This is a genomic window from Stutzerimonas chloritidismutans AW-1 (assembly GCF_000495915.1).
Taxonomy (GTDB): Bacteria; Pseudomonadota; Gammaproteobacteria; order Pseudomonadales; family Pseudomonadaceae; genus Stutzerimonas; species Stutzerimonas chloritidismutans.
This window is the reverse complement of record NZ_AOFQ01000030.1, coordinates 1-55,129: the sequence shown is the minus strand read 5'-3', so window position 1 is coordinate 55,129 and position 55,129 is coordinate 1. Positions and strand designations below refer to the sequence as shown.

Genomic DNA, 55,129 nt, shown 5'->3' with positions numbered 1-55,129 from the left:
CAGGTCACGGTCAAGGCGGCGGTGACCATTACGCGACGTCTGGTGGAACGCCTCGGCGAGCCGCTGCAGGACGCGCTATCGGGGCTGGAGATGCTCTTCCCTACCGCACAAGCGATAGCCGATGACGCGCTGGACAGTATCGGCATGCCATCCAAACGAGCCCAGGCGCTACGCCGGCTCGCTGCCGCGGTGGCCGAAGGGGCGCTGCAGCTGCATGTGGAAGATGGTGCCGATGCGCTGGTGCAACGACTCTGCGAATTGCCAGGGATCGGTCCCTGGACCGCCGAATACATCGCGCTACGGGGCTTCGGCGTCGCGGACGCCTTTCCCGCAGCCGATCTCGGACTGCTGAAAGCGCCACTGTGGGGCGCGGATGGCATCAGCGCCAAAGCGCTGGCCGGACGCGCCGAAGCCTGGCGTCCGTGGCGCGCTTATGCGGCCATCCATATCTGGGACAACTATTCCAAAGGAGCCAAGGTTGGCTAGGGCGGCGCGATGCGCGTCAGTACCTTTGGCGGAGTCGTCAGCGGACGCTCCAGGATCAATCCCTCGCCCGACTGCGGGAAGATGCCCGTCAGTGCAGTGATGTTGACCTGGTGAGTGACTAGCACCGCTACCTCGCCGGCCGGAAGCTGCTCGACGGCCTCGCGCAAGGCTTCGGTATGCCAATGCTCGTTTGCGGGCGACGTGAAAAACGAATCCAGCGCAGGCAGTGGTTCCACCCGGCCGAGCGCCATCTGCTCGGCGGTCTCCAGCGCACGGCACCAGCGACTGCTGAATAAGTGCACTTCATGCAGACCCGCTTCGCGCAGCCGCGCGCCCCAGCGCCGGGCCTCATCCCGGCCGCGCTGATTCAGATTTCGCTGGGTTTTGCAGTCTTCCAGAACGAAGCCTTCGGGATCGCCGAGACCTGGCGCGCTGGCGTGACGCATGACAAGAATCGCCCGGCCCTCGCGCAGTGCCTGCCATGCCGTCGCGTCGTCAGCCCGAAGCGGCTCGGCAGCAAGCGCCAGCAGACCGATCAGCAGACCGATCAGCAGACCGCTGCGCCACATGTGTCACAACCGCGCCTTGCCGAACGGCCCGGCTGCTACCGCCCACATGATCAGACCGACCACGGGCAGCAGCAGGATCACACACGACCAGACAACCTTGCGCCCGACCTCGATGCGGCTGCGCCACACATAAGCGATGGCGAGGACGTCGAGCACGAGGACCACGATGGCCAGCGGGCCGCTGAGGCTTTCCATCAACGGCTACCGATACGGCCCACGCGCGTCGGGACGATTACCACGCGGCCCCATGATTCCCCAGATGATCAGGCCGAGCACTGGCAGCAGAACGATCAGAAGCACCCAGAGCACCTTCTTGCCCCCGGTGCTGTCGCTGCGAACGATGCTGATGATCGCCCAGATATCCAGTATCAGGATGAGCAGGCCGAAAATACCGCCGAAGGCATCTCCCATGGGTTCGCTCCTGTTTGGGTGAGTACCTAATCTAGGATGCCAGCGCGGCGGCAGGGTTCAGTAATCGCCCGGTGGCTCAGTAGCGCCGCGGGTCGATCTGCGCAAAACTGGCAACGGTCTCATGCTCACCGAGGACGCCGCCATCGCGGCCCAGGCCGCAGACGCGCATGCCGGCCTGCTGCGCGGCATCGAGTTCCTCGAGCACGTCGGAGAGGAACAGCACCTCGACGGCCGGCACGCCAATGGCTTCGGCGATGCGCTGGTAGGAGGCCGCCTCGCGCTTGTGCCCGCTGGTGGTATCGAAATGACCGGAGAACAGCGGCGTCAGGTCGCCGGCTTCGGAACAGCCGAAAATCAGCTGCTGTGCCTGGATCGAGCCTGAGGAATACACGTACAGCGCGTACCCCTGCCCCTTCCACTCGCGGAGCGCAGCCACTGCGTCCGGATAGATGTGCCCCTTGAGCTGGCCGGCCCGGTAGCCCTGGGCCCAGACCATGCCTTGCAGCGCCTTGAGCGAGGTCGCCTTGCGATCGCTGGCGATCCAGCCGAGCAGTATCTCTATGACGCGCTCGATATCCGCATCGCCCTCACCGCTTTCGCCGCGCACCGCCTCGAGCTGCGCAGCGACCGCAGGTTCGCCGGCGTGGCTGCGGATATACGCTGGCAAATGCTCGCGGGCATAGGGAAACAGCACATCGAAGACGAAGCTGACGGCGGTGGTGGTGCCTTCGATATCGGTGAGGATCGCCTTGATCGGCATTTCAGTCGTCCAGCCGCGGGAACTGATCGGCGATGCTTTCGCCGGTGAACTCCGCGACCCAGCCTTCCGGGTTGTTGAACAGGCGGATCGCGACGAAGTGCGGCTCTTCACCCATGTCGAACCAGTGACGCGTGCCGGCGGGCACGGAGATCAGGTCGTTCTTTTCGCACAGCACGGCGTAGACCATGTCATCGATGTGCAGGGTAAACAGCCCGCGCCCGGCAACGAAGAAGCGCACTTCGTCCTCGGCATGGCGATGCTCGTCAAGGAACTTCGCGCGCAGTTCGTCCTTCTGCGGGTGATCGCGGGTCAGGCTGATCACATCCACCGTGACGTAGCCACGCTCGGTCATCAGCTTGTCGATCTGCGGCCGGTAGGCGGCGATCACGTCTTCCTGGCTGGCCCCGGCGGCGATTGGTGCGCTGGCCTCCCAGCGCTCCAGCTGCACACCGACCTTGGCCAGCGTCGGGGCGATGTCTTCGAGGTGGGTCAGCACCTTGAGCGGCTGATCGGGTCGGGTCTCGTGATAGACGCTGAGGACACTCATGTTCGGCTCTCCGAAAAGGTCGTCTGACCGGTCGCTACCGGGCAGGCTGGAATTTATCTGGGCTGCAGGGCACGCATCTTCAGTTCGCATTCGAACAGAAATTCGAATGCCTCGATCTGTCGCAGCGCATCGCTCATCGTCTCGCCCCAGGTGTACAGGCCGTGGCCGCGAATCAGGTAGCCGACGCAATCGGGATGCTCGTCAAGCCACGGCTGCACCCTGGTGGCCAGGGCGGCGATGTCCTGATCGTTGTCGAAGATTGGCACCAGCACCTGCGATTCATGGCTCGAGATGCCGCTGAAGGCCTTTTGCAACTCGTAATCGGCGAACACCAGCGAATCGGCCAAGGCGACGCGGGACAGCACCGTGGCATTCACCGAATGGGTGTGCAGCACCGCGCCGATCTCCGGTTTCCAGCGATACAGCTGGGTATGCAGCAGTGTCTCCGCCGAAGGCCTCTTGCCCTCTTCCAGGCTGTTGCCGTGCATGTCGACGGCCAACAGGTCATCGGCAGTCAGCTCACCCTTGTGCCTCCCGGAAACGGTCAGCAGCAGCTCGGCGCTGGTCAGGCGCGCCGAGTAGTTGCTGCTGGTCGCCGGCGACCAGCCACGGCCATACAAGAAGCGGCCAGCGTCGATGATCGCCTGGCTCAGGTGCTGGCGGGTGGCAGTCATGCGCGGTCCTCCTGCAAACGGCAGGCAATGATAGCGGCTGCGGCCAGCGCCGCCAGACTGGCGATGGCGAACGACCAGCCTGGTCCCAGACCGGACCAGGCGTAGCCCGCGTAGAGCGCACCCAGCGCTCCACCAATGCCGGACAGGCTGGCATACAGCGCCTGGCCCTGGCCCTGCTGGCGATGGCCGAAACTGCGCTGGACGAAGTGAATGGCGGCGGCGTGGAAACTGCCGAAGGTCGCCGCGTGCATCAGCTGCGCGACCAGCAGCACGGCCAGATGCTCGGCGAACTGCCCGAGCAACACCCAGCGCAGCGCAGCGATCAGGAAGCTGGCCAGCAGCACCTGACGCAGCGAGAAACGCTCGAGCAGCCGCGCCATGACCAGGAACAGCAGGATTTCTGCGACCACGCCCAGCGCCCACATCAGCCCGATAAAGCTGCGGCTGTAGCCCAGTGCTTCCAGGTGAATACTGAAGAAGGTGTAGTACGGACCATGGGCCAGCTGCATCAACGCCACGCAGCCGTAGAAGGCCAGTACGCCAGGCCGCCGCAGCTGGGCGAGGAACCCGCCCTGCCCGGCCGCCTCGCTACGTTGCCGCGGATGAGCGTTGGGCACCCAGGCGCTGCTCAGCACGATACCGACCATCACGAAGGCCACCGCGGTCGGGTAAAGATCGAGGCTCAGCCGCTGGAACAGCAGTCCGAGCCCTACCACCGCGAAGATGAAACCGATGCTGCCCCACAGCCTGACCTGGCTGTAGCGCTCAGTCTGCTCGTGCAGATGCGCCAGGGTGATGACTTCGAACTGCGGCAGCACGGCGTGCCAGAAGAACGCATGCAACGCCATCACCAGCGCCAGCCAGGCAAAGCTCTTGTCGAAGAAGATCAGCCCGAAGGACAGCAAGGTGCACAGCGCGCCGAGACGGACGATTTCCAGCCGGCGACCGGTTGCATCACCCAGCCAGCCCCAGAGATTCGGCGCCACGCAACGCATCAGCATGGGAATGGCGATCAGCTCGCCGATCCGCTCCGGCGAGAAACCCAGATGATCGAAGTACAGGCCGAGAAACGGCGCCGTGGAGCCGAGCAGGCCAAAGTAGAAGAAGTAGAAACCGGACAGACGCCAGTACGGCAGAGCAGCGGCCATAGGCTACAAGCTACCGACTGCGGACAACGGCCGCCTTATGCTGCCGCCGTCGGTCTGCCGTCTACGGCCCGGATTCACAGTTGCGGCAGCACCGGGGTGAGCACTTGCACATCGGCGTTCTGCCCACGGTGGCGCAGCAGGTGATCGAGCAGAACGATGGCCATCATGGCCTCGGCGATCGGCGTGGCACGAATGCCGACGCAGGGGTCATGGCGGCCCTTGGTGATGACCTCGACCGGCGCGCCATTCACATCGATCGACTGCCCTGGCGTGGTGATGCTGGACGTGGCCTTGAGCGCCAGGTGGGCGACGATCGGCTGTCCCGAGGAGATGCCACCGAGAATGCCGCCGGCATTGTTGGAGAGGAATCCCTGGGGCGTCAGCTCGTCACGGTGCTCGGTGCCACGCTGGGCTACCGAAGCGAAACCGGCACCGATTTCCACGCCCTTGACCGCGTTGATGCTCATCAGCGCGTGGGCCAGCTCGGCGTCGAGGCGGTCGAAGATCGGCTCGCCAAGGCCCGGCGGTACGCCATCGGCGACCACGGTGATCTTCGCGCCCACCGAATCCTGATCGCGACGCAGCTGGTCCATATAGGCTTCCAGCTCCGGCACCTTGTCCGGGTCCGGACTGAAGAAGGCATTCTGCTCGACACTGTCCCAGGTCTTGAACGGGATCTCGATCGGACCGAGCTGGCTCATGTAGCCGCGCACCTGGATGCCCAGGGTCGCCAGATACTTCTTGGCGATGGCACCGGCCGCCACGCGCATGGCGGTCTCGCGCGCGGAGCTGCGGCCACCGCCGCGGTAGTCGCGCAGGCCGTACTTGTGGTGATAGGTGTAGTCGGCGTGGGCCGGACGGAACTGGTCCTTGATCGCCGAGTAGTCCTTGGACTTCTGGTCGGTGTTGCGGATCAACAGGCCGATGGGGCAACCGGTTGTCCTGCCTTCGAAGACGCCGGAGAGGATTTCCACCTCATCGGCTTCCTGGCGCTGAGTGGTATGCCGGCTGGTGCCCGGCTTGCGGCGGTCGAGATCGCGCTGCAGATCGTCCAGCGACAGCTCCAGCCCGGGCGGGCAACCGTCGACGATGGCCACCAGCGCAGGACCATGGCTTTCGCCGGCAGTGGTGACGGTGAACAGCTTGCCGTAGGTATTGCCGGACATGCAGGACGCTCCGCGATCGACCGAAAAACAGGGGCCGGAAGTATACCTGAGGCCGCTACGGTGTCATCGCTCCTGTTGCCGGCGCATACTGACCTTTGCGTCGATTGCCGCGTCCAACCTGCTCAGTGACCAACGAAATCCTTCCATGCGTGCCCTGCTGATACTGCTGCTACTGACCATGTCCCCTTCTTTCCTGCAGGCGCAGACCCTGCTCAATCAGACCCTGAACCTGGATACCGGCAGCGGTGTGCTGCAGGGCAGTCTGTTGCTGCCGAAAAGCGACCAACCGGTACCGGTAGCGCTGCTGATCGCAGGTTCCGGCCCGACCGATCGCAACGGCAACAACCCGGCCGGACGCAACGATAGCCTCAAGCGCCTGGCCCAGGGGCTGGCCAAGCTGGGCGTGGCCAGCCTGCGCTACGACAAGCGCGGCGTCGGCGCCAGCCTGGCGGCCGCACCGGACGAGCGCGAGCTGAGCGTCGAGGGCTATGTCAGCGATGCGCTGGCCTGGAGCGCGAAGCTCAAGGGCGATCCCCGTTTCAGCCAACTGATCCTGATCGGCCACAGCGAAGGCGCGCTGATCGCCAGTCTCGCCGCGCCGAAGTCGGGCGCCGCGGCGCTGATCAGCATCGCCGGCAGCGGCCGACCGATCGACGAGGTGCTGCGCGAGCAACTGCAGGGTCGCCTGCCGCCGGCACTGCTCGCCACCAGTTATTTTCTGATCGACGAGCTCAAGGCCGGCCGAACCCACGCCGAAGTGCCGGAGCCCCTGCAGGTGCTGTTCCGCCCCAGCGTGCAGCCGTACCTGGTTTCGCTGTTCGCCTACGACCCGGCGGAGGCCTTCGCGGCCGTCGAGACACCCGCGCTGATCGTCCAGGGCCGCCACGACATCCAGGTCGGCATCGAGGACGCCGAAGCCCTGCAGCGCGCAAAACCCGACGCCAAGCTGGCGCTGATCGATGGCATGAACCATGTGCTGCGCATCGTCCCGGCGAATGCGCAACAGTTGGCCTCCTATGATGACCCCAACCTGCCGCTCGCCTGGGGCCTGCAGGAACGTATCCGACACTTCCTGCAGGCCAATGGCATCCTGCCAGCCTCCAGTTAGGCGCCGCGCTGCCGATAGCCCGCATGACGAGGGCCCGATCGGCTCCTGAACGAGCCGCCGCGCAGGCCCAGGAACGCGCAGATGACCGACAGCGAAACCACCCAGAGCACTGAAAAAGACCAGCCGGCAGCACCAAAGCATCCGTGGACGGAACTCAAGCCCGACCGCTTCCGCCTGCTGCGCCTGGCACCACTGCCCACCGAGCGCGACGGCGGCGCGCGCCCGCTGCGATTCGTCGAACTTGCGCAACTGGAACGGCATACGCCGGAGCAGAGCCTGCTGCGGATGTTCATCAACATCCCCGGCCAGGTGCGCTCGCGCAAGAACAACGTGCTGGAGGTGTGGGCCGATCACCGCAGCAAGGAACTGCGCTTCGGGCCGGATAGCGGATTACAACTGGACCCGGCCAATCGAGGCCTCGGCCGCTTTCTGTTGGCCCAGGGCGCGGCATGGGCGCAGAAGCGCTGGAGCCACTATCTGGTCGAGGGCGGCGCGTTGCCGAAGGATGTGGCGAGCGAAGACCAGCGCCTGCGTCGCGATCACTGCCTGCGCACCCAGGGCTTCGATATCGACTACCCCCAGGCGACGCCGCTCAAGCCAACCTACGGCGCACCGCGGGTCAGCGCCCTGCGAGCGGACTGGAACAGCGAGAAGGTGCAGGTAGTGGAGCTGCAGGAGGCGGCGGCGATGCTGGAACAGGCCGACCGCAACCTGCAGGCACAGGAGAACCAGATTCGTGAGCTGCAGGAGCGAATCGCCCGCTTCCGCCGTGAGGACGGTGCGCTGCGATTCACCATTGTTTGCCTGATTGCGCTGGCGCTGTTCCAGGCCGGCCTGCTGATCTGGATGGCGACCCGCTAACAGCCTGTTGAAATTCGCTGTGATGACTGCGAGCACTGCGTTGTAGCGGCAGTGCTCGCGGCCACGCGCTCTTGCTCAGGGCGTCGAGCAGGTGAAGTAGCCCGATTTCACAGGTGCCGGGCGCACCTTCCCCGTCAACGCGCTCATGCCATTGAGCCTGTAGCCAGCAGCTTCGGCAGGCGCACCAGGTTGCTTGCCGCCATGGCCAGCTGGAACAGCGCGTCGACACGCTCAAGTCCGCGTTGCTTCACCTGGCGCAGCCCGGCCGCCGCCTTGAGCCAGCCGAAGTGGGTTTCGATCCAGGCGCGAATCTTCAGGCTCAGACCATAGCCGGCGTGGCGCGTGGTACGGCCATCGATGGCGCTGCGCCGACCATTGGTGTTCTGCGCAACATGGGGTGTCACGCCGAGGGCACGACAGGCGGCCACGAAGTCTGCCGTGTCGTAAGCCTTGTCCGCGGCCAGGGTGCGTCGACGGCGACCACCCAGCTTGCTCAGCATCGCCAGCGCGGCTTCGCGTTCGCCATGGCCACCGGCCAGAGTCACATGAGCACTGCGCACCAGGCCACTGCGGTGTTCCATCAGCACATGCCCCATGTAACTCAGCTGCGCGCCGGTGTTGTGGCTCTTGCGGTACAGCCGGGCATCCGGATCGCTGGTCGAGGCGTGGGTGTCGTTGCTGCGCTTGTGCCCCTTGAAGTCCGGCTGGGCATTGCGCGGGCCGGGGCCCGGGTCGTCTGGCGTATCGTCCTTGGGACGGAAACTCTTCTGAGAGGCCCAGGCTTGCAGCAATGTGCCGTCAACCGAGAAGTGCTCATCCGAGATCAGCCCCTGCTTCTCCGCCAGGCGCACCACCTCGTTCAGAAACTCGGCGGCCACTGCCTGGGCATTGAGGCGGTCACGATTCTTCGAGAAGACCGAGTGATCCCACACCGGATCATCAATGGCCAGGCCGACGAACCAGCGGAACAGCAGGTTGTAGCCCAGCTGTTCCATCAGCATCCGCTCGCTGCGCAGCGAGTAGAACAACTGCAGCAACTGCGCCCGCATCAGCTTCTCGGGGGCGATCGAGGCGCGGCCGGTGTCGGCATACAAGGTGTCGAACAGGGCGCTCATCCGCTGCAGAGCGGTGTCTGCCAGCTTGCGGATGGCGCGCAGGGGGTGAGTCGCTGGCACGAAGTCATCGAGCTTGGCGACAGTGAACAAGGATTCCTGAGTGATATCGGCGCCACGCATGGAAATCGGGGTTCCCGGCAGATTGGAGCCGATATCGTAAACCTTACGCCGCAAAGCCAGACAGGGCGTAGGCGAATTTCAACAGGCTGCTAACCGCTTACCACCAATGCTCCACCTGCACGCCGAAGTTCGAACCATGGCGGGCATTGCCGAATGCGCCGGTGTCTGACAGCGCCGAGCCTTCGGCCATCAGGTTGGCCGCACGCTGCGCCGCCTCGTTCCAGCTGGCATAGGTGTAGTACAGCCGGAACTCCGGCCGCGCCCAGAAGCCAGGACCCGCGGGTGACCAGGTCGGCGCGATGGTGAACTTCGTCAGTTTGCGCGTGCCGTCGGTGGCGTCGATCTGGTCGTGGCCGACCTCGGCGACGAGCTTGAACTGCTCGCTGAACGCATAGACCGGGCGAGCCCCCACCGACCACCAGTCCTGATCGCCACCGTCGGCGCGCTTGTCCTTCTGATAGACCACCTGAGCCTGGCCGCCGAAGCGCGGGGTCACCTGCCAGTCGAAGTACTCCACCACCCGCCAGCTCTTGGCGCTGTCGTCCAGGGTCACGTCGCCGGTATAGCCGAGGCCGGTGCCCGGCCCTTCACCGTACTGCAGTGCCAGTGTGTTCTTGCCGCCTAGAAAGTCCGACTGCACGTGCTGCACCGTCACCGCCCAACCACTGTTGGCGTCGTCGCGACTGGGCTTGTCGAGGTAGCTCAGGCCGAATTCCAGCTCGCCGCCCGGGTTGCTGTCGAAGCCGCCGACGTTGAAATCGTGGCGAGTGACGTACTCTTCCTGAAACACGCTGTCCTTGCGCGAGAAGGCATAGCTGTACTTCAGCCCGCCGATCTCCATGTCCTCGACGCCGGCGCCGGTAGCGCTCTGGTTCCAGTAGTAGAAGTCGGAGATATGGATGTCGTTACGCTTGTAGAAGCGGCGGCCCGCCCACAGCGAGCCGTTGTTCAGCGCCGGCACCTTGCTCCACTCGGCGTAGGCCTGGACCATCCGCGCCCAGCCGTGGTCGCCGGTGAATTCCGGGGTGTGGTTGTACTGGTTGTACAGCGCCGCCATGCCTTCCAGGCTCAGTACCGAGCCATCGGCGAAAGTGTAGAGGTCCTGGCGCAGGTCCAGCTCGGCGTACTGCTCGCACTCGTTACCGAGACGGTACTTGCTCGGCGCGCCGGGCAACTGGAAGCATGATTGCGAATCGCTGTTGACCGATTCACCCACGCCGCTACGCATGTAGCCGGTGAATTCCAGGGCATGGCCGCTCAACGGCAGGGCCATCCCGACAACGGCAGTCGCAACGCCCAGGGCTGTTAGTGTTTTTTTCATATCCACTCAGCTTTTGTTGTTATTGATCGCTGGATCGAGCCGAGACGGCTCTGTTCATTCCTGTAACCGTCCACTTTCATCGACCGCCTGCTGGCAAGGCAGGCGGCAGTTCACTGCGCTGTGCCCGCTCCGTTGGAAACCAGCCGGGGGACCTTGCTCTCGCGCACCGGTTCCGGCTGCACAACACCAAGCCGCTCGCCGGTCTGCGCATCGAAGAGCAGCGCCTTGCGCGGGTCAAACTGCAGATTGAGCGTCTCCCCCACTCGCGGAGCCTGGTCCGGCATCAACCGGCAACAGGCCTTGACCTGATTCAGCGTGAACACCACCAGGGTGTCTGGCCCGGTGGGTTCGACCACTTCGATGTCGACCGCCAGCGAAGAATCAGCTGTTCCGACTCCGGCGAGGCCGATCTGTTCAGGGCGAATGCCGAGGATGAGTTCGCGATCACGCAACCCGTCGTCGCTGGTAATCGGCAACGGCAATTCACAGCTGCCCTGCTCGCTGTTGAGCACACCCACCCAGCGTCCGTCGCGCTGGCGGATGCGCAACGGTACGAAGTTCATCGGCGGCGAGCCGATGAAGCTGGCAACGAACAGATTGGCCGGGTTGTTGTAGATCTCGTGGGGCGTGCCGAACTGCTGGATCACGCCGTCCTTCATCACCGCGACCTTGTCGCCGAGGGTCATCGCCTCGATCTGGTCATGGGTGACGTATACCGTGGTGGTCTTCAGCCGCTGGTGCATCAGCTTGATCTCGGTGCGCATCTCCACCCGCAGCTTGGCATCGAGGTTCGACAGCGGTTCGTCGAACAGGTAGATCTTCGGCCGCCGCGCCAGCGCCCGGCCCATGGCCACGCGCTGCTGCTGGCCACCCGACAGCTGCGACGGCTTGCGCTCGAGCAGCGGTTCGATCTGCAGCAGCTTGGCGACCCGCGCCACCTCCTCCTCGATCTTCGCTGCCGGCACCTTGCGCATCTTCAGGCCGAAAGCGATGTTGTCGCGCACGCTCATGGTCGGGTAGAGCGCGTAGGACTGGAACACCATGGCGATGTCACGATCCTTCGGGCTGGCCTGGCTGATGTCCTCGCTGTCGACGAGAATCTCACCGCCGGTGATGTTCTCCAGCCCGGCGATGCAGTTCATCAGCGTGGATTTGCCGCAGCCCGAAGGCCCGACGAGGATCAGGAATTCACCGGCGTCGATCTTCAGCGCGATGTCCTTCAGTGTTGCGATCTGGCTGTTGCCATAACTCTTTTGAACGTTGCGCAGTTCCAGGGAAGCCATCGTTGTTCTCCTCAACCCTTGACGGCGCCGGCAGTCAGCCCGCGCAGGAAATATTTGCCGGCGACCACGTAGACCACCAGCGTGGGCAGGCCGGCGATCATCGCCGCGGCCATGTCGACGTTGTATTGCTTGGCGCCAGTGCTGGTGTTCACCAGGTTGTTCAGTGCCACGGTGACCGGCTGGGTATCGCCACTGGCGAACACCACGCCGAAGAGGAAGTCGTTCCAGATCTGGGTGAACTGCCAGATCAGGCAGACCATGATGATCGGTACCGACATCGGCAGCAGAATGCGCCCGAAGATGGTGAAGAAGCCGGCACCGTCCAGCCGTGCCGCCCGCACCAGTGCGTCCGGCACGCTGACGTAGAAGTTGCGGAAGAACAGCGTGGTGAAGGCCAGGCCGTAGACCACGTGCACCAGCACCAGGCCGGTGGTGGTATTGGCCAGGCCGAGTTTGCCGAGGGTGAAGGACGCCGGCAGCAGGATTACCTGAAACGGCAGGAAGCAGCCGAACAGCAGCAGGCCAAAGAACAGCTGCGAGCCACGGAAACGCCACATCGACAGCACATAGCCATTGATCGCACCCAGCGCGGTAGAGATCAAAACGGCCGGAAGGACGATCTTCACCGAATTCCAGAAATAGCCGCCGATACTGTCCCACGCCGTCAGCCAGCCCATGGCGCTGAACGCTTCCGGCCAGCTCAGCAGGTTGCCGGTGCGGATGTCTTCCGGGGTCTTGAAGCTGGTCAGCAGCATCACGATCAGCGGCACCAGGTAGACGGCACAGGCCAGCAACAAGGTGGCATGGATGGTCAGGCGCCCGAGGGTCAGGCGCGGTTGCGCGAAGTCAGACATGGCGCTTGTTCCTCAGCTCGGAGTACAGATAAGGCACGATGATCGCCATCACCGCGCCGAGCATCAGCATGGCGCTCGCCGCACCCAGGCCCATCTGGCCACGGGTGAAGGTATGAGCGTACATGAACATCGCCGGCAGATCGCTGGAATACCCCGGCCCACCGGCAGTCATCGCCGCGACCAGGTCGAAGCTCTTGATCGCGATATGGGCCAGAATCATCAAGGCACTGAAGAACACCGGGCGCAGGCTCGGCAGCACGATGCGCAGGTAGATGGTCGGCAGGCTCGCACCATCCACCTGGGCGGCGCGGATGATCGACTGATCGACGCTGCGCAGACCGGCGAGGAACAGCGCCATGACGAAGCCCGAGGCCTGCCACACCGCCGCGATCACCAGGCAGTAGATGACCCGATCCGGATCAACCAGCCAGTCGAAGCGAAAGCCTTCCCAGCCCCAGTCGCGCAGCAGCTTGTCCAGACCCAGGCCGGGGTTGAGCAGCCACTGCCAGGCGGTGCCGGTGACAATCATCGACAGCGCCATGGGGTACAGGTAGATGGTGCGGATCAGCCCTTCGCGACGGATGCGCTGGTCCAGCAGCACGGCGAGCACGACGCCGATGATCAGGCTGATGGCGATGAACAAGCCGCCGAAGACCAGCAGGTTCTGGCTGGCGACCCACCAGCGGTCGTTGTCCCAAAGGCGCTCGTACTGCTGCAGGCCGGCCCACTTGTAGCTGGGCATGAAGCGTGAGTTGGTGAACGAGAGCAGGAAGGTCCAGCCGATGTAGGCGTAGAAGCCGACCAGTACGATCAGCATGCTCGGCGCCAGAACCAGCTTGGGCAGCCAGCGCTGCAGGGCGTCGAGCGGCGAGGCTTTGGCAGGCCTGGCTTGAAGCGCGATGGAGCTCATGGGTGTGATCCCTCATGGAAACCGGGGATGTCATCGCCCGCGGCACAGACCGAGGCCTGTGCCGGGACGAACGTTTCGGGAAGCGGGCGGAACGGTCCGCCCTCAGCGTTACTGCACGGCCTGGATCGCTGCCGCCAGTTGCTTGGCCGCCTTTTGCGGGTCGGCCTTGGGGTCGTTGAAGAAGTTGGTGACGACGTCGAACACCGCGCCCTGCACGTAGCTGGAAGCAGCCATGCCATGAGTCAGACTGGGCTGCAGACCGCTGCCCTTGGCGGCTTCCTTGAAGTCGGTCATCGACTGCTGGGCACAGGCATCGAACTCGCTCATGTCCTGGTCCTGGCGAACCGGAATCGAGCCCTTGTTCTGGTTGAAGAAGGTCTGGAATTCCGGTTCCAGCACCGTGCGCGCCAGGTCTTCCTGAGCCTTGCGGTTGTCATCGTTGCTGAGCTTGAACATGGCCAGCGAATCGATATTGAAGGCGAAGCTGCCTTGGGTGCCGGGGAACGGCAGGCACTGGTAGTCCTCGCCAGCCACCTTGTTGGCGGCGGTGAACTCGCTCTTGGCCCAGTCGCCCATAATCTGCATGCCGGCCTTGCCGTCGATGACCATGCCGGTGGCACGGTTCCATTCGCGCCCGGCCGCGTCGGCGTCGATGTAGTCGCGCAACTTCTTCAGTGCGGTGAAGGCCTGAACCATCTTGTCGCCGGTCAGGGTGTCGTTATCCAGCTCGACGAAGGCCTTGTGATAGTCGTCCGGGCCGAGAATGCTCAGTACAAAGCCCTCGAACACGGTGCCGTCCTGCCAGGGCTGGCCGCCGTGAGCAACCGGAATGAAGCCGGCAGCCTTGAGCTTGTCGGCTGCGGCGAAGAATTCGTCGAGGGTCTTCGGCGGCGTGGCGCCGGCCTTCTCGAACACCTCCGGGTTGATCCACAGCCAGTTGACCCGATGCACGTTGACCGGCACCGCAACGTAGGAACCGTCGTACTGCATGATCTTGCGCACCTGCTCGGGCAGCATTTCGTCCCAGCGTTCGGCCTTGGCGGTGTCATCGAGATTGGCGAGCAGGCCGAGTTCGCCCCACTCCTGGATGTCCGGGCCCTTGATCTGTGCGGCGGACGGCGGGTTGCCGGAAACGGCGCGGGTCTTCAGTACGGTCATGGCAGCCTCGCCACCACCGCCGGCGACGGCGAAGTCCTTCCAGGTATGGCCTTTCTGCTCGACCAGCTTCTGCAGGGTGTCGGCGGCGCGCTTCTCGCCACCGGAAGTCCACCAGTGCAGAACTTCGACCTCGCCGGCATGGGCGAGCAATGGCAGGGCAAGGGAAACGGAAAGAGCGAGACGATGGATCGCGTTCATGTAGAGGCACCTTCTTGTTTTTATCCGGCAAGTCATGGTCGCTTGCGATGGACCGAGTCTATGCGCAGGGAAATCGACACTGGGTAACGAAGGGATGGGCGATGGTCACAGAGCCGTTACAAAGCCGCAGCGATCGTAACGAAGTGCACTGAGCCGGATCAGCGCGGCAAGGTCAGCGTCACCCTCAGCCCTCCCTGCTGCAGATTGCGCATGCTCAGTTCGCCACCGTGGGCGTGGGCGATATTCCGTGCGATACCGAGCCCCAGCCCGTAGCCCTGCTGCTGCCCCGACAGCCGCACGTGGGGTTCGAAGACATGCTCAAGACGCTGCTCAGGCACGCCCGGGCCCTCGTCATCGACGTGCAGCACCAGCGCCTCCTTGCCGTCCTCAACATGCAGGTGGGCGCGCTCACCGTACTTCAGGGCATTGTCCAGCAGATTGCCGATGCAGCGCTTGAGAGCCAGCGGTTTGCCCGGATAAGGCGCCGAAGCCCGGCCGTCCAAAGTCACGCGGGTCTGGTCGCAGGCCTGATAGGGCTCGACGATATGCTCGAGCAGCAGATTTAGATCCACCGCCTCGATGTTCTCGTGGATGTCGGTGTCCTTCACGCATTGCAGTGCGCCCTTGACCAGCAGCTCCAGCTCGTCGAGGTCACGGGTGAACTTGATCTGCTGGGCTTCATCTTCCAGCAGCTCGACACGCAGACGCAGGCGCGTGATGGGCGTGCGCAGGTCATGGGAAATCGCGCTGAACAATTGGCCTCGCTCGGTCAGGTAGCGACTGATGCGCTGGCGCATGTTGTTGAAGGCACGGCTCACCTCGACGATCTCGCTGGCGCCGGCCTCGGTCAGCGGCTGCACCTCGGCGCCCAGCGACAACTCCCGCGCCGCCTTGGCCAGGCGCTTCAGCGGCCGGCTCTGCCAGCGCACCAGCAGGCCGATGAACAGCAGCAGAAAGGCGCTGGTGAGCACGATGAACCACAACTGCTGGGCCGGCAGCCCCTCGTCCTCCAGGCTGACGTAGGGAGCCGGCATCAGCGAGGCCAGATAGAGCCATTCCTGCGGGGCGATCTGGATCTGCGTCACCAGCACCGGCGGTGACAGTGGTTCAAGGCCCAGCGCGTAGTGCGCCCAGGAGCGCGGCAACTCATCGAGCGTGATGCCGCTGTTGAAGATGCGCAGGTCATCGGGGCTGACGAACTCGATGTTCAGGTCCACCGCGCCGCCCAAACGCTGGCGCAATATCTGCTCCACCTCATGCAGGACAGCACGCTTGCGCGGCGTTTCCGGGAGGATCTCCATGTCCAGCGGCTTGTCGTTGAGCGACACGAAGAAACGTGTACCGCCCATGCTGCGCAACTGATCGAGCACCAATGGGCGATAGCCCAGCGGCAGCGAACGGAAGTAGCTGACGCTGGCCGCCATCGACTGCGCCAGGCTGCGGGCGCTGGTGAGCAAGCCTTCCATCTGGCTGGCGCGCAGCTGGGACAGCCAGATCAGACTCGACAGGCCTTGGGCCAGCAACACCGCCAGCAGGGTCAGCAACAGCATCCGTCCGAGCAGCGAACGTGGCCCCAGCCGCAGGCGCCGCCGCTCAGTGCGCAGATTCATGGTGCGGCGTCACCTGGGTAGCCAACAAGTAACCGCTGCCACGTACCGTGCGGATCAGCCGCGGCGACTTGCCGGTGTCGCGCAGGCGCTGGCGCAGGCGACTGACCGCCATGTCGACGATACGCTCCAGCGGCATCACCTCGCGACCACGGGTGGCGTTGGCGATCGTGTCGCGGTCGAGGATCTGCTGCGGATGATCGAGAAACAGCTTGAGCAGGGAGAAATCGGCGCCGGAGAGAAAGACCTCCTCGCCGTCGGCGTGGAACAGGCGGTGGCTGATCATGTCCAGCCGCCACTCATCGAAGGCCAACACATCACTGCCGCGTTCCTGAGCGAAGCTGACGCGTCGCAGCAGTGCCTTGATCCGCGCGAGCAATTCGCGCGGGCTGAACGGCTTACCCAGGTAGTCGTCGGCCCCCAGCTCCAGGCCGACGACCCGATCGGCCTCGTCGGAGCTGGCGGTAAGCATGATGATCGGCATCGAAGCCAACCGCTCGTGCTGGCGAATCCAGCGGCACAGGCTGAAGCCGTCCTCGTCGGGCAGCATCACGTCGAGAATCACCAGATCGGCCGGTTCGGCACACAGCGCAGCGCGAAACTGCCCGCCGTCCGGCACGCCGCGCACATGAAAGCCCGAGCGGCTGAGATAGGTCTGCAACAGTTCGCGGATTTCCTGATCGTCGTCGACCAGAAGGATGTTCTTACCTGCTTGGCTCACGTCACGTCCCTTTTCTTGTTGTTATGGGGTCCCCCGTCGACCCGCCATGTCGCAGCCTAGGCTCCCTCCAACAACGGTTGCAATGCCACGCCCGCGCCCTCGAGGCCCGGATACGGCGCGGTCACCAGCCAGACCGGCAGGCGATCGAAATAACGGCTCATCTGCCCCTTCTCGCGCAACGCCTCGCTGAAACCGCTGCGCAGGAACATCTCGGCGAAACGCGGCACCACTCCACCGACGATGTAAACGCCGCCGCGGGCACCGAGGGTCAGCACGTTATCGCCGACGATACGCCCCAACCAGCGGCAGAACTGCTCCAGCACCGCGGTCGCATAGGCGTCGCCCGCCAGCGCGGCCTTGGTGATAGCTGCGGGCGAATCGAACGCCACCTGCTGCCCGTCCAGTGCACAGCAGGCGCGGTAGAGCGTCAGCAGCCCCGGACCGCTGAGCACTGCCTCGGCATTTACATGGCCGAGCCAACGATGCAGATGCGCCCAGATCGCCGCCTCGCGCTCGCTGCCGACGGGAAGGCAGATATGCCCGCCCTCGCCCGGCAAGGCGCGCCAACCGCCGCCAGACAGTGGCAGCAATCCGGCGACTCCGAGCCCGGTGCCGGGCCCTATGACCAGCCGCGGCCGCCCCGGTTCAGGCTCGCCATCGCAAACCGTGATGCGCTCACCATCGTGCAGCCGCGTCATGCCGAGGGCCATGGCGGTGAAGTCGTTGATCAGCAACAGCTCCTTCACGCCCAGCTCGCGGCAGAAGGCTTCGCGGCTCAGCTGCCAATGGTTGTTGGTGAAACGAAACAGGTCGCCCCCGACCGGCCCGGCACAGGCGAGGCACACCGCCTCGAGGGTTTCCAGCGGCTGATCGACTTCACTCAGGTACGCAAGGATCGCCAGCTCCGGCCGCGCATGGTCGGCCGTGGGAATCACGCGAATCTGCTCGATACGCTGGTCGCGCCACAGCGCGAAACGTGCATTGGTACCGCCAATATCTCCAACCAGCGCCGTCTTCACTTCAGCGCCTCCAGACTCTCGGTAAATGCACTGGCGCCCTGCTCTGCCGTGCTGAACGAGGCGCGCATGAAGGCAAAGAGCTCTCGACCGCAGCCGATGCCCATGTCTTCGGGCCGAATCGCCGGTTCCCGCGCATCCCATTCGGCGGGATCGACCAGTGCTCGCAGTTCGCCGTTCTCGCCGTCGACGCGGAGGATGTCGCCATCGCGCACCCGCGCCAGCGGCCCGCCGTCCAGTGCCTCCGGGCAGACATGAATGGCCGCCGGCACCTTGCCCGAGGCACCGGACATGCGCCCGTCGGTGACCAGCGCCACCTTGTAGCCGCGGTCCTGCAGCACACCGAGGAACGGCGTGAGCTTGTGCAGTTCGGGCATGCCATTGGCTTTCGGCCCCTGGAAACGCACCACGGCAATGAAGTCGCGCTCCAGCTCCCCGGCCTTGAACGCTGCCGCCAGCTCGCTCTGGTCGATGAATACCCGCGCCGGCGCCTCGACAAAACGGTGCTCGGGCGCCACGGCAGAAATCTTCGTCACGCCGCGGCCGAGGTTGCCTTCCAGCACACGCAGCCCGCCCTCCGGCGAGAATGGCCGCTCGGCCGGGCGGAGGATGTTTTCGTCAAGGCTCTGCGCCGGGCCATCGCGCCACACCAGCTTGTCACCGTCGAGGAAGGGCTCCTGGATGTAGCGCCGCAGGCCCTTGCCGACGACGGTATGCACGTCCTCGTGCAACAGCCCGGCGTCGAGCAGCGTGCGCACCATGAACGGCCCCCCGCCACAGGCGTGGAAATGGTTCACGTCGGCCTGGCCGTTGGGGTAGACCTTGGCCAGCGTCGGCACCACCTCGGAAAGATCGGCCATGTCCTGCCAGGTCAGCTGGATGCCGGCGGCGCGGGCGAACGCCGGGATGTGCAGGGTGTGGTTGGTCGAACCTCCGGTGGCATTGAGCGCGACCACCGAGTTGACGATGGATTTCTCGTCAACCACCTGACACAGCGGTGTGTAGTTGCCGGCCTGATGGGTCAGGCGCGTGACCTGGTGCGCCGCCTCCCGGGTCAGCGCATCGCGCAGCGGCGTGTAAGGGTTGACGAACGACGAGCCCGGCAGGTGCAGGCCCATGATCTCCATCACCACCTGATTGGTGTTGGCGGTGCCGTAGAAGGTGCAGGTGCCGGGGCTGTGATAGGACTTCATCTCCGATTCCAGCAGCTCCTCGCGGCTGGCCTTGCCTTCGGCGTAACGCTGGCGCACCTCGGCCTTCGCCTTGTTCGGAATCCCCGAGGGCATCGGCCCGCCCGGCACGAAGATGGTCGGCAGATGGCCGAAGCGCAGCGCGCCGATCATCAGACCCGGGACGATCTTGTCGCAGATGCCGAGCATCAATGCCGCATCGAACATGTTGTGCGACAGCGCGACTGCCGTGCTCATGGCGATCACTTCGCGGCTGGCCAGGCTCATTTCCATGCCCGCCTCGCCCTGGGTCACGCCATCGCACATCGCCGGGACGCCGCCGGCGTACTGGCCGACCGAGCCGATCTCACGCAGCGCCTGGCGAATCATTTCCGGAAAATGCTCATAGGGCTGATGCGCCGAGAGCATGTCGTTGTACGCCGAGACGATGGCCACGTTTGCCGCGTTCATCAGGCGCAGGCTCTGCTTGTCCTCGCCGGAATTGCAGCCGGCGACACCGTGGGCAAAGTTGGCACACTGCAGCTTGCCGCGCTGCGGACCCTCACTGGCGGCGGCGGCCATCATCGCCAGATAGCGCTCGCGGGTCTTGCGGCTGCGCTCGACCAGGCGCTCGGTGACTTCTAGAACTCGCGGATGCATGCCTCACTCCTGCTGCAAAATTCAACTGTGGTTGAAGGGCTCAACGCTTGGTTGAAAGCTCAGACAACCATAAACCATCCAGGGTCAGTTGGCGTTCTGACACGACGCGATGCCGGCATGGAAGCGGCGACCAGGAGCCTGAGTACGCCGGTTGGAGGTGGCTTGGCGCTTATTGCGCAGGCTCGTCTCCGCGCGGCTCGTCTGCCGATGTTTCTTCTTCGGCTTCCAGCAGATCGTCGAAGTCGGTCTTCAGGCCCTGCTCCATGCCGTCGAGTTCGGCCAGCAGGCTGCGGAAGCTGGTCTGCTCACGCAGTGGGGCCTGCGGCTCATCTGCAACTTCATCGGCCCGCGCCTGCAAGGCGACGGGCACCGGAGCGTCCTCATCGTCGAGTATCGGCCGCAACTCGGGCTCCATTTCGCGCAGCACGGCGAGCGGCGGCAGCTCATCCAGATTCTTCAGGTTGAAATGGTCGAGGAACTGCCGGGTGGTGGCGAACATCGCCGGGCGTCCCGGCACGTCACGATGGCCAACCACACGAATCCACTCGCGCTCCTGCAGCGTCTTGACGATTTGGCTGTTCACCGCGACGCCGCGGATATCCTCGATCTCGCCACGGGTGATCGGCTGGCGATAGGCGATCAGCGCCAGGGTTTCCAGCATCGCCCGGGAGTAACGCTGCGGACGCTCTTCCCAGAGCCGACCGACCCACGGCGAAAAGCGCTGACGCACCTGCAGGCGGTAACCGCTGGCGACCTCCTTGAGCTCGAAGGCGCGGCCCTTGCAGGACTTTTCCAGCACTTCGAGGGCCTTCTTCAGCTGTGCCGAAGACGGCCGCTCGGCTTCCTCGAAGAGTTCGCCGAGGCGCTCCAGGGATAGCGGTTTGCCGGATGCGAGCAGAAAGGCTTCGAGCAGCGAAGCGAGATCCTTGGGATCGGACAGGTCCACGATTGACTCCTGCAAATGCCTATTCGGTACGGCTGCGCACATGAATCGGCGCAAAGGGTTCGTTCTGCACCAGCTCGACCAGCGACTCCTTGATCAGCTCGAGCACAGCCATGAAGGTCACCACCACGCCGAGCCGCCCTTCCTCGATGCAGAACAGCGTCACGAAGGGGACGAAACCACCGTCCTTCAGTCGTTCGAGCACTTCGCTCATGCGCTCGCGGGTCGACAACGCTTCGCGGGTGACCTGATGGCTCTCGAACATGTCGGCGCGGCGCAGCACCTCGGCCATCGACACCAGCAGCTCTTCCAGGCTCACGTCCGGCAGCAGCTTGCGCGCCCGCGCCTCGGGTGCCTCGAGACGCGGCACCTGCAGGTCGCGGCCGACCCGTGGCAGCTCGTCGATGTCTTCGGCGGCGGCCTTGAAACGTTCGTACTCCTGCAGCCGGCGGATCAGCTCGGCGCGCGGATCATCCTCTTCTTCGGCGACCTCGGTCGAGCGCGGCAGCAGCATGCGTGACTTGATCTCGGCGAGCATCGCCGCCATCACCAGATACTCGGCGGCCAGCTCCAGGCGCACCGATTTCATCAGCTCGACGTAACCCATGTACTGCCGGGTGATCTCGGCCACCGGAATATCGAGGATGTCGATGTTCTGCTTGCGGATCAGGTAGAGCAGAAGATCCAGCGGGCCTTCGAAGGCTTCGAGAAAGACTTCCAGCGCATCCGGCGGAATGTAGAGGTCCAGCGGCAGCTCGGTCACCGCCTCGCCATAGACCAGCGCCAGGCGTAGCTGCTCGCCGGGCTGGATCGCTTCGGGACTGGGGGACTCGGTGTGCTGCATGAAAATCCTTCGGAGCCGGCCGCTTATGCGCCGCTCAGCGGTAATTCAGGCCCATCGCCTGGCGAACTTCGATCAGCGTCTCACGGGCCTCGTCACGGGCGTGCTCCGCACCTTCTGCGAGGATGCTGCGGACCAGGTCGGGATTCTGCTCGTAGTCCAGCGCGCGTTCCTGCAGGGGTGTCAGATCAGCCTTGATCGAGTCGATCAGCGGCCCCTTGCACTCCAGGCAGCCGATGCCGGCGCTGCGGCAACCCTGCTCTGCCCACTGGCAGACGGCCTCTTCGGAGTGCACCAGATGCATCTGCCACACCGGGCAGCGCGTCGGTTCACCGGGGTCGCTGCGATGCACGCGGGCCGGATCGGTGGGCATACGGCGAATCTTCTCCTCGATCTCGTTCGACGTATCGCGCAGGTAGATCGCATTGCTGTTGGACTTGGCCATCTTGCCGCCGTCGAGCCCGGAAATCTTCGGTTGCTCGCCGAGCAGCGCCTGCGGTTCCGGCAGCAGCAGCTTGCCGCAGCCTTCCAGGTAGCCGTAAAGCCGCTCCTGATCGCCGATGGTGATGGTCTGCTGTTCCTTGATGACCGCACGGGCGGTGTTCAGCGCCTCGACGTCGCCCTGCTCCTGATAGCTCTTGCGCAGGCTGACGTACAGCTTGGAGGTCTTCTTGCCGAGCTTGCGGATCGCCGCTTCGGCCTTGTCCTCGAAATCCGCTTCGCGGCCATAGAGATGGTTGAAACGTCGCGCCACGTCGCGGGCGAATTCGATATGCGGCAGCTGGTCGGCGCCGACCGGCACCAGCCCGGCACGATAGATCAGAATGTCCGCCGCCTGCAGCAGTGGATATCCGAGGAAGCCATAGGTATCCAGGTCCTTGTGCTGCAGATTCTGCTGCAGCTCCTTGTAGGATGGCACCCGCTCCAGCCAGCCCAGTGGGCAGATCATCGACAGCAGCAGGTGCAGCTCGGCGTGCTCCGGCACCTGTGACTGGATGAACAGCGTCGCTGAACTGGGACTGACGCCGGCAGCCAGCCAGTCCACCGCCATATCCATGATGTTCTGCGAGATTTCGCCGGAGCTTTCGTAGTCGGTGGTCAGCGCGTGCCAGTCGACGATGCAGAAGAAACACTCGTACTCGTGCTGCAGCCTGACCCAATTCTTCAATACGCCGTTGTAGTGACCGAGATGAAGCCGGCCGCTGGGACGCATGCCGGAAACCACGCGCCGCTGTGAATCCATGGAGCTCAAAAGGGTGTCCTTGATTAATTGGCCTGTTTGGTAAGTTCAGTTGGTCAATTTCGGTGCCCATGGCCCAGATACCGCGTCGCCGCGCCTTGTCTCGGAGCCATGTTCATCCGACTTGCCTCAACCCTCTCACCGACAGGCCAGATGTTGTACAGGCACGCTCGCCATCCAGGCTCAAGCCATGAAGGGTTCGGGATCGCCGCAGCCGACCCGTATCACTTCAGGCCGATCGTCGACCAGGCTGACCACGGTCGATGCTTCGAGGCCACCGTAACCGCCATCGATGATCAGGTCTACCTGATGCTCCAGCGCGTCACGCATCTCGTAGGGGTCGCTCATCGGCAGGTCTTCACCGGGAAGGATCAGGCTGACGCTCATCAGCGGCTCACCGAGTTCTTCCAGCAGCGCCTGGGCGATCGGCTGTGCCGGCACGCGCAGGCCGATGGTGCGGCGCTTGGGGTGCAGCAACATGCGCGGCACCTCGCGGGTAGCCGACAGGATGATCGTGTAGGGACCGGGCAGATGAGCCTTGAGCAGGCGAAAGGCCGCGGTATCGACCTTGGCGAAAAGGCCAAGCTGCGACAGATCGCGACAGGCCAGCGTAAAGTTGTGCTTGTCATCGAGCTGGCGCAGCCGGCGAATGCGTTCGATGCCGGCCTTGTTACCCATCGAGCAGCCGACGGCATAACTGGAGTCGGTCGGGTAGACCACTACCCCGCCCTTGCGGATGATTTCCACGGCCTGTTTGATCAGGCGCGGTTGTGGGTTGTCCGGATGGATCTGAAAGAACTGGCTCATGGAAACTCCCTGTTCAGCTGGCAGCAGGTATGCGGCGCTCATGATCGAAATGTCCCCAAAGCGGCGACAGGTCCTCCGGCAGGCTGCGGTACAGCCCCAGTTCCGACCAGTCGCCGGGCGCATGGAAATCACTGCCCACTGTGGCCATCAGGCCCAACTCACGTACCAGGATCGACAGACCGCCGACCTGTTCCAGCGGCTGCATGCCGTTGACCACCTCCAGCGCGTGACCGCCGGCCTGGGCGAAATCGATCACCAGCCGGCGCCGCTTGCTGCGAGTGAAATCGTACTGCCACGGGTGCGCCAGGCTGATCCACGCACCTGCGTCACGCAAGGTCTGGACTGTCTGCTCCAGGCTCGGCCAATGCTGCTTGACGTCGCCGAGCTTGCCCGAACCCAGCCATTTGCGAAACGCTTCGGCACGGTCGCGGACATGACCGGCACGCACGAGAAAATCGGCGAAATGCGGTCGCGCCGGTGCGTTGCCACTGTCGCCGAGTTCCTGCTGAAGCGCCCGCGCGCCTTCCAGCGCACCCGGCATCCCCTTCGCTTCGAGGCGCTGGCCGATCAGTTCGGCGCGGCGCCAACGTCCTTCGTGCAGTTGTGCGATCGCCTGTTGCAGCGCAGGCGCATCAGCGTCGAAGGCGTAGCCCAATACATGAATGGTAGCCCCGTTCCACAGGCAAGAAAGCTCGATGCCATTGACCAGCTGCATGCCGAGCGCCTGCGCAGTTGCCCGCGCCTCGGCAAGGCCGTCGACCGTGTCGTGGTCGGTGAGCGCCAGCATCTCGATACCACGCGCATGGGCTCGCTCCACCAGTTTGGCAGGCGCCAGCGCGCCGTCCGAGGCGGTGCTGTGGCAATGCAGATCGACAATCATCTGGTAACGCGCTCCAGTGAGATGCAGACACCTCGATAAGAATCCGTAAGCCTGCGGCGATAAGGCTTCACCGGCCCGAAAGACGGGGTGCTCCGGCGCAAACGGCCGACTAGTCTAACGCCGCACCGGCGCTTTGGCTCGTGTCGTCACCGTCATTACGGCCAGCCAGCGCTGCAGGCGCCGCAAACCGCTCTTGCTTCGACCGCCGATACGATCCTGCGTGCCATCAACCGCTGCAGCAGGGGAAAGCGCAGCGCTTCCGTCGCAAGCGCCGTTTGCTATGATGCCGCGCTGCACGGCGCGGTCCGTTGTAGCGCCTGGACCCGCGCGACAAACAAGCCGCGCCGGCACTGTCACCATGCCGGGCTTTCTGTACTTTTTTATATACGCCCCTACGCGAACGAGGATCGACCATGCTCTACGCCGTTATCGCCACAGACGCACCGAATTCCCTGCAGGACCGCCTCGCCACTCGCCCAGCCCACCTGGCACGCCTGGAGCAGCTGAAGAACGAAGGCCGCCTGGTTCTCGCCGGCCCGCACCCAGCCATCGACAGCAACGACCCGGGCGAAGCCGGGTTCAGCGGCAGTCTGGTAGTCGCCGAGTTCGATTCGCTGGAAGCCGCGCAGCAGTGGGCCGACGCCGATCCGTACAAGGCCGCCGGCGTATACGTGAACGTGGTGGTCAAGCCCTTCAAGAAAGTACTGCCCTGAGCCGACACAGCAGGAAATAGCCCGGCCGCTGGCAGCCCACGGCCTCGTAAGGAAATAGGAGTTCCGATGCGTCAACGATCGCTTGCCCTGCTGTTTGCCCTGACCCTGCTCACCCCGGCGCTGTATGCCGAGGAAGCAATAACGGAACCTGCTGTTCCGGTGACCGAGCCCGGCGACCCCGCCGAATACGACGAGCTTGACGCCGTAGCCGAGCCAGAGCCTGCCGGCCCGAGCACCGACACCACGGAGGCCTTGCTGCTGCGTCTGCGCGAGGAAAATCGCCGCTTGCGCCTGCAGTTGCAGACCGAGCAGGCAAAAGTGCTGCCCGCGATGCTGAACGAACAGCAACAGTGGTTCGCCGTCGGTGGTGCTGTCGGGGTCGTCAGTTTCACCCTGGGCCTGCTGGTCACGCGCGGCCGCCGTCGACGCCAGTGGCTCAACTGAGTACCTGAGCCGACATGAGTGAATTGCTGCTTATCGACGATGACGAAGAACTCTGCGAGCTGCTGATCAGCTGGCTCGCTCAGGAAGGTTTCGTCGCCCATGCCTGCCACGATGGCAACAGTGCACGCCAGGCGCTGGCGCAGCACCAGCCAGCCGCGGTGGTCCTGGACGTGATGCTGCCCGACGGCAGTGGCCTGGAGCTGCTCAAGCAACTGCGCAGTGAACATCCCGATCTGCCGGTGCTGATGCTGTCGGGTCGCGGCGAGCCACTGGATCGGATTCTCGGCCTGGAACTTGGCGCAGACGATTACCTGGCCAAGCCCTGCGACCCGCGCGAGCTCACCGCACGCCTGCGTGCCGTGTTGCGCCGCAGCCAGCCGACCGCGACGCCCAGCCAGGTCGAGTTCGGCGATCTCTGCTACAGCCCGGCACGCGGCGTGGCCAGCGTCGGCGGTCATGACGTCAGCCTGACGCTCTCCGAAGGCCGCATCCTCGAAACGCTGCTCGCGCAACCGGGCGAGCCTATCGACAAGCAGACCCTTGCCCAGCACGCCCTGGGACGTAAGCTCACCCTCTACGACCGCAGCCTCGACATGCACGTCAGTAACCTGCGGCGCAAGCTTGGTCCGCACGCCGACGGCAGCCCACGGATCGTCGCCCTGCGCAGTCGCGGCTATCTGTACGCCGTCTGATCGTCTTTACCGAGGCTTTACCCTGAGCTGACCGCCCTTGACCTTGCCCTGCGTAGACTGAACTCATCCGGTCACAGACCTGCCGCCAATGAGCAACGCGTCGGTATGGCCGGTTTCCCTACACAGGAGAGTTTTCACCATGCGCAAATCACTCGTAGCCCTGCTGTTCGCCGCTGCCGTTCCGACCCTCGCTTTCGCCATGCCTGGCGGCATGCAGGACGGTCATCACGGCGGCAAGAACGCCCCGCACATGTTTCAGGACCTGGACCTGACAAAGGACCAGCAACGCGAAATGCGCAAGCTGATGGGCGAGCAGATGCGGCAGCGCCAGCAGATCACCCAGCGCTACCTCGACAAGCTGCCCGAAGCCGAGCGCAAGGCCATGCAGAACGATCTCGACGCCAGCCGCGAGAAGACCCACCAGAGCATGCGCGCGCTGCTCAAGCCCGAGCAGCACAAGGCCTTCGACGAAGGCATGAAGAAGATGGAAGAAAAGCGCGCCGAACGTGCCGAGTTCCTCAAATGGAAAGCGGACCGCGATCAGAAGAACTGATCTGCGCCCTTCCTGAAACCTGCCCGGCAGCCTCCGCCAAGCGTTCAGAACGCCGGTGGGAGCTGCCGGGCTTTGCCGTGGAGAGACCCAGTGCGATCACTGTTCTGGCGCATACTCGCAACCTTCTGGCTGGCCATTGCACTGGTTGCCGGCCTGGCCATGCTGCTCGGCCATGCGCTGAACCAGGACGCCTGGATTCTCGGCCGCCACCCGGCGCTGCAAGGTCTCGCCGAAACCTGGACCGAGGTCTACGAGCGCCAGGGCCCGCTGGCTGCACAGCGCCTGCTGGAACAGCATCGCCATCGTGCACGGGTCGATGTACAGGTGCTGGCGGAAAACGGCCAGCCAATCATCCGCGGCACCTTCCCTGCCCGCGCCGCCGCCTTCGAAGCGCGCCATCAGGATCGCGAGCGCCCACTGCCCTGGCGACGCCTCACCGCCGATTACACGAGCCCGACCAGCGGTGAAACCTACCTGTTCATCTACCGCATTCCCTATCCCGAACTGCAGGCCTGGCATCGCGGCAGCCTGGCCTGGCCGCTCAGCGCGCTGGGCATCGCGCTGGTGGTGCTCACCGGCTTCAGCCTGCTGCTGACGCTGTCCATCACCCGCCCATTGGATCGCCTGCGCCGTGCCGTGCACGATCTGGGACAGACCAGCTATCAGCAGCAGTCCCTTGCCCGCCTGGCAACACGGCGCGACGAACTCGGCGTGCTGGCGAGCGATTTCAACCGCATGGGCGCACGGCTGCAGGCGCTGATCGGCAGTCAACGCCAGTTATTGCGCGACGTATCCCATGAACTGCGCTCACCGCTGGCGCGCCTGCGCATTGCCCAGGCACTGGCCGAGCGCGCCAGCCCGAGCGAACGCGAAGTGATCTGGCCGCGACTGGCCAAGGAATGCGATCGGCTGGAAGCGTTGATCAGCGAGATTCTCGAACTCTCGCGCCTGGATGCGGAACCCGGCACGACAACGGCCGTCGACCTGCCAGCGATGTTCGAACAACTGGAGGACAACGCCCGGATCGTCGCGCCCGCTCAGCGTATCGACAGCCGGGTCGAGCCAGGCCTGGCATTCACTGGTTGGACGGAAATGCTCGAACGTGCGCTGGACAATCTGTTGCGCAACGCCCTGCGCTTCAACCCCGAGGGCGTGCCCGTGGAGCTGCGCGCGCAGCGCGACGGTGACGAGCTGGTACTGAGTGTGCGCGACCACGGGCCAGGAGTCGCCGACGAACCCCTGCCGCAACTGAGCCAACCCTTCTTCCGAGCGCCAGGACAAACGGCAGCCGGGCATGGCCTCGGATTGGCCATCGCCCGCCGTGCGGCCGAGCGCCACGGTGGGCAGCTGCAGCTGGCTAACCACCCCGATGGCGGCTTTATCGCGAGCCTGCGTCTGCCGTTGGCAAACGCAGCAAGCACGGTGTCAGAAATTCAGGCCCATCACTGACCGTTCCAGGCGCTGACGAAAGCCTCGGGCTCGAGCACCGGAGCGCTACGGATGCGGCCCTCCGGCGTGCCCAGGTACAGGAAGCCCAGCAGACGTTCCTGCTCGGCCAGGCCCAGCCCCTTCATTACATGCGGGTCATAGGCGAACTCACCGGTGCGCCACACCGCGCCAATCCCCTGAGCATGGGCGGCCAACAGCAGACCATGCGCCGCGCAGCCGGCAGCCAGCACCTGTTCGCCTTCCGGGACTTTCGGGTGCGCCTTCGGACTGGCGATCACCACGATCAACATCGGCGCACGCAGCGGCATGTTGCGCGCCTTCTGCAGCGCTTCGTCCGAGGCATCGGTCTGCCGGGCCTGCAGAGCGTCGGCAAACAGCTCACCGAGCTTGCCGCGCGCATCGCCCTCGACGGTCAGGAAGCGCCAGGGGTGCAACTGTCCGTGATCCGGCGCACGCAAGGCTGCACGAAAAAGCAGATCGAGTTGATCGGCATCGGGTGCCGGCTCGCATAGGCGAGTGACAGATACACGGTTGAGCAACAGGTCCAGAGCGTCCATCCATTACCTCCTGAAAGGGTCGGACATTCTAGAGGGTGTTGGCGACGTACCGCGAGTGATGGCCGGCCGACAGCGCAAACAACGCGCCGGCCGGCGCTGGTGGCCCGTGCAGTGAGTTGGTTGAGGCAAGTTCGGACGAACATGAATCCGAGACAAGGCGCTGCGACGAGTCATGGCGGGCTTATGGCAAGGAGCAGCAACACAGTATCGGGGCTATGGTCATCCGAAATTGACCAACCGAACTTACCAAACAGCCCACCAGGTCAAGCCACCCGATCCGGCGAGAGCTGCGGCTGCAGCGGCGGCACCAGCGGTGGCAGGCCGTGTGCCGCCCGCGCCGCGTCGCAATGCGCATTGTGCTCGCCGTTCTCCCAGGACGCCTCGAATTCGCGGCAGGTGCTCGAACGCTGCTCGTACATGCTGCAGCGCACGCCGCAACCGACATCGCCCAGCAGTCCGACGCAGCGCGCAGGCTTGCTCTCGGTCCCGAGCATGGCCACATGAAACGGCGAAACCTGAACCGTCAGCTGGTCCGGCACCGCACCGCCGGCAGAAACGCATTCACCAAAATAGAAGGACACACGAAAGTACGCGCAGCAGGCGCCGCACGTGAGGCAGGGATTGTCGATTGACATGGAAGGTGAACACCCAGAGACCGGAAATGGGCCGGCGCCCGGGCGGGTATTCTATTCATGGCGCTGCGCTTGGGAAGAGGCTCCACGGCTGCCGAGAAAACATTTTTCTACCAGCCGTCGGGCGGTTTACTGGCGGAGCGACGCGAGTAGAATGTCCGCCCTCTTTCACCGTGCCGAGCACCCTCTACATGGCCCTGCCGACCTTACGCATCATCGGTTTCATTCTCGGCATTTTCCTGATCACCCTGGCCGTCAGCATGATCATTCCGATGCTGACCCTACTGGCATTCGAACGCACCGATGACCTGCAGGCATTCATCTGGGGCAGCCTGATCACCTTTTCCTGCGGCTTCGCCCTTGTCGCACCGGGTAGACCGGCCAACACCAACCTGCGGCCGCGAGACATGTACTTCCTGACCACAATCAGCTGGGTGGTGGTCTGCTGTTTCGCCGCCTTGCCGCTGATGCTGATCCAGCACATCAGCTATTCGGACGCCTTCTTCGAAACCATGTCCGGTATCACCACCACTGGCGCCACCGTGCTCTCGGGACTGGATAGCGCATCGCCCGGGCTGCTGATGTGGCGCTCGCTGCTGCACTGGCTGGGCGGCATCGGCTTCATCGGCATGGCGATCGCGATTCTGCCCCTGCTGCGAGTCGGTGGCATGCGGCTGTTCCAGACCGAGTCCTCGGACTGGTCGGAGAAAGTGATGCCGCGCTCGCACGTGGCCGGGCAGTACCTGCTGGTCATCTACGTGACGTTTACCGTCGCCGCGTTTCTGGCCTTCCTGTTGACCGGCATGAGCATGTTCGACGCCATCAACCATGCGATGTCGACCGTCGCCACTGGCGGCTTTTCCACCTCCGATGCATCGATGGGCAAGTTCGGACCGTCCGCGCACTGGGTAGCGGTCTTTTTCATGATCGTCGGCAGCCTGCCGTTCACCCTCTACGTGATGACCTTGCGAGGCCACCGCACGGCGCTGCTCAGGGATCAGCAGGTGCGAGGCTTCGTCCTGATGCTCACCATCACCAGCGTGCTGTTCAGCGGCTGGTATTGGCTGAACAATGACATTCCGGCGCTGGATGCACTGCGCATCGTGACCTTCAGCGTGGTTTCCGTGGTTACTACGACCGGTTTCGCGGTGGATGACTACACCCAGTGGGGCGGTTTCGCCGTCATGGCATTCTTCTACCTGACCTTCGTCGGCGGCTGCTCGGGCTCGACGTCAGGCGGGTTGAAGATGTTCCGATTCCAGGTGGCCTACTCGCTGCTACGCGCCAACTTCAAGCAGCTGATTCACCCCCGTGCGGTAATCCGCCAGCAGTACAACGGGCACAATCTGGACGAAGAAATCGTTCGCTCGATCCTGACCTTTTCCTTCTTCATCACCATGACCATCGGCGTGCTGGCGCTGTGCCTGGCGCTGCTGGGCCTTGACCCGATCACCGCGCTCACGGGCGCGGCGACCGCGGTCTGCAACGTCGGCCCGGGGCTAGGCGAGATCATCGGGCCAGCCGGCAACTTTTCCACACTGCCCGACACGGCAAAATGGCTGCTGTCGATCGGCATGCTACTGGGACGCCTGGAGATCATCACGGTGCTGGTGCTGCTGACCCCGGCCTTCTGGCGCCACTGACTCAGGCCGCGGCGCCGGAGCCGCGTTTGAACAGCCGGCCGCCAAGCGTAACCAGCGCCAATACCACGCCGCCGGCGACGATGCCGAATGCGGCATCGAGCAGCGTCGGCAACAAGCCGCCGAGTACCGCCCCGATATAGGGCAGCCCGAGCGCTTCGTGGGCGCTGTTCTCGATGAAATGATGCACGGCGCGAATACCGTGGGTGAGGATGCCGCCACCCACCATGAACATCGCCGCGGTGCCAATGACCGACAGCGACTTCATCAGCCACGGCGCGACGCTCAGAATGCCTCGCCCGATGGCGCTGGCCACACCGCTGGCCCGCTTGCTCAGGGCCAGACCAAGATCGTCGAGCTTGACGATGGCGGCTACCAGCCCGTAGACGCCTATCGTCATCAGGATGGCGATGCCCACTAGAACCATGACCTGCTGACTGAACGACGCGGCCGCGACCGTGCCGAGGGTGATGGCGATGATTTCGGCGGAGAGGATGAAGTCGGTACGCACCGCGCCGCTGATCTTTTTCTTCTCGAACGCCACCATGTCCACGGACGGGTCGGCGAGCGCCTTCACCGTCTCCGCGTGATCGCTGTCATCGCTATGAAGGAAGCGGTGTGCCAGCTTCTCGAACCCCTCGTAACAGAGAAACGCGCCGCCGAGCATCAACAGCGGTGTGATTGCCCAGGGCAGAAAGGCACTGATCAGCAGCGCAGCGGGGACCAGGATCGCCTTGTTGCGAAACGAGCCCTTGGCCACTGCCCACACCACAGGCAGTTCCCGGTCGGCATTCACCCCGGTCACCTGCTGCGCATTGAGTGCCAGATCGTCGCCCAGTACGCCAGCGGTCTTCTTGGCCGCCACCTTGGTCATGAGCGAGACGTCGTCGAGTACGGTCGCAATATCGTCTATTAACGCGAGCAGGCTGGTGGCCAATTGGGTCACTCCATCATGGAAAGGCGCATATAAGTAACCGATCTTCTCTAGCTAAGGCTATGTGGGCTTTCACAGGTTCCTACTGGCGTGAGCGCGCGGCCAGACGGTATTCGCCGGGCGTGACGCCGAACCAGCGCTTGAACGCCCGGTAGAAATTGCTCGGATCGGCGAAGCCAAGCAGATAGGCGATTTCCAGCGGCGCCAGGTCCGGCTGGGCCAGGTGCTGCACCGCCAGATCGCGACGCGTATCGTCGAGCAATTGCTGGAAGCTGTTGCCCTCCTCCTGCAAACGCCGTTGCAGGGTGCGCTCCGACAGGCAAAGCGCCTGCGCCACGACTTCGCGCCTGGGCTCGCCCTGCGGCAGCAATCGACAGAGTATCTGCCGCGCGCGATGCATAACTTTGCTGTCGGAGAAGCGCGAGAGGTACTCACCGGCGAAACGATCATGCAATTGCGCCAGCGCTTCGTTGGCCGTCGGCAAAGGCATTTCCACATCCTCTTCGCGAAACAGCAACGCGTAGCGAGGCGCGTCGAAGCGCAAAGGCGCCTGGAACAGCTGCCGATAGGGCACAAGATCATCCGGCGGTTGGCCCTGAAAGCTGACTTCCAGCGGCAGCAACGGCGTTCCGGTGAGCCAGCGGCAGAATGTCAGGCAACCTGCCAGGGAGCCTTCGGCACTTTGCCTAGCTGGCGGCAAGCGGTCGCCGATTATCGTCAGACTCAACCGATAGCCCTGTGCGCAGGGCTGGAAATCCAGATCGGCACCCTCGGCGATGATCCGCTGGTAGCGCACCAATCTGGCGAAGCCTTCCTTGAGATTGCGGCTGGACATCAGTGCATAACCGACCACGTTCAGTGCAGCCGGCCGCGCCTGGCGCGCCATATTCAGGCCAATCGCGGGGTCACCGGAAACCACCACAGCGCTTTGCCACAGGCGCGTCATGTCGTCCTGGGCAAAGCGCGCGTCAGGATCGTTCAAGGCGGCATAGTCCAGATGCAGCTCAATGAACAACTGGCGGCAATCGATCCCGGCGGATTCCAGGGCCTGGACGATACTCAGCGCCCAGCTCGAGGAAGTGGTGCGTTCGGTCATGGGGTTTTCTTGTTCTTCGATAGGTGGGGCAGCTGCGCCCAAGGCTACTAAACTGGCCCTGATTGTCACTGACACGCAAGGTTAGCGATGACTAGTCTGTGCGCGACAATAACAGGAGGTACGCCATGAGTACGCAAACCGCCGAACGCTTCAGCCGCTTTGCCGATTTCTATCCGTTCTATCTCGCGGAGCACAGCAACCCCACCTGCCGTCGCCTGCACTTCGTCGGTAGCCTGCTGGTGTTGGGCATACTTGGCTACGCACTCTTTACTCAGCAGTGGCTCTGGTTGCTGGCGATGCCGGTGGCCGGTTATGGCTTCGCTTGGGTCGGCCACTTCATCTTCGAGAAGAACCGGCCGGCGACATTCCAGTATCCGCTCTACAGCTTTCTCGGCGATTGGGTGATGTTCAAGGACATGCTGACGGGCCGGATTCGCTTCTGAGCCTGATGACCGCGGCTATCCGACCGGTGCCATCATTGTTTTCATCCTCTGGTTTGGCGATGCGGCGTTGCTTGGTTATGATCTGACGGCTTTCGCGGGGCCGGCCATCGCCGAGCTGGCCCCGTGATCGCGAGACTGTCGCTGATGAGCTCGAAAGCTGTCGCCTTCGCAGGGTGACCCGACGATCGAGCCTGGCGTCAGTCTGCAAGGCGCGAGAGAACGGCGTCGAAAAAACTACCAGGGATCGTACGCACACATGACTTCCACTACGGTTGAGCGCCGCAATGGCCTCGCCACTCGCCCGTTGCGCGAGTACTACTCCCGCGTGCTCGCCTACCTGATCTGCGCCGCAACGCTGGCAGCCGGTACCTACACCCAGTATTTCTCGATGGACCTGCTGTGGATGGTGCCGTATACACTGCTCTATCCGCACCTGGCCTATCACCTGAGCTATCGCTTCAAGCGCGATAACCCCGAGCGTACGGCGCAGGTTCTGCTCTGCCTGGATGCCTTGAACGCCGGTGCCGGCATATTGCTGCTCGGTTTTTCGATCGTGCCCAGCCTGATGTTTCTGCTGACACTCAGCTTCAGCGCGCTGGTGAGCGGCAGCCTGCGCAACCTCGCCATCTCGCTGATCTGCGTGGGTGTCGGGGTCGGCGTGGCATCTCTCGTGGTGCCTCTGAGCTACCGCGGTACCACACCGCCACTGGTTTCTCTGGTGAGCATTCTGTTCACGACCTTTTACATATGCGCCACCGCCTACTTCGTGCACCAGCAGGGCCAGCGCCTCGCCCAGGCGCGCAAGGAGATCGAAACGGAGCAGGCCAAAGCCGCGCGCCTGGCACGCAACCTCGCCAAGTACCTCTCGCCCCAGGTGTGGGAGTCGATCTTCACCGGCAAGCGCAGCGTTCGCCTGGAAACCCAGCGCAAGCGGCTCACCGTGTTCTTCTCCGACATCAAGGGATTCACCGAGCTGGCCGAGGAACTGGAGGCCGAGGCCCTTACCGACCTGCTCAACAACTACCTAAACGAGATGTCGAAGATTGCCCTGAAGTACGGTGGCGCCATCGACAAGTTCGTCGGCGACTGCGTGATGGTGTTCTTCGGCGACCCTTCCAGCCAGGGTGCCAAGAAAGACGCGGTGGCAGCGGTTTCCATGGCCATCGCCATGCGCAAACACATGAAGGTGCTGCGCCAGCAATGGCGCGCACAGGGCATTACCAAACCCATGGAAATCCGCATGGGCATCAACACCGGTTATTGCACGGTGGGCAACTTCGGCGCCGATACGCGCATGGACTACACCATCATCGGGCGCGAAGTGAACCTGGCCAGCCGTCTTGAAAGCGCCGCCGAGGCCAGCGAGATCCTGATCTCCCACGAAACCTATTCGCTGATCAAGGACGTCATCATGTGCCGCGACAAGGGCCAGATCGCGGTCAAGGGTTTCTCCCGCCCGGTGCAGATCTACCAGGTGGTGGACTTCCGCCGCGACCTTGGCGCCACCTGCAGTTTCGTCGAGCACGAACTCCCCGGCTTCTCCATGTACCTGGATACCAACGGCGTGCAGAACTTCGACAAGGAGCGCGTGATTCAGGCACTGCAGCAAGCGGCCGAGAAACTTCGCGACAAGGTCATCCTCTGATTCTCTGACCGCTGGCGGCCAGCCGTCGACTAACCGAATCTGGCCAAGTGGTCTGTTCGGTAAGTTCAGTTGGTCAATTTCGGCGCCCAAGGCCCCAATACGGTGCTGCATTGTCTTCGAGCCATGTTCACCCGAGCTTGCCTCAACCAACTCACCGCACAGACCGCTGGTCAGCGGGCCTACTTCGGGACAGCCGCCAGATGCTATCGCTGCGCAACTACCATCATCACCTCATTGCCCACAGCCACGAACATCCGCAACTGGTGTTCGGCCTGAAAGGACTGCTGGAATTCGAGATTGCCGGGCGCGGCAGCCGCGTCGGCGGGCAGAGTCTCGCGGTAATTCCGTCCGCCACTCACCATGCCTGTGCCAGTGTCACCGGCAGTCATTGCCTGGTGCTCGATCTCCCGTCGGAGAGCTGGGTTCGTCAGCGCTTGGGCCACCACACCGAACCCAGCCTGCGTCTGATCGATCGGCCGGATACCGTGCGCCTGAACGCCAGCCAGCAGCGCTTGGTCGCCTGGCTGGCGCACAGCCCGATCAACGATCCATTGATTGCCGAACAGGGCGCCGTACTCCTGCTCGCCAGTCTGGCCAGTGGACAACATATCCACCATGACCAGCACGCGCTGCCGGTCGCCGCTATCGATGCCTTCATCGATCAGCATCTATCCCACCCGCTTCAGGTTGCCGACCTGGCCCGTATCGCCGGGTTGTCTGTGGCAGGTCTGCACGCGCGCTTTCTTCGCGAGACGGGCCGAACACCGATGGAACACGTACGCCAGCGCCGCTTGCAGCATGCCGAGGCGCTGTTGCACGACCCCCGCCTGCCGATCGGCGAGATCGCCGCGCAGGTGGGCTATGCCTCGCAAAGCGCCTTCACCGCCGCACTGGTTCGCGCACGAGGCTGCACACCGCGCGCACTGCGACGCGAGTTGCTCGACAAAACCGGTGACTGACGCGACAGACACACTCCAAGCCACGGCCTAGCATGGTCCTGATTCGCAAGGTTCAGGTAGCCATGACCCTACTCATCCGTTCACACCACACCGCACGCATACACCACTCGCTCGGGTGGATCGTTCCATGACGCCGCGCAACGCGCTGTTGGCCATCCATCTTGGCGCGCTGATGTTCGGCCTGTCCGGCGTGCTCGGAAAACTGGCCGAAAGCTCGGCGCTGATCATCACCTTTGGTCGTGCACTGTTCGCCGTGCTGGCCCTGCTGCTGGTGGCGCAGTTGCTGCGACCCAGCGGGGCGACGCCAAACTGGCGGCAGCGTGGCGGGCTGGCCTTGGGCGGGCTGTTGCTGGGTGCGCACTGGTTGACGTTCTTCATCGCAGTGAAGATCGCTGGCGTCGGCATTGCAACCCTGGGCTTTGCAAGCTTCCCCGCCTTCACCGTGCTGCTCGAAGGCCTGCTGTTCCGCGAACGCACCCGCGCCATCGAGTTCGCCATGGTCGGGCTGGTCTGTGCCGGCCTGCTGCTTGTCGCGCCGGCGTTCGATCTCAGCAGCGGACCGACTGCCGGATTGCTCTACGGTGTGCTTTCCGGCCTGCTGTTCGCGCTCCTGTCGCTGCTCAACCGTGCCGTCACCCGCGGCCTCGATCCGGTTCGCTCGGCGCTCTGGCAAAACCTGGCGATCCTCGCAGCCCTGCTGCCATTCTGCTGGTCGGCGATACCTGCGATACCCGCGCAGGACTGGCTCTGGCTTGCTCTGCTCGGCGTGCTCTGCACCGGACTCGCACACAGCCTGTTCGTCGCTAGCCTGCGGGTCCTGAAGGCGCGCACGACGTCGGTGATCTTCGCTCTCGAACCGGTCTACGGCATCGCCTTCGCCTGGTGGCTGTTCGGCGAGCAGCCAACACTGCGCATGCTGCTCGGCGGCGCCTTGATCATCATCGCCAGCGTGGTTACCAGCCGCTTGAAAAGCCCGCCGAGTGTCGTTCCGAAACTGGCCAGCTGACGCTCAGCGGTCGTTATGCCCCAACGAGCGCTGCGGGTCGATGCGATCACGCACGCGCTGCTTGAGCTCCTTCGCCTCGGGAAAGCCGCCATCGAGCTTGCGCTCCCAGATCTGCACGCCATCGCAGCTGATATGGAAGGTGCCGCCTGTGGCGGGCACCAGACAGACGCGGCCCAGGTCATCGGCAAAGGTCGACAGCAGCTCCTGTGCGAGCCAGGCAGCACGCAGCAGCCACTGACACTGGGTGCACGATTTCCGGTTTGCTTGCGGTCATTCAGGACAGCTCCGAAGGGGATACGGCGGCCTATAATAGCCGCCTCTTCACCCTTCCCCGGTTCAGCCATGCTCCGCCTGTTCGTTTCCCTGCTGATGCTGTTAACCCTGCCGCCGCTGTTCGCCGAGCCGGCTCAGCCGAAGACCGGGCTCGTCCTGTCTGGCGGTGCGGCGCGCGGGCTGGCTCATGTCGGCGTGCTCAAGGCGCTGGAAGAACAAGGCGTACGCATCGACGCCATCGCCGGCACCAGCATGGGCGCGGTGGTCGGCGGGTTATACGCAGCAGGCTACAGCGTTGCCGAACTCGAGCGCCTGGCATTGACCCTCGACTGGCAGCAAGTGCTGTCCGACGATCCGCCGCGCCAGGACATCCCCTACCGCCGCAAGCAGGACGACCGTGATTTCCTCATCAAGCAGAAGCTCAGCTTCCGCGACGACGGCAGCCTCGGCCTGCCGCTGGGCGTGATTCAAGGGCAGAACCTCGCGCTGCTGCTCGAGCGCCTGCTGGTGCACGCCAGCGACACCCGCGACTTCGACCAGCTGCCGATCCCCTTCCGTGCGGTGGCCACGGATATTGCCAACGATGAAAAGGTGGTCTTTCGCAGCGGCCACCTGCCCCAGGTGATTCGCGCCAGCATGTCGATTCCGGCCGTGTTCGCACCGGTGGAGCTGGACGGCCGCCTGCTGGTGGATGGCGGCATGGTCGACAACATCCCGATGGACGTGGCACGCGACATGGGCGTCGACCGCCTGATCGTGGTGGACATCGGCACGCCGCTCAAGCCGCGCAAGGAATTGCTGACAGTAGTCGACGTGCTCAACCAGACCACCACCATGATGACCCGCCGCAACTCCGAAGCGCAGCTGGCCACCCTGCAGTCGCAGGACCTTCTGATCCAGCCGCCGTTGGCCGCTTACGGCTCCACCGACTTCGCCCGCGCCGAACAGCTGGTCGATGCCGGCTACCGTGCCACGTTGGCTCTGGAGGGACGTCTTGCCGAAATGCGCATCACCACCGGTGGCAATCCGGCACTGAGCCTTGCGCGCTCCAGCGACCCGCGAACACCGGTCATCACCGCTATTAGGGTGGAGAACGACTCGAAGGTCAGCGATGCGGTGATCCGCCGGCATGTCCGCCAGCCGATCGGTGAACCGCTGGATCTGGAGGACCTGCAGAAGGACATGGGCACCCTTTATGGCCTGGACTATTTCGAGCGCGTGGAATATCGCGTTCAACGCGGCAAGCTCGGCAATACGTTGGTCATCAACGCCCGCGAGAAGCGCACCGGCACCGATTACCTGCGACTGGGCCTGAGCCTGTCCGACGACTTCCGCGGCGACAGCGTATTCAACCTCGGTGCGAGTTATCGGAAGAACGGCATCAACGAACTGGGTGCCGAGTGGCTTACCCGGCTGCAGCTGGGTGATCGGCAGGAACTCTACAGCGAGTTCTACCAGCCGCTGGATGCCGGCTCGCGCTGGTTCGTCGCGCCGAACCTGTTCGTCGAGGCGCAGAACGTCGAGTCCATTCTCGACAACGATCCGATTGCCGAGTACCGCCTGCAACGCTACGGCTACGGTCTCAATCTCGGCAGACAGATCGCCAACAATGGCGAGATCCGCTTTGGAATCGGCCAGGCCTGGGGTGAGGCCGATGTGCGAATCGGCGAACAGGATCTACCCGACTTCAGCTTTACCGAGGGCTACTACGAGCTGCAGTACTCGTTCGACACCCTCGACAACATCGACTTTCCCCGCGAAGGCGAGGATATCCGCCTGACCATGCGTCAGTATGACCCCAGCCTGAGTTCGGACCAGCGTTATCGACAGTGGCACCTCAAGCTGGACAAGGCACTCAGCCACGGTGCCAACACCTGGGTGCTCGGTGGGCGCTACGGTCGCACGCTGGATGACGCGGAAGTGGTGACGTCGAGCTTTCTGCTTGGCGGCGCGCGTCAGCTGTCGGGCTTCCGTCAGGATGCCCTGGCCGGCCAGAACGTCAGCCTGGCGCGCATGGTGTACTACCGTCGCGTGACGCCGCGAGCGTTTCAGCCGCTGGACTTCCCGCTCTATCTCGGTGGATCACTGGAGCGCGGTCGCGCCTGGAATGCCGACAATGCCTTCGACAGCGGCTATATCAACGCCGCTAGCATCTTTCTCGGCTACGACACGCCACTGGGGCCACTGAACTTCGGCTACGGCTTCAATGACGAGGACGAACAGGCGCTGTACATGAATCTGGGGCGCAGCTTCTAGACCGGCGTGCCCAGCCTGGATCAGCGCCGGTCGAGATTGGCCAGGATCCGTGCATGCACCTGCTGGCACTTGCGCAGATCCTCCTCGTCGATCCCGGCAAAGGCTTCCTGACGCACCTGCGTGGAAATCGCCTCGATCTTCTCGATCAGCGGCCGTGCCGGCGCACCCAGGGAAATGCGTTTGGCCCGGCGATCCTCTGCAGACGCCTTACGATGCACCAGCCCCTGCGCTTCGAGACTATCGAGCAAGCGGGCCAGCGTCGGCCCTTCAACGGCAACGCTTTGGGCCAGCTCGCGCTGGGTGGGTTCGTGATCGAAACGGGCCAGGTGCAACAGCACCAGCCAGCGCGCCTGCGAGAGTCCGAGATCAGCCAGGCGTCGATCCAGTTCAGCGCGCCAGCCACGAGAAAGTTGCGCCAATTGCATGGCAAAGCGATGTTGCTCGGCGTACATCTACGGCCATTCCTGCAAAAACTAATTATTAGTGAGCTAACCACAGCTCCGGAAAGCAGGCAAGACGACCTTCGAACCTTGATCGAGCGACAGAAGTCGTAATGATGGCACGGCGGGCGTTGCAGCCCGGCAGACACCCGCTGTCGCAGCAGCTTCCGACCGAGCTGCAGGGATGCACCTGGTTACAATTCGAACTCGACCTGCAGTGCGGCACGCACGCAATAAAGCACCTGTTCGGGTACCCGCCCAGCGAACTGCTCGGCCACGGCGCTCACCGGTGGCAGCTCGCCCTCGCCGTCGAGAAAGGCCTCCTGGATTTCCCCGAGCAGATCCTCGGGCAGATCCAGCGCCTGTTCTAGGCTCAGCTGTTGCAGACCGATGGCTTCGGCGAGCATTGCGTAGACGTTCTTCTCACTGCAGTCGAGCTGACGCGCGATCTGTGCAGGCGTCATGCCTGCGCGCGCCAGCGTGATCAATTCGTGTCGTATATCGGCAGGTGACTTAGCCACTTCGACGCTGCCTTGCAGCACCTCCAGGAAGGCCTGACCGTAGCGCTCCAGCTTGCGCGCGCCGACACCGCTGATGGTGGCCATGTCCGACAGCGAGGCCGGCTGGCTGCGTAGCATCTCCAGCAGCGTGGCATCCGGGAAAATCACATACGGCGGCACACCGTGTTCTTCGGCCAGTTTGCGGCGCAAGGTGCGCAGCGCTTCCCAGGTTTCCCGTTCCTCGCTGCGCACCAGCTGGCTGGCGGCACTGGCTGCCGGCTTCGGTGCCTTGCTGGTCAGATCACGGCGAAGTTCGAGGCTCACCTCTCCACGCAGCAATGGCCGGCAGCTGTCACTCAGACGCAGCCCACCGAAACCATCCAGGTCGACGTCCGCCAGCCCGCGCGCCACCAGCTGGCGAAACAGCGAACGCCACTCAGCCTCAGCCAGCGCCTTGCCCATACCGAACACGGACAGATGCTGATGGCCCAAGCCGCGGACCTTGTCATTGTCACGCCCGAGGAGGATGTCCACCAGATGGCCGACGCCGTAACGCTGGCCGCTGCGGTAGATCGCCGATAGCGCCTGACGGGCGGGCTCGGTGGCATTCCAGGTCTGCACGCCATCGACGCAGTTGTCGCAATGACCGCAGGGGTTGGGTAGCTCTTCATCGAAATACGCGAGCAGCGCCTGGCGCCGGCAGCGGGTTTCCTCGCAAAGCGCCAGCATGGCATCGAGCTTGTGCTGCTCGACCCGCTTGTGCCGCTCATCACCCTCTGAGTTGTTGAGCATCTGCTTGAGGAAGATCACATCCTGCAGGCCATAGGCCATCCAGGCGTCGGCAGGCAGCCCGTCGCGCCCTGCCCGTCCGGTTTCCTGATAGTAGGCTTCCAGCGACTTGGGCAGATCAAGGTGGGCGACGAAGCGCACGTTGGGCTTGTCGATCCCCATGCCGAAGGCGATGGTCGCGACCATGATCAGGCCTTCCTCGTTGAGGAAACGCTTCTGGTGATAGGCGCGCAGCTCGTTGGGCAGGCCCGCGTGGTAAGGCAGTGCCGGAAAGCCCTGCTCGCTGAGGAACGCAGCCAGGTCATCGACCTTCTTGCGCGACATGCAATAGACAATGCCGGCATCGCCGCGGCGTTCGGCTAGGAAACCCAGCAGCTGCTTGCGCGGCTGCTCCTTGGGCACGATGCGATAGAAGATGTTCGGTCGGTCGAAACTGGAGAGAAACCGTTCGGCGTTCTCCAGATGCAGACGCTGGACGATTTCTTTCCGCGTCCGCTTGTCCGCCGTCGCGGTAAGCGCAATACGCGGCACGCCAGGAAACAGTTCGGCCAGCTGGCCCAGCTGCATGTACTCGGGACGGAAATCGTGCCCCCACTGGGAGACGCAATGGGCCTCGTCGATGGCAAACAGGGCGATATCCAGCCGCTGCAGGAACGCCAGCATGCGGGGCTGAACCAGTCGCTCAGGCGCGAGATAGAGCATCTTGATCTCGTTGCGTCGGATGCGCTCAGCGATCTCGCGCTGCTCATCGGCGCTCAGCGTCGAGTTGAGCGCAACGGCCGAGACGCCCAGCTCGTCGAGTGTCGCGACCTGGTCGTCCATCAGCGCGATCAGCGGCGAAACCACCACCGCCAGTCCTTCGCGCAAGAGCGCCGGAACCTGGTAGCACAGGGACTTGCCGCCGCCGGTCGGCATCAGTACCAGCGCATCGCCGCCACTGCCGACACGCTCGATGATCGCGCCCTGGTTGCCACGAAACGCGTCGTAGCCGAATACGTCTTTAAGGATGCGCTGTGCCTGGTCGAGCATGCCGGTCTCCGAAACAAGGCGCGCAGTATACGCGAGCGAACCATGGAGTTCAGGATCGCGCGGCCAATACGGACGAGGCGTCATCCGAAGGCACGAGTAGCCTGCGCCCCGCGCCTCGTCTAGAATCCGGGTTGTCTTCCAGCCCCCAAGGTAGTTCCCGATGTCATTCGCCGAGCAACTCGCCCGCCTGCAAGTCTTTCTTGATGCAGATGACCTGCACGAGGAAGCACTGGATTACATCGCCGCCCATGGCTACCTGACCGCACTGTGCATCTGCTCCGAACAGGTGCCTGAGCGTGAATGGATCGACGCGCTGTTCTCCGAACCACCCAAGTACAAGGACGACACCGAGCGCGAAGCCATCGAGGCCACGCTGGTTCAGCTCAAGGCACATATTGCCCGCCAGCTGGCCAGTGACGAGGACATGGAACTGCCGTGCGAACTGGACCTGGGTGAAGAGCCGGACGAATCCGATCTGCGCGGTTGGTGCATCGGCTTCATGGAAGGCGTGTTCATGCGCGAGGCGATCTGGTTCGAGGACTCCGAAGAGGAAGTCAGCGAGCTGCTGCTGCCGATCATGGTCGGTTCGGGCCTGTTCGACGAGCAACCGGAATTCGCCGATATCGCCGACAACCCCGAGCTGGTCGACGAAATGGTGGCGCAGATCCCCGAGCTACTGACGGCCCTCTACCTGATCTGCCATGCCCCCGAGGAAAAGCCAGCCCTGCTCAAGCCGCGTCGCCACTGACCGGCTGCGGAGGGGGCCAAGCGTCAAGGTGGGCGTCATGCTCACCTGCAACGGTGCGACTGCCGGAGCGCAGTCGCCGGCGCGTCGCCCCACTGCCGGACCTGTCCCGCTGGCTAGCACCACAGGAGGGAAAGGCATTGTTCTGCACATTTCGATGCCCATCGCGAATATCTGACGACGCTGACGTGAGCCAGCCGAGCACAGATCGCAGCGAAATCAAAGAACCGGGCTGACTAGTACCATGGCCCATCGCGATATCCGGCAGCATCGCAACCCTCTGATCCGATCGATCCTGCTCGGCGTCGGCTGGCTGGCCGTTGTGCTGGGCGTCGTCGGCATCTTCCTGCCCGTCCTGCCGACCACACCATTCCTGCTGCTGGCCGCGGCCTGTTTCGTGCGTAGCTCGCAACGTTTCTATGACTGGCTGGTAGGCCACCCACGGCTCGGTCCGTGGTTTCGTGACTACCTGGAAGGGAACGGTATTCCGCTCAAGGGCAAGGTATACGCCATCGCCACCATGTGGATAAGCATCGGCATATCCTGCTGGCTGGTGCCACTGATGTGGGCCCGCATCGGGATGCTACTGAGCGCGACGCTGGTGACGCTTTACATCCTCAGGCAGAAAACATTGCCGGTCAGCAATGACACTGGTTTCAGGTAAATCAGCTCCGCACCGCCATAGCGCTTTCGCTCGCATACCTCTAGGTGTCGGCATGATTACGCTGATATACCTCCCGCCCCATAGCCTGAATCTGGCCCTCGATCAAGGCGTCGAACGGACGGAGCAACTCATCGAATCGGCTGGGGCTTTCCAGTAGGTTAAGTGCCGTAACGATCGCCTCGATGGTCGACAACGCGCCGGGCATTGGCGCTTTGCGTAAGCGATAGCGGGAGTTCAGCCCTTCTGGCAGCGCGACCCGCGGCAACCCAGCCAGCCATGGATTGACGTGCAGGATCTTGCGCGCCTTTCGCCAGGTCCCATCCGGCACGATCAGGCGCACGGGTTGGGCGGCATCGGCCAGACTCCCTAGCGGTATCGCATCTTCGCCGGGAAATAACAGGTAGCTCGGCCGTGCGGCATCGCAATCGGCCTCGAAGCGCTCGCCCACCCGCAGTTCTGCATTGCGCAGCCCCAACGCGGCCAGGCGCGCCGTATTGAGCGCATGACTCGCTTCACTGGAATGCTGGAGGATGAGCACCTGGGTACGGCTATCCAGCGCAGGTATCAGCGCGCAAAGGCACAGGGAAGACGGGCGCTGGCAGCGTGAGCATCGTGGACGGGACATGGTTCACCTCGGCGGCGGAGTCTGCCATAACGGCCACTGCTCTGCAGAGCGACTATGCTTGCGACGTCCCCGCATGAGGAGCAGGCATGATCACCGTCCACCATTTGAACCACTCCCGCTCGCACCGCGTCCTGTGGCTGCTGGAAGAACTGGAACTGCTTTACGAGCTGAAGCGTTATCCGCGCGACCCGAAGACCATGCTCGCGCCAGCAGAGCTGAAAGCCGTACACCCACTGGGCAAGTCTCCAGTGATCACCGACGACGACCTGACGCTGGCCGAATCGGCAGCCATCCTCGAATACCTGCTGGAACGCTATGGCAACGGACGCCTGATGCCGCAGGGCGGCACTCCGGAATACCGTCGTTTTCGCTACTGGATGCATTACGCGGAAGGCTCTGCGATGCCCCCACTGCTACTGCGGCTGGTATTCGACCGCGTCGCCAATGGGCCGATGCCGTTCTTTGTTCGCCCTATCGCGCGCGCAATCGCCAAGGGCGCTAACAGCGCCTTCATCGGGCCACAACTGAAGACCCATCTCGATTACATGGAAGCGGAACTGGAGAAGTCCGACTGGTTTGCAGGCAGCACGTTCAGCGCAGCGGATATACAGATGAGCTTCCCGCTGGAAGCTGCCCGTTCCAGAGCCGGCCTGGACGAGAGTCGCCCACGCCTGATGGATTTTTTGCAGCGGATACAGCAGCGGCCCGCTTACAAACGAGCCGTGGAGCGCGGAGGACCCGCCTTGCCCACCGCGTAGACGCCACCAAACTTAGCGGCGGCGTTCCTGCTCGCGCTGGGCGCGTACCGGGATGGGTTGCATACGAGGCGGTTCGATCAAACCAAGAGCGACCGCCAACTTCCAGAACATCTCGTTGAGCCTTGCTTTCATGGTCACACCCTCCTGCGATATAACGGGCTACATCGGAGCCATGCGGGCTTCGTGGACAGCATAATTCAACTTCGGCTCCGGCGCTCGTGCCCTTTGCAAGCGCGATCCCCGAATGGAGCGCCGCTTTGTTACGGCGCTTTACAACTGCGACCGAGGCGGCGCAAGGCGTTCAAACGAATTCACTGCCGGTCTTCAGTTGCGATCAGCCTTGCGTCGATAAGGGAACACATCGATCACCTTGCCGCCGCTGATGGCGTCCTGCAGCCCTTTCCAGTAATCAGCATCGTAGAGCTCGCCATGCAAGCTGGCGAAAAGCCGGCGCTGGCCATGGTCGGCGAACAGAAAGCGCGGGAATTCCTCGGGAAATACATCGTTCGGCCCCACCGAATACCAGGGCTCGGACGCCATTTCATCCTCGGGATAGCGCGGCGGCGGAATATGGCGGAAATTCACTTCGGTCAGAAAGCTGATCTCGTCATAGTCGTAGAACACCACCCGACCATGGCGGGTGACGCCGAAGTTCTTCAGCAGCATGTCGCCGGGAAAGATATTCGCCGCCGCCAACTGTTTGATCGCCAGCCCGTAGTCTTCCAGCACCTCGCGCACCTGCTCGTCGCTGGCATGCTCGAGGTAGAGATTCAGGGGCGTCATGCGGCGCTCGGTCCAGCAGTGGCGCACCAGCACGGTATCGCCCTGCACCTCGACCGTTGACGGCGCCACCTCCAGCAGTTCGGCCAGACATTCCGGATCGAATTTCGCCTTGGGGAAACGGAAATCCGCGAACTCCTGGGTGTCGGCCATGCGCCCTACCCGGTCGACGCTCTTCACCAGCCGATACTTCTCGATCACCGTGGCTCGGTTGACGCTCTTGATCGGCGAGAAGCGGTCCTTGATCAGCTTGAACACCGTATTGAAGCCCGGCAGCGTGAACACCGTCATCACCATGCCGCGAACGCCGGGCGCCATGACGAAGCGGTCGTCGGTATTGGCCAGGTGATCGATCAGCGCACGATAGAACTCCGACTTACCGTGCTTGTAGAAGCCGATCGAGGTGTACAACTCGGCGATGTGCTTGCCGGGCAGGATGCGCTTGAGGAAGCCGACAAACTCCGCCGGAATCGGCACCTCGACCATGAAATACGAGCGGGTGAAGGAGAAGATGATCGACACCTCCGCCTCGTCGGTGATCAGCGCGTCGGCAATGATGCCCTCACCCTCGCGGTGCAGTAGCGGGATGACCAGCGGCCACTGTTCGTCGCGGGTGAAGATCCGCCCAAGCAGGTATGCCCCCTTGTTGCGATAGAGCACCGAGACGAACAGCTCCACGGTCAGCTCCGGGTCCTTGCAGACCCAGTCGGGCAGGGTCTCGTGCAATTGCGCCTGCAGGCGCCGCTGGTCTCCTGGCAAGTCGCAGTAGGGCACGGCGAATGCGTAATCGCCAAGGATCTGTTCGAGCATCCCGCTCAAGTCGCCGTTGGGCTGGTAGGTACGGGTTTGCGCCAGCCGTTCATGAGCACGCACCGCCGGACGGGTGGTATGGATGAACATGGTGCCGTCGCTGATGCAGTCATGGCTGAACAGCCCACAGAAGATCGAGTTGTACCAGGTCTCCGACAGCTCGTCGTCGAAGCGCGGGTTGATCAGCTCGATGTAGGCACTTTTGATCTGCGGCCAGGCCTCGACCTGAAGCAGGTCGGCGTGATCGAAACCGGCCAGCAGGCCACGCCGGGTTTCACCAACCTTCTCTTCGTAGAGGTTGATCCGCGCCGCCGATGCGCGCTGCGCTTCCTGCCAATGCGCCTGCTCGAAGCGCGCCCGCGCGCCTTCGGTGATCAGGCGAAAGTGCTCTCGGTAGTCGTCGAAGCCCAGGAGGATCTGCCGAGCAATTTCAGCGGCCAGTTTCTGCTGCACCATGATGCACCCACTGCAGGACATGAACGTCCGCCGAGCTTAGCAGCACGCCGTTTGAAAGTCGGTTTCGGATTGCCAGTTGGCTGATGGGCGACAACACTTGCAGCTCCCTTCCGGTGGAGCCGCCCCATGCGCCCGCTCGACATGTTCCGCCTGCTTGCTCTCGCCGCCATCTGGGGCGCAAGTTTTCTTTTTCTACGCATCATTGCCCCAGTGCTCGGCACCTTTCCCACGGCGTTCTTTCGTGTGCTGCTGGCAACCGCAGGGCTGCTGGTCATCCTGCTGTTGCTGCGCACGCGCTGGGATTTCCGCGGCAAGCTGGGGTTGTGCCTGGTGCTGGGCGTGATCAATTCCGGCTTGCCGTTCGCACTGTATTCGGTGGCCGCGCAGCTGGTGCCGGCTGGCTATTCGGCGATCTTCAATGCCACCACGCCGATGATGGGCGTACTGATCGGCGCCCTGTTCTTCGCCGAGGAGTTGACGCTCGCCAAGATTATCGGCGTTTTCAGCGGGCTCGGAGGCGTGGCATTGCTGATGCGAATCGGGCCGGTGCCATTCGACACGGAGCTGCTGCTCGGCGCACTGGCATGCCTGGGCGCCACCGCCTGTTATGGCTTCGGCGGCTTTCTCACCCGCCGCTGGATCAACCAGGGCGAAGGCCTGGACAGCGAAGTGGTCGCGTTCGGTAGCCAGCTCGGTGCGGCACTGTGCCTGTTGCCATTGTTCGGACTATCGTTACTGAATGCGCCGCCGGTGAACTGGGGCGATTCGACGGTCTGGCTGAGTCTGCTGGGTCTGGGGCTGGTCTGTACGGCGTTCGCCTACATCCTCTACTTCCGCTTGCTGGCGGATATCGGACCGGTCAAGACACTGACGGTGACCTTCCTGATCCCGCCATTTGGCGTGCTGTGGGGCGTTATCTTTCTTGATGAGCCACTTTCCTGGGCTTACGTCCAGGGCGGTGCGCTGATCGCGCTCGCGCTGTGGTTGATTCTGCGCCAGGCGCCAACCACACGACCAACGGCGCAGTTGCGACGCAGCTGAATTGCTCAGCTGCGTCGCACCGCATCACTGCACCAGTTCCTGCTCGCTGAACATGTCGGTGAACAGCATGCTGGATAGGTAGCGCTCGCCGGAATCCGGCAGGATCACCACGATGTTCTTGCCCTGCATTTCCGGACGCTCGGCCAGACGGACCGCCGCAGCCATCGCCGCGCCGCAGGAAATGCCGCAAAGAATGCCCTCTTCGCGCATCAGCCGCAGCGCCATCTGCTTGGCCTCCTCGTCGTCGACCAGTTCGACCTGATCGACGATGGACAGGTCGAGGTTCTTCGGCACGAAGCCTGCGCCGATCCCCTGAATCTTGTGCGGGCTGGGCTTGACCTCGTCACCCGCCAGGGTCTGGCTGATAACCGGCGAGCTGGTCGGCTCCACGGCAACGCTGAGGATCTGCTTGCCCTTGGTGTTCTTGATGTAGCGCGAAACACCGGTAATGGTGCCGCCCGTTCCGACGCCGGCCACCAGCACATCGATGCTGCCGTCGGTGTCGTTCCAGATTTCTGGGCCAGTGGTCTTTTCATGGATCGCCGGGTTGGACGGGTTTTCGAACTGCTGCGGCATGTAGTACTGCTCGGGGTTCGAAGCCGCGATTTCGGCGGCCTTCTCGATCGCGCCCTTCATGCCCTTCGCCGGCTCGGTAAGCACCAGTTCGGCACCAAGAGCTTTCAGCACCTTGCGCCGCTCAAGGCTCATGGAAGCCGGCATGGTGAGCATGAGCTTGTAGCCGCGTGCAGCGGCAACGAAGGCCAGACCGATCCCGGTATTGCCCGAGGTTGGCTCGACCAGCGTCATGCCGGGCTTGATCCGGCCGCTGTCTTCGGCATCCCAGATCATCCCGGCACCGATTCGGCACTTGACGGAGTAGGCCGGGTTCCGGCCTTCGATCTTGGCCATGATGCTGACGCCCTTGGGACCAAGGCGGTTGATCATGACCAACGGGGTGTTGCCGATGGAGCGTGCGTTGTCTGCGAATATGCGACTCATGGGAATGCCCTGTCCGAGGTGTACCAGACCAATCAGCCTATGCGCAGTCCAGGCGTCAGTCCAGCCGAACTCACGGCGGAAACCTGGGGTCCATCGTCAACACGCCCACATCCCCGGAATGCCATGACCCGTCGCCTGCTTCCCCTGTGGATTCTTCTCGCACTCGGCCTGCTGCTGATCGTGCTGCACCTCGCCCTGCCCCACCTGGTGCGCAATTACCTGAACGAAAAGATGGCCGACATGGGCGACTATCAGGGCCATGTCGAAGACGTCGATCTGGCTTGGTGGCGCGGGGCTTATCGCGTCGAAGGGCTGTTGATCGAGAAGAAGGACGAGCGCGTTCAGGCGCCGCTGCTGAAGGCGCCAGGTATCGATATCGCCATCAGCTGGGACGCAATCCTGCGTCACCGCGAGATCGTCGGCGAGGTGATCTTTGAACAACCGCACCTGAACTTCGTCGATGGCGGCGACAGCGGCGATTCACAAAGCGGTAAAGGAGTCGATTGGCGCGACCAGCTCGATGCCCTGATACCGATCACGCTGAACGAGATTCGCGTTGTCGATGGACAGCTGTCTTTTCGCAACTTCTCTTCCGACCCACAGGTGCACGTCTACGCCAGCGACATCCAGGCCAGCCTGTATAACCTGACCAACACCGATGATGCCGATGGCACCCGCACGGCAGCGTTCGAGGGCACCGGCAAGCTGTTCGACCAGGCGCCGATCGAGGCGACGGCCAGCTTCGACCCATTTACCGACTGGGAGGACTTCGAGGTCAATCTGCGCGTCACCGAGGTACCGCTAAAGCAGCTGAACGACCTCAGTCGCGCCTATGCCAACTTCGATTTCGCCGGCGGAACGGGTGATCTCGTCCTCGAAGTGCAGGCCACCGACAGTCAGCTCGACGGCTACATCAAGCCGTTGCTGCGCAATGTCGATATCTTCGATTACGAACAGGATGTAGCGAACGAGGACAAGGGTTTCTTTCGCGGCCTCTGGGAGGCCGTGGTCGGGGGCGGGCAGGAGGTGCTGGAAAACCAGCGCAAGGATCAGTTTGCGACCCGTGTCGAGCTGTCCGGCACCACCCGCGAAACCGACGTGAGCCCATTCCAGGCCTTCGTCGAGATACTGCGCAACGCCTTCGTCGAAGCCTTCTCTGCTCGATTCGACGATCCCTGAGCGATGACGAGTGACCAAGCGGCGTCACCAGAAGCGCACGCGCAGCCATTCAGTGACTGAATGATGCTCTCGCGTTCACACTCACACGAGCTTCCCTTATAGTCCCCTCCTGACTACAACGAGCGCCTGCATGCCAGGCCCGCCGAAGGAATCCGCAATGAAATTCGAAGGCACCCAGTCCTACGTCGCCACCGACGACCTGAAACTCGCGGTCAACGCCGCCATCACCCTGCAGCGCCCGTTGCTGGTCAAGGGCGAACCCGGCACCGGCAAGACCATGCTGGCCGAGCAACTGGCCGAATCCTTCGGCGCCAAACTCATCACCTGGCACATCAAGTCCACTACCAAGGCGCATCAGGGCCTCTACGAATACGATGCGGTAAGCCGCCTGCGCGACTCCCAGCTGGGCGTGGACAAGGTCCATGACGTCCGCAACTACATCAAGAAAGGCAAGCTGTGGGAGGCCTTCGAGAGCGAGGAGCGGGTCATCCTGCTGATCGACGAAATCGACAAGGCCGACATCGAATTCCCCAACGACCTGTTGCAGGAGCTCGACAAGATGGAGTTCTACGTCTATGAGACCAACGAAACCATCAAGGCGACCCAACGGCCGATCATCATCATCACCTCGAACAACGAGAAGGAGCTGCCTGACGCCTTCCTCCGCCGTTGCTTCTTCCACTACATCGCCTTCCCGGACCGGGAAACGCTGCAGCGCATCGTCGATGTGCACTACCCCGACATCAAGAAGGATCTGGTCAGCGAGGCGCTGGACGTGTTCTTCGACGTGCGCAAGGTGCCAGGGCTGAAGAAGAAGCCCTCGACCTCAGAGCTGGTCGACTGGCTGAAGCTGCTGATGGCCGACAACATCGGCGAGGCAGTGCTGCGCGAGCGCGACCCGACCCGCGCCATCCCGCCGCTGGCTGGTGCTCTGGTGAAGAACGAGCAGGACGTGATGCTGCTGGAGCGTCTAGCCTTCATGAGTCGACGCGCCAACAGCCGCTGATCGGTGCCGGCTTCGGTGGCGCCGGTCGCGCACTCACTGGAGGAACAAACCATGCAAACGCATACCGGTAGTTGCCTGTGCGGCGTCGTGCGCTATCGCATCGACGCCCCCATCGACGAGTTGACCCACTGCCACTGCAAGATGTGCCGCAAGGCCCATGGCGCCGCCTTCGCCAGCTACGCGAGCGTGCCACTGGACGCCCTGCACTTCATGTCCGGCAAGGATCAGCTCGGCGTCTACCATTCCTCCGAACATGTGACGCGAACCTTCTGCATTCGCTGCGGCGCCAATCTGCTCTTCGTCGACAACCGCGAGCACGAGGTCGGCGTCGCCGCCGGCACCCTCGACTCGCCGCTGCCGGAGCCGCCGCAGTCGCATATCTACGTCGACTCGAAGGCGGACTGGTACGCGATTCGCGACGGCATGCCCCAACACAACGGCGACAGCCCGCGCTGAGCGCCCCGTATATAGCGCCGACTGTCGGCGCCAGAGGTTTCTGCCATGCTGCTTGGCCTGTTCAACGAGATGCGCGCCGCCAAGGTCCCGGTATCGGTGCGCGAACTGCTAGACCTGATCGATGCGCTCAAGCACCGCGTCGTGTTCGCCGACATGGACGAGTTCTATTTCCTGGCACGCACGGTGATGGTCAAGGACGAGCGCCACTTCGACAAATTCGACCGGGCCTTCGGTGCCTATTTCAAAGGCCTGGAAAACCTCGATCAGCATCTCGAGGCGCTTATCCCCAAAGACTGGCTGCGCAAGGAATTCGAGCGCAGCCTGACCGACGAGGAACGAGCGCAGATCCAGTCCCTAGGCGGCCTGGACAAGTTGATCGAAGAGTTCAAGAAGCGTCTCGAGGAACAGAAGGAACGCCACGCCGGCGGCAACAAGTGGATCGGCACCGGCGGCACCAGCCCCTTCGGTTCGGGCGGCTACAACCCCGAAGGCATCCGCATCGGCGACGCCGGCAAGCGCCAGGGCAAGGCGGTGAAGGTCTGGGACCAGCGCGAGTACAAGAACCTCGACGACCAGGTTGAGCTCGGTACGCGCAACATCAAGATCGCCCTGCGCCGCCTGCGCAAGTTCGCTCGCCAGGGCGCGGCGGACGAGCTGGATATCGACGGCACAATCGACCATACCGCGCGAGATGCCGGCCTGCTCAACATCCAGATGCGCCCGGAGCGGCGCAATGCGGTGAAGCTGCTGATCCTGTTCGACATCGGCGGTTCGATGGACGCCCACGTGAAGGTCTGCGAAGAGCTGTTCTCGGCCTGCAAGACCGAGTTCAAGCACCTCGAGTACTTTTACTTCCACAACTTCATTTACGAGTCGGTGTGGAAGAACAATTTCCGCCGCACTTCGGAACGCACGTCGACCCTGGACGTGCTGCACAAGTACGGCGCGGACTACAAGGTGGTGTTCGTCGGCGACGCGGCGATGGCACCCTATGAGGTCACCCAGCCGGGCGGTAGCGTCGAGCACTGGAACGAGGAAGCCGGCTACGTCTGGATGCAACGCTTCATGGAGAAGTACAAGAAGCTCATCTGGATCAACCCCTACCCAAAGGACACCTGGGGCTACACCACGTCCACCGGCATCATCCGCGAGCTGGTGGAGGACCGCATGTATCCGCTGACGCTGAGCGGGCTCGAGGACGGGATGAAGTTTCTGGCGAAGTGAGTTGATCCGTCCGTTCGCCAGCCGCTGCCCGGGCCGCGACTAGCCCAGGCAGCCGTCAGTGCAACGTCCAGCAACCATTACGAGCGAAAGGCACGGTAGCGGCGCCGCGAGCGGAACGGGAAGCTTGCCGCCAGCAGCAGGCTCTCCACCAGCCAGGCCAGCAACAGTGCGCAACTCAGCCCCCAGGCAATGGCTGCGGGCGCCAGCAGGACCTGGAAGCGATAGCTGCTCCATACCTGCTCGCGCAGACTGCGCTCGGCGCCGAGCAGTACGTGAATGGCGCGTGCGTACCACTGTCGCTGCATCGCCTGCCACTCGCGCTCGAGCAGGCGGGCCCGCGACACCAGATGCTCGACGCTTTGAGCGTCGTTCTGGAAAACCGGGTCGTCGCTATCTCGATAGTGCCGCACTAGCGCATCCAGATCGCCGCTGAAGAAGCGCCGCGCTGTGTCCTGAAAGCCGTGCAAACCCTGCTCGGCCTCAAGGCGCCTCGCCTCGACGTGCTTGGCATAGGCATCGATGAAACCCGGCACCTGTACGCCCACCAGCAAGCCGAACGCAAACAGGGTCAGGCGCAGATAACTTCTCAGCATGCCGCCACCTTGCCCTGCGCGACGCATTCCCCCTGCTGCCAGAGGCTCCATTGACCGGGCTCGTGCAGGGTCCATTGCTCGTTATTGGTCAGCGGTTCGGTCGCCAGCACGGTGACGACATCGTCAGGGGTGGTTTCGGCATGGAAGTTCACCGTCAACTCGGCGTCTCTGAGTTGAGCAGGGCCGAACGGGGCGCGCCGGGTGATTTCCGCAAGTTTGGTGCTGCAGAAGCTGAACAACCATTCACCGTTGCTTAGCAGGCAATTGAACACGCCCTTGCGGCGATACTCGTTGCAGGCGCCGAGCAACACAGGCAGCAGGCTCTGCGGGTCGCAACGGTCAGGGAAATCCAGTCGGATGCGGTTCAGCAGGTCGCAGAAGGCGCGCTCGCTATCGGTGTCGCCGACCGGGCGATAGATGCCCTTGCCGGGCTCGAAGTCCGAAAGCTGACCATTGTGCGCGAAGCACCAGTGCTGCCCCCAGAGTTCGCGGACGAAGGGGTGGGTATTGACCAGGGAAACCTTGCCGACATTGGCGTGGCGGATGTGGCCGATCACCACTTCGCTCTTGATCAGGTAGCGCTGCACCATCTTCGCCACCTCGGATTCGCAGCTGGCAACGGGGTCCTGAAACAACCGCAAGCCGCGTCCCTCATAGAAGGCGATACCCCAGCCATCCTTGTGTGGTCCGGTCTTGCCGCCCCGCTGCATCAGACCGGTGAAGCTGAAAACGATATCGGTTGGAACATTGGCGCTCATGCCCAGCAGCTCGCACATGCGTCATCTCCGCTCGGTGTCTGTGAATCGCTCGACTAGAGCCTGGGTTCGGTGCGCATCCGCCCGCGTGACGGCGTGTAATCCAGCTCGTCATCGCTGTCATCTTCCATGCGTTCGCGCAGCGTCCGGCTGTCCTCGGCTTCGTCCGCAGTGTCGCGGCGGCGTCGATACTTTCGCTCGATCGGCCAACGTATCGCGACGAGCAGCAGATACAGGCCGAATGCGATCAGCCCGTACATGGCCAGATCCGCCACGGCGCGCCAGGCGTTGTTGCCCACCTGGAAGATCATGTCCATGGCGGTAATGGCCACCGCCGGCGCGAAGAGTTCCTTCGCCGGGTCGACGATGGTCGGCGTGAACAGCAACACAGCCGCGATCAGTCGTAGCGGCTCCC

General features: G+C 63.5%; 59 protein-coding genes (1 of these 59 cut by a window edge). 22 read left to right on the top strand and 37 right to left on the bottom strand.

Annotated features, from left to right (window positions below; genetic code table 11):
- Window positions 1-486: the 3' portion of a DNA-3-methyladenine glycosylase family protein gene (locus tag F753_RS35050; RefSeq protein ID WP_023445154.1), read on the top strand. Its footprint begins 399 nt before the window's first position; the window shows 486 of its 885 coding nt (coding positions 400-885); its start codon lies beyond the left edge, outside the window; the stop codon is at window positions 484-486.
- Here F753_RS35050 and F753_RS35045 read toward each other — a convergent pair.
- The 8 genes from F753_RS35045 to aroC all read right to left on the bottom strand — a co-directional run bounded on the left by F753_RS35045 (window position 483) and on the right by aroC (window position 5,761).
- Window positions 483-1,055, bottom strand: coding sequence for a histidine phosphatase family protein (locus F753_RS35045; RefSeq protein ID WP_023445153.1), 573 nt, complete (start codon window positions 1,053-1,055; stop codon window positions 483-485). The two genes, F753_RS35050 and F753_RS35045, sit on opposite strands and share 4 nt — an antisense overlap.
- Window positions 1,056-1,058: 3 nt before the next feature.
- The gene (locus F753_RS35040) at window positions 1,059-1,250 is read right to left on the bottom strand and encodes a PLDc N-terminal domain-containing protein (protein WP_023445152.1); all 192 of its coding nucleotides are present in this window, start codon (window positions 1,248-1,250) and stop codon (window positions 1,059-1,061) included.
- Window positions 1,251-1,256: 6 nt separating this feature from the next.
- Window positions 1,257-1,466 (bottom strand): PLDc N-terminal domain-containing protein, encoded by a 210-nt coding sequence (locus tag F753_RS35035; protein ID WP_023445151.1) that lies wholly within the window; start codon window positions 1,464-1,466, stop codon window positions 1,257-1,259.
- 76 nt (window positions 1,467-1,542) lie between these two features.
- Entirely contained in the window at window positions 1,543-2,226 is a 684-nt protein-coding gene (gene mtnC, locus F753_RS35030; RefSeq protein ID WP_023445150.1) for an acireductone synthase, read from the bottom strand.
- Window position 2,227: 1 nt separating this feature from the next.
- A complete protein-coding gene (locus F753_RS35025) occupies window positions 2,228-2,773 on the bottom strand; it encodes a 1,2-dihydroxy-3-keto-5-methylthiopentene dioxygenase (RefSeq protein WP_023445149.1) in 546 nt (181 codons plus the stop codon).
- Between the two features lie 53 nt (window positions 2,774-2,826).
- Entirely contained in the window at window positions 2,827-3,447 is a 621-nt protein-coding gene (locus F753_RS35020) for a methylthioribulose 1-phosphate dehydratase (protein ID WP_023445148.1), read from the bottom strand.
- A complete protein-coding gene (locus tag F753_RS35015; RefSeq protein WP_023445147.1) occupies window positions 3,444-4,595 on the bottom strand; it encodes an MFS transporter in 1,152 nt (383 codons plus the stop codon). The genes F753_RS35020 and F753_RS35015 overlap by 4 nt, the downstream gene beginning before the upstream one ends.
- A gap of 74 nt (window positions 4,596-4,669) precedes the next feature.
- The gene (gene aroC / locus F753_RS35010; protein WP_014820734.1) at window positions 4,670-5,761 is read right to left on the bottom strand and encodes a chorismate synthase; all 1,092 of its coding nucleotides are present in this window, start codon (window positions 5,759-5,761) and stop codon (window positions 4,670-4,672) included.
- 145 nt (window positions 5,762-5,906) lie between these two features.
- On the opposite strand from aroC, the gene F753_RS35005 reads away from it, so the two are divergent.
- On the top strand, window positions 5,907-6,869 hold the full coding sequence (locus tag F753_RS35005; protein ID WP_023445146.1) for an alpha/beta hydrolase: 963 nt from the start codon (window positions 5,907-5,909) through the stop codon (window positions 6,867-6,869).
- 81 nt (window positions 6,870-6,950) lie between these two features.
- Window positions 6,951-7,730, top strand: a complete 780-nt coding sequence (locus F753_RS35000; RefSeq protein WP_023445145.1) for a hypothetical protein — start codon at window positions 6,951-6,953, stop codon at window positions 7,728-7,730.
- 143 nt (window positions 7,731-7,873) lie between these two features.
- Here F753_RS35000 and F753_RS34995 read toward each other — a convergent pair whose 3' ends face one another.
- The 15 genes from F753_RS34995 to F753_RS34925 all read right to left on the bottom strand — a co-directional run bounded on the left by F753_RS34995 (window position 7,874) and on the right by F753_RS34925 (window position 24,573).
- Window positions 7,874-8,965, bottom strand: a complete 1,092-nt coding sequence (locus tag F753_RS34995) for an IS5-like element ISPa8 family transposase (protein ID WP_023445144.1) — start codon at window positions 8,963-8,965, stop codon at window positions 7,874-7,876.
- A 97-nt stretch (window positions 8,966-9,062) separates the two neighbouring features.
- Entirely contained in the window at window positions 9,063-10,286 is a 1,224-nt protein-coding gene (locus tag F753_RS34990) for a maltoporin (RefSeq protein WP_014820737.1), read from the bottom strand.
- Window positions 10,287-10,396: 110 nt separating this feature from the next.
- On the bottom strand, window positions 10,397-11,569 hold the full coding sequence (locus F753_RS34985) for an ABC transporter ATP-binding protein (RefSeq protein ID WP_023445142.1): 1,173 nt from the start codon (window positions 11,567-11,569) through the stop codon (window positions 10,397-10,399).
- Window positions 11,570-11,580: 11 nt separating this feature from the next.
- On the bottom strand, window positions 11,581-12,423 hold the full coding sequence (locus F753_RS34980; protein ID WP_014820739.1) for a carbohydrate ABC transporter permease: 843 nt from the start codon (window positions 12,421-12,423) through the stop codon (window positions 11,581-11,583).
- Entirely contained in the window at window positions 12,416-13,333 is a 918-nt protein-coding gene (locus F753_RS34975; RefSeq protein WP_023445141.1) for a carbohydrate ABC transporter permease, read from the bottom strand. Before F753_RS34975 ends, F753_RS34980 begins: the two co-directional genes overlap by 8 nt.
- Before the next feature lie 108 nt (window positions 13,334-13,441).
- Entirely contained in the window at window positions 13,442-14,689 is a 1,248-nt protein-coding gene (locus F753_RS34970; RefSeq protein ID WP_023445140.1) for an ABC transporter substrate-binding protein, read from the bottom strand.
- A gap of 158 nt (window positions 14,690-14,847) precedes the next feature.
- Entirely contained in the window at window positions 14,848-16,299 is a 1,452-nt protein-coding gene (locus tag F753_RS34965) for an ATP-binding protein (protein ID WP_023445139.1), read from the bottom strand.
- On the bottom strand, window positions 16,283-17,017 hold the full coding sequence (locus F753_RS34960) for a response regulator (protein ID WP_023445138.1): 735 nt from the start codon (window positions 17,015-17,017) through the stop codon (window positions 16,283-16,285). Before F753_RS34960 ends, F753_RS34965 begins: the two co-directional genes overlap by 17 nt.
- A gap of 56 nt (window positions 17,018-17,073) precedes the next feature.
- Complete coding sequence (locus F753_RS34955) at window positions 17,074-18,036, bottom strand: glucokinase (protein ID WP_023445137.1); 963 nt, start codon at window positions 18,034-18,036, stop codon at window positions 17,074-17,076.
- Window positions 18,033-19,862, bottom strand: a complete 1,830-nt coding sequence (edd, locus tag F753_RS34950; RefSeq protein WP_023445136.1) for a phosphogluconate dehydratase — start codon at window positions 19,860-19,862, stop codon at window positions 18,033-18,035. The genes F753_RS34955 and edd overlap by 4 nt, the downstream gene beginning before the upstream one ends.
- A gap of 169 nt (window positions 19,863-20,031) precedes the next feature.
- Entirely contained in the window at window positions 20,032-20,808 is a 777-nt protein-coding gene (gene scpB, locus F753_RS34945) for an SMC-Scp complex subunit ScpB (RefSeq protein WP_023445135.1), read from the bottom strand.
- A 19-nt stretch (window positions 20,809-20,827) separates the two neighbouring features.
- Window positions 20,828-21,649, bottom strand: a complete 822-nt coding sequence (locus F753_RS34940; RefSeq protein WP_023445134.1) for a segregation and condensation protein A — start codon at window positions 21,647-21,649, stop codon at window positions 20,828-20,830.
- 34 nt (window positions 21,650-21,683) lie between these two features.
- Complete coding sequence (locus tag F753_RS34935) at window positions 21,684-22,889, bottom strand: tryptophan--tRNA ligase (protein ID WP_023445133.1); 1,206 nt, start codon at window positions 22,887-22,889, stop codon at window positions 21,684-21,686.
- A gap of 180 nt (window positions 22,890-23,069) precedes the next feature.
- Window positions 23,070-23,693: an L-threonylcarbamoyladenylate synthase gene (locus F753_RS34930; protein ID WP_014820748.1), complete on the bottom strand. Its 624-nt coding sequence runs from the start codon at window positions 23,691-23,693 to the stop codon at window positions 23,070-23,072.
- 13 nt (window positions 23,694-23,706) lie between these two features.
- Window positions 23,707-24,573, bottom strand: coding sequence for a PHP domain-containing protein (locus F753_RS34925; RefSeq protein WP_023445132.1), 867 nt, complete (start codon window positions 24,571-24,573; stop codon window positions 23,707-23,709).
- A gap of 413 nt (window positions 24,574-24,986) precedes the next feature.
- On the opposite strand from F753_RS34925, the gene F753_RS34920 reads away from it, so the two are divergent.
- The 5 genes from F753_RS34920 to F753_RS34900 all read left to right on the top strand — a co-directional run bounded on the left by F753_RS34920 (window position 24,987) and on the right by F753_RS34900 (window position 28,424).
- On the top strand, window positions 24,987-25,286 hold the full coding sequence (locus F753_RS34920; RefSeq protein ID WP_003294265.1) for a YciI family protein: 300 nt from the start codon (window positions 24,987-24,989) through the stop codon (window positions 25,284-25,286).
- A 66-nt stretch (window positions 25,287-25,352) separates the two neighbouring features.
- Window positions 25,353-25,730 carry an SH3 domain-containing protein gene (locus F753_RS34915; protein ID WP_023445131.1) on the top strand — a complete coding sequence of 126 codons (378 nt, stop codon included), beginning with the start codon at window positions 25,353-25,355 and terminating at the stop codon, window positions 25,728-25,730.
- Window positions 25,731-25,744: 14 nt separating this feature from the next.
- Window positions 25,745-26,422 (top strand): response regulator transcription factor, encoded by a 678-nt coding sequence (locus F753_RS34910; RefSeq protein ID WP_014820751.1) that lies wholly within the window; start codon window positions 25,745-25,747, stop codon window positions 26,420-26,422.
- 139 nt (window positions 26,423-26,561) lie between these two features.
- On the top strand, window positions 26,562-26,975 hold the full coding sequence (locus F753_RS34905) for a Spy/CpxP family protein refolding chaperone (protein WP_023445130.1): 414 nt from the start codon (window positions 26,562-26,564) through the stop codon (window positions 26,973-26,975).
- Between the two features lie 90 nt (window positions 26,976-27,065).
- Entirely contained in the window at window positions 27,066-28,424 is a 1,359-nt protein-coding gene (locus F753_RS34900) for a sensor histidine kinase (protein WP_023445129.1), read from the top strand.
- Here the strand turns inward: F753_RS34900 and F753_RS34895 are convergent.
- The gene (locus tag F753_RS34895) at window positions 28,418-28,981 is read right to left on the bottom strand and encodes an NAD(P)H nitroreductase (RefSeq protein WP_014820754.1); all 564 of its coding nucleotides are present in this window, start codon (window positions 28,979-28,981) and stop codon (window positions 28,418-28,420) included. The genes F753_RS34900 and F753_RS34895 overlap by 7 nt on opposite strands.
- 263 nt (window positions 28,982-29,244) lie before the next feature.
- Window positions 29,245-29,616: a YkgJ family cysteine cluster protein gene (locus tag F753_RS0124870; RefSeq protein WP_003300645.1), complete on the bottom strand. Its 372-nt coding sequence runs from the start codon at window positions 29,614-29,616 to the stop codon at window positions 29,245-29,247.
- A 188-nt stretch (window positions 29,617-29,804) separates the two neighbouring features.
- Between F753_RS0124870 and F753_RS34890 the strand changes: the two genes are divergently transcribed.
- The gene (locus F753_RS34890) at window positions 29,805-31,256 is read left to right on the top strand and encodes a TrkH family potassium uptake protein (RefSeq protein ID WP_023445127.1); all 1,452 of its coding nucleotides are present in this window, start codon (window positions 29,805-29,807) and stop codon (window positions 31,254-31,256) included.
- Between the two features lies 1 nt (window position 31,257).
- On the opposite strand, the gene F753_RS34885 is transcribed toward F753_RS34890, so the two are convergent.
- Together F753_RS34885 and F753_RS34880 are read right to left on the bottom strand one after the other, a co-directional pair.
- The gene (locus F753_RS34885) at window positions 31,258-32,190 is read right to left on the bottom strand and encodes a DUF808 domain-containing protein (RefSeq protein ID WP_023445126.1); all 933 of its coding nucleotides are present in this window, start codon (window positions 32,188-32,190) and stop codon (window positions 31,258-31,260) included.
- Between the two features lie 79 nt (window positions 32,191-32,269).
- Window positions 32,270-33,283, bottom strand: a complete 1,014-nt coding sequence (locus tag F753_RS34880; RefSeq protein WP_023445125.1) for an AraC family transcriptional regulator — start codon at window positions 33,281-33,283, stop codon at window positions 32,270-32,272.
- 125 nt (window positions 33,284-33,408) lie between these two features.
- Between F753_RS34880 and F753_RS34875 the strand changes: the two genes are divergently transcribed.
- From F753_RS34875 to F753_RS34860, 4 genes are all read left to right on the top strand, one after another.
- A complete protein-coding gene (locus tag F753_RS34875) occupies window positions 33,409-33,726 on the top strand; it encodes an Mpo1-like protein (protein WP_023445124.1) in 318 nt (105 codons plus the stop codon).
- Window positions 33,727-33,982: 256 nt separating this feature from the next.
- Window positions 33,983-35,371: an adenylate/guanylate cyclase domain-containing protein gene (locus tag F753_RS34870; RefSeq protein ID WP_023445123.1), complete on the top strand. Its 1,389-nt coding sequence runs from the start codon at window positions 33,983-33,985 to the stop codon at window positions 35,369-35,371.
- Window positions 35,372-35,571: 200 nt separating this feature from the next.
- Window positions 35,572-36,330 (top strand): helix-turn-helix transcriptional regulator, encoded by a 759-nt coding sequence (locus tag F753_RS34865; protein ID WP_023445122.1) that lies wholly within the window; start codon window positions 35,572-35,574, stop codon window positions 36,328-36,330.
- A 127-nt stretch (window positions 36,331-36,457) separates the two neighbouring features.
- Window positions 36,458-37,336, top strand: coding sequence for a DMT family transporter (locus tag F753_RS34860; protein WP_023445121.1), 879 nt, complete (start codon window positions 36,458-36,460; stop codon window positions 37,334-37,336).
- A 3-nt stretch (window positions 37,337-37,339) separates the two neighbouring features.
- Here F753_RS34860 and F753_RS34855 read toward each other — a convergent pair whose 3' ends face one another.
- Complete coding sequence (locus F753_RS34855) at window positions 37,340-37,567, bottom strand: Rdx family protein (protein ID WP_051375865.1); 228 nt, start codon at window positions 37,565-37,567, stop codon at window positions 37,340-37,342.
- A 111-nt stretch (window positions 37,568-37,678) separates the two neighbouring features.
- Here F753_RS34855 and F753_RS34850 point away from each other — a divergent pair, with 111 nt between their 5' ends.
- Window positions 37,679-39,865, top strand: a complete 2,187-nt coding sequence (locus tag F753_RS34850; protein ID WP_023445119.1) for a patatin-like phospholipase family protein — start codon at window positions 37,679-37,681, stop codon at window positions 39,863-39,865.
- A gap of 20 nt (window positions 39,866-39,885) precedes the next feature.
- On the opposite strand, the gene F753_RS34845 is transcribed toward F753_RS34850, so the two are convergent.
- A complete protein-coding gene (locus tag F753_RS34845) occupies window positions 39,886-40,317 on the bottom strand; it encodes a MarR family transcriptional regulator (protein WP_014820763.1) in 432 nt (143 codons plus the stop codon).
- A gap of 182 nt (window positions 40,318-40,499) precedes the next feature.
- A complete protein-coding gene (gene recQ / locus F753_RS34840; protein ID WP_023445118.1) occupies window positions 40,500-42,623 on the bottom strand; it encodes a DNA helicase RecQ in 2,124 nt (707 codons plus the stop codon).
- 160 nt (window positions 42,624-42,783) lie between these two features.
- Here recQ and F753_RS34835 point away from each other — a divergent pair, with 160 nt between their 5' ends.
- Together F753_RS34835 and F753_RS34830 are read left to right on the top strand one after the other, a co-directional pair.
- Window positions 42,784-43,371, top strand: coding sequence for a UPF0149 family protein (locus F753_RS34835; protein ID WP_023445117.1), 588 nt, complete (start codon window positions 42,784-42,786; stop codon window positions 43,369-43,371).
- A 241-nt stretch (window positions 43,372-43,612) separates the two neighbouring features.
- Window positions 43,613-44,032, top strand: coding sequence for a YbaN family protein (locus F753_RS34830; RefSeq protein ID WP_023445116.1), 420 nt, complete (start codon window positions 43,613-43,615; stop codon window positions 44,030-44,032).
- A 40-nt stretch (window positions 44,033-44,072) separates the two neighbouring features.
- Here F753_RS34830 and F753_RS34825 read toward each other — a convergent pair whose 3' ends face one another.
- Window positions 44,073-44,657, bottom strand: a complete 585-nt coding sequence (locus F753_RS34825; protein WP_031297599.1) for a tRNA-uridine aminocarboxypropyltransferase — start codon at window positions 44,655-44,657, stop codon at window positions 44,073-44,075.
- A gap of 86 nt (window positions 44,658-44,743) precedes the next feature.
- Between F753_RS34825 and F753_RS34820 the strand changes: the two genes are divergently transcribed.
- The gene (locus tag F753_RS34820; RefSeq protein WP_023445114.1) at window positions 44,744-45,415 is read left to right on the top strand and encodes a glutathione S-transferase; all 672 of its coding nucleotides are present in this window, start codon (window positions 44,744-44,746) and stop codon (window positions 45,413-45,415) included.
- Between the two features lie 12 nt (window positions 45,416-45,427).
- Here the strand turns inward: F753_RS34820 and F753_RS50240 are convergent, their stop codons facing one another.
- Window positions 45,428-45,547 (bottom strand): PA1414 family protein, encoded by a 120-nt coding sequence (locus F753_RS50240; RefSeq protein ID WP_023445113.1) that lies wholly within the window; start codon window positions 45,545-45,547, stop codon window positions 45,428-45,430.
- A gap of 192 nt (window positions 45,548-45,739) precedes the next feature.
- Complete coding sequence (gene aceK, locus F753_RS34815) at window positions 45,740-47,461, bottom strand: bifunctional isocitrate dehydrogenase kinase/phosphatase (protein ID WP_023445112.1); 1,722 nt, start codon at window positions 47,459-47,461, stop codon at window positions 45,740-45,742.
- A gap of 126 nt (window positions 47,462-47,587) precedes the next feature.
- Here aceK and F753_RS34810 point away from each other — a divergent pair, with 126 nt between their 5' ends.
- On the top strand, window positions 47,588-48,502 hold the full coding sequence (locus F753_RS34810) for a DMT family transporter (RefSeq protein ID WP_023445111.1): 915 nt from the start codon (window positions 47,588-47,590) through the stop codon (window positions 48,500-48,502).
- A 24-nt stretch (window positions 48,503-48,526) separates the two neighbouring features.
- Here the strand turns inward: F753_RS34810 and cysK are convergent, their stop codons facing one another.
- Window positions 48,527-49,501: a cysteine synthase A gene (gene cysK / locus F753_RS34805; RefSeq protein ID WP_023445110.1), complete on the bottom strand. Its 975-nt coding sequence runs from the start codon at window positions 49,499-49,501 to the stop codon at window positions 48,527-48,529.
- 123 nt (window positions 49,502-49,624) lie between these two features.
- Between cysK and F753_RS34800 the strand changes: the two genes are divergently transcribed.
- The 4 genes from F753_RS34800 to F753_RS34785 all read left to right on the top strand — a co-directional run bounded on the left by F753_RS34800 (window position 49,625) and on the right by F753_RS34785 (window position 53,366).
- Window positions 49,625-50,680, top strand: a complete 1,056-nt coding sequence (locus F753_RS34800; protein WP_023445109.1) for a DUF748 domain-containing protein — start codon at window positions 49,625-49,627, stop codon at window positions 50,678-50,680.
- A 157-nt stretch (window positions 50,681-50,837) separates the two neighbouring features.
- Window positions 50,838-51,686: an AAA family ATPase gene (locus F753_RS34795; protein ID WP_023445108.1), complete on the top strand. Its 849-nt coding sequence runs from the start codon at window positions 50,838-50,840 to the stop codon at window positions 51,684-51,686.
- A 51-nt stretch (window positions 51,687-51,737) separates the two neighbouring features.
- A complete protein-coding gene (locus F753_RS34790; protein WP_023445107.1) occupies window positions 51,738-52,142 on the top strand; it encodes a GFA family protein in 405 nt (134 codons plus the stop codon).
- Between the two features lie 45 nt (window positions 52,143-52,187).
- The gene (locus F753_RS34785) at window positions 52,188-53,366 is read left to right on the top strand and encodes a vWA domain-containing protein (protein WP_023445106.1); all 1,179 of its coding nucleotides are present in this window, start codon (window positions 52,188-52,190) and stop codon (window positions 53,364-53,366) included.
- 77 nt (window positions 53,367-53,443) lie between these two features.
- Here the strand turns inward: F753_RS34785 and F753_RS34780 are convergent, their stop codons facing one another.
- The 3 genes from F753_RS34780 to F753_RS34770 form a co-directional block, all read right to left on the bottom strand.
- On the bottom strand, window positions 53,444-53,959 hold the full coding sequence (locus tag F753_RS34780) for a DUF2937 family protein (protein WP_031297597.1): 516 nt from the start codon (window positions 53,957-53,959) through the stop codon (window positions 53,444-53,446).
- Window positions 53,953-54,735, bottom strand: a complete 783-nt coding sequence (locus F753_RS34775) for a class II glutamine amidotransferase (protein ID WP_023445104.1) — start codon at window positions 54,733-54,735, stop codon at window positions 53,953-53,955. Before F753_RS34775 ends, F753_RS34780 begins: the two co-directional genes overlap by 7 nt.
- 35 nt (window positions 54,736-54,770) lie before the next feature.
- Window positions 54,771-55,129: hypothetical protein (locus tag F753_RS34770; protein ID WP_023445103.1), on the bottom strand; the 359-nt coding region annotated here is incomplete at its 5' end.

What these genes read in the sequence shown, in the direction of transcription:
- F753_RS35020 (WP_023445148.1), bottom strand. Translation starts at nt 3,447, where the DNA reads ATGACTGCCACCCGCCAGCACCTGAGCCAGGCGATCATCGACGCTGGC.
- F753_RS34965 (WP_023445139.1), bottom strand. Translation starts at nt 16,299, where the DNA reads ATGAATCTGCGCACTGAGCGGCGGCGCCTGCGGCTGGGGCCACGTTCG.
- cysK (WP_023445110.1), bottom strand. Translation starts at nt 49,501, where the DNA reads ATGAGTCGCATATTCGCAGACAACGCACGCTCCATCGGCAACACCCCG.
- F753_RS34975 (WP_023445141.1), bottom strand. Translation starts at nt 13,333, where the DNA reads ATGAGCTCCATCGCGCTTCAAGCCAGGCCTGCCAAAGCCTCGCCGCTC.
- F753_RS34995 (WP_023445144.1), bottom strand. Translation starts at nt 8,965, where the DNA reads ATGCGTGGCGCCGATATCACTCAGGAATCCTTGTTCACTGTCGCCAAG.
- recQ (WP_023445118.1), bottom strand. Translation starts at nt 42,623, where the DNA reads ATGCTCGACCAGGCACAGCGCATCCTTAAAGACGTATTCGGCTACGAC.
- F753_RS34880 (WP_023445125.1), bottom strand. Translation starts at nt 33,283, where the DNA reads ATGACCGAACGCACCACTTCCTCGAGCTGGGCGCTGAGTATCGTCCAG.
- F753_RS34905 (WP_023445130.1), top strand. Translation starts at nt 26,562, where the DNA reads ATGCGCAAATCACTCGTAGCCCTGCTGTTCGCCGCTGCCGTTCCGACC.
- F753_RS34780 (WP_031297597.1), bottom strand. Translation starts at nt 53,959, where the DNA reads ATGCTGAGAAGTTATCTGCGCCTGACCCTGTTTGCGTTCGGCTTGCTG.
- F753_RS35040 (WP_023445152.1), bottom strand. Translation starts at nt 1,250, where the DNA reads ATGGAAAGCCTCAGCGGCCCGCTGGCCATCGTGGTCCTCGTGCTCGAC.
- F753_RS34830 (WP_023445116.1), top strand. Translation starts at nt 43,613, where the DNA reads ATGGCCCATCGCGATATCCGGCAGCATCGCAACCCTCTGATCCGATCG.
- F753_RS35025 (WP_023445149.1), bottom strand. Translation starts at nt 2,773, where the DNA reads ATGAGTGTCCTCAGCGTCTATCACGAGACCCGACCCGATCAGCCGCTC.
- F753_RS35015 (WP_023445147.1), bottom strand. Translation starts at nt 4,595, where the DNA reads ATGGCCGCTGCTCTGCCGTACTGGCGTCTGTCCGGTTTCTACTTCTTC.
- F753_RS34910 (WP_014820751.1), top strand. Translation starts at nt 25,745, where the DNA reads ATGAGTGAATTGCTGCTTATCGACGATGACGAAGAACTCTGCGAGCTG.
- mtnC (WP_023445150.1), bottom strand. Translation starts at nt 2,226, where the DNA reads ATGCCGATCAAGGCGATCCTCACCGATATCGAAGGCACCACCACCGCC.
- F753_RS34970 (WP_023445140.1), bottom strand. Translation starts at nt 14,689, where the DNA reads ATGAACGCGATCCATCGTCTCGCTCTTTCCGTTTCCCTTGCCCTGCCA.
- F753_RS0124870 (WP_003300645.1), bottom strand. Translation starts at nt 29,616, where the DNA reads ATGTCAATCGACAATCCCTGCCTCACGTGCGGCGCCTGCTGCGCGTAC.
- F753_RS34990 (WP_014820737.1), bottom strand. Translation starts at nt 10,286, where the DNA reads ATGAAAAAAACACTAACAGCCCTGGGCGTTGCGACTGCCGTTGTCGGG.
- aceK (WP_023445112.1), bottom strand. Translation starts at nt 47,461, where the DNA reads ATGGTGCAGCAGAAACTGGCCGCTGAAATTGCTCGGCAGATCCTCCTG.
- F753_RS34850 (WP_023445119.1), top strand. Translation starts at nt 37,679, where the DNA reads ATGCTCCGCCTGTTCGTTTCCCTGCTGATGCTGTTAACCCTGCCGCCG.
- edd (WP_023445136.1), bottom strand. Translation starts at nt 19,862, where the DNA reads ATGCATCCGCGAGTTCTAGAAGTCACCGAGCGCCTGGTCGAGCGCAGC.
- F753_RS34800 (WP_023445109.1), top strand. Translation starts at nt 49,625, where the DNA reads ATGACCCGTCGCCTGCTTCCCCTGTGGATTCTTCTCGCACTCGGCCTG.
- F753_RS34785 (WP_023445106.1), top strand. Translation starts at nt 52,188, where the DNA reads ATGCTGCTTGGCCTGTTCAACGAGATGCGCGCCGCCAAGGTCCCGGTA.
- F753_RS34845 (WP_014820763.1), bottom strand. Translation starts at nt 40,317, where the DNA reads ATGTACGCCGAGCAACATCGCTTTGCCATGCAATTGGCGCAACTTTCT.
- F753_RS35045 (WP_023445153.1), bottom strand. Translation starts at nt 1,055, where the DNA reads ATGTGGCGCAGCGGTCTGCTGATCGGTCTGCTGATCGGTCTGCTGGCG.
- F753_RS35000 (WP_023445145.1), top strand. Translation starts at nt 6,951, where the DNA reads ATGACCGACAGCGAAACCACCCAGAGCACTGAAAAAGACCAGCCGGCA.
- F753_RS34920 (WP_003294265.1), top strand. Translation starts at nt 24,987, where the DNA reads ATGCTCTACGCCGTTATCGCCACAGACGCACCGAATTCCCTGCAGGAC.
- F753_RS34935 (WP_023445133.1), bottom strand. Translation starts at nt 22,889, where the DNA reads ATGGATTCACAGCGGCGCGTGGTTTCCGGCATGCGTCCCAGCGGCCGG.
- F753_RS34940 (WP_023445134.1), bottom strand. Translation starts at nt 21,649, where the DNA reads ATGCAGCACACCGAGTCCCCCAGTCCCGAAGCGATCCAGCCCGGCGAG.
- F753_RS34835 (WP_023445117.1), top strand. Translation starts at nt 42,784, where the DNA reads ATGTCATTCGCCGAGCAACTCGCCCGCCTGCAAGTCTTTCTTGATGCA.
- F753_RS34875 (WP_023445124.1), top strand. Translation starts at nt 33,409, where the DNA reads ATGAGTACGCAAACCGCCGAACGCTTCAGCCGCTTTGCCGATTTCTAT.
- F753_RS34790 (WP_023445107.1), top strand. Translation starts at nt 51,738, where the DNA reads ATGCAAACGCATACCGGTAGTTGCCTGTGCGGCGTCGTGCGCTATCGC.
- F753_RS34980 (WP_014820739.1), bottom strand. Translation starts at nt 12,423, where the DNA reads ATGTCTGACTTCGCGCAACCGCGCCTGACCCTCGGGCGCCTGACCATC.
- F753_RS34870 (WP_023445123.1), top strand. Translation starts at nt 33,983, where the DNA reads ATGACTTCCACTACGGTTGAGCGCCGCAATGGCCTCGCCACTCGCCCG.
- F753_RS34985 (WP_023445142.1), bottom strand. Translation starts at nt 11,569, where the DNA reads ATGGCTTCCCTGGAACTGCGCAACGTTCAAAAGAGTTATGGCAACAGC.
- F753_RS35005 (WP_023445146.1), top strand. Translation starts at nt 5,907, where the DNA reads ATGCGTGCCCTGCTGATACTGCTGCTACTGACCATGTCCCCTTCTTTC.
- F753_RS34825 (WP_031297599.1), bottom strand. Translation starts at nt 44,657, where the DNA reads ATGTCCCGTCCACGATGCTCACGCTGCCAGCGCCCGTCTTCCCTGTGC.
- F753_RS34810 (WP_023445111.1), top strand. Translation starts at nt 47,588, where the DNA reads ATGCGCCCGCTCGACATGTTCCGCCTGCTTGCTCTCGCCGCCATCTGG.
- aroC (WP_014820734.1), bottom strand. Translation starts at nt 5,761, where the DNA reads ATGTCCGGCAATACCTACGGCAAGCTGTTCACCGTCACCACTGCCGGC.
- F753_RS34865 (WP_023445122.1), top strand. Translation starts at nt 35,572, where the DNA reads ATGCTATCGCTGCGCAACTACCATCATCACCTCATTGCCCACAGCCAC.
- F753_RS34795 (WP_023445108.1), top strand. Translation starts at nt 50,838, where the DNA reads ATGAAATTCGAAGGCACCCAGTCCTACGTCGCCACCGACGACCTGAAA.
- F753_RS34775 (WP_023445104.1), bottom strand. Translation starts at nt 54,735, where the DNA reads ATGTGCGAGCTGCTGGGCATGAGCGCCAATGTTCCAACCGATATCGTT.
- F753_RS34930 (WP_014820748.1), bottom strand. Translation starts at nt 23,693, where the DNA reads ATGAGCCAGTTCTTTCAGATCCATCCGGACAACCCACAACCGCGCCTG.
- F753_RS34915 (WP_023445131.1), top strand. Translation starts at nt 25,353, where the DNA reads ATGCGTCAACGATCGCTTGCCCTGCTGTTTGCCCTGACCCTGCTCACC.
- F753_RS34895 (WP_014820754.1), bottom strand. Translation starts at nt 28,981, where the DNA reads ATGGACGCTCTGGACCTGTTGCTCAACCGTGTATCTGTCACTCGCCTA.
- F753_RS34890 (WP_023445127.1), top strand. Translation starts at nt 29,805, where the DNA reads ATGGCCCTGCCGACCTTACGCATCATCGGTTTCATTCTCGGCATTTTC.
- F753_RS50240 (WP_023445113.1), bottom strand. Translation starts at nt 45,547, where the DNA reads ATGAAAGCAAGGCTCAACGAGATGTTCTGGAAGTTGGCGGTCGCTCTT.
- F753_RS34820 (WP_023445114.1), top strand. Translation starts at nt 44,744, where the DNA reads ATGATCACCGTCCACCATTTGAACCACTCCCGCTCGCACCGCGTCCTG.
- F753_RS34860 (WP_023445121.1), top strand. Translation starts at nt 36,458, where the DNA reads ATGACGCCGCGCAACGCGCTGTTGGCCATCCATCTTGGCGCGCTGATG.
- F753_RS35035 (WP_023445151.1), bottom strand. Translation starts at nt 1,466, where the DNA reads ATGGGAGATGCCTTCGGCGGTATTTTCGGCCTGCTCATCCTGATACTG.
- F753_RS34925 (WP_023445132.1), bottom strand. Translation starts at nt 24,573, where the DNA reads ATGATTGTCGATCTGCATTGCCACAGCACCGCCTCGGACGGCGCGCTG.